The sequence below is a fragment of the Albidovulum litorale genome (assembly GCF_025751495.1).
GTDB classification, from domain to species: Bacteria; Pseudomonadota; Alphaproteobacteria; order Rhodobacterales; family Rhodobacteraceae; genus Albidovulum; species Albidovulum litorale.
This window is the reverse complement of the sequence record NZ_JAOWKZ010000001.1, coordinates 309,848-364,811: the sequence shown is the minus strand read 5'-3', so window position 1 is coordinate 364,811 and position 54,964 is coordinate 309,848. Positions and strand designations below refer to the sequence as shown.

Sequence of the window (54,964 nt, the reverse complement as noted above, 5' to 3'; positions counted from 1 at the left end):
CACGATTCTGTCTGGTAGCTACATGCTTTACGGCCGCCACCGCGCAAGCCCCGGCCCCGATGCGTTCGAGAAGGTGAAATATGTGACGCCGAACGTCTCGGGCCGGATGGACAACCTGCGTGCGGCGATCCTGCGCCCGCAGCTTGCTGACCTTCCCGCGCAATGCGCCCGCTGGAATGCGCTCTACAAGGTGCTGGAGGCGGGGCTCGCCGACACACCCGGCCTGAAACTCATCCCGCGCCCCGCGGAAGAGGCCTATGTTGCTTCGTCCTTCCAGTTCCTGCTTCCCGATTGGTCCGAGTGCCGCGTTCGTGCCGTGATCGCACGTGCCGCCGCGCGGGGGGTGGAACTGAAATGGTTCGGCCATGCGGAGCCGACGGGCTTTACCTCGCGCCACGACAGCTGGCGCTATGCCGAGAGCCAGTCGCTGCCGCAGACCGACCGCATCCTCGCGGGTCTCATCGACATGCGTCTGCCGCTGACCTTCTCGACCGAGGACGCGGCGCTCATCGCCCGGATCATCCGTGCCGATGTCTCAGCCGTTCATCAGGGCGAGGCTGCGCCTGTCGATATGGTGCCTTCGGCGGATTGAACGCGGAACGTCGGGGCGGTTGTGACCGTTTGCGCCTTTCCCCGTCAGTCAGGAACTACCGCATCCACTTCAATCTCGACGAGCCATTCGGGATTCACGAACCGGTTGATCGCCATGATGGTATCGACTGGGCGTGCATCGAGGCAGTAAAGTTTCCGGGCCTCGATGGCCTGTTTCCAGTTGTCGATGTCGGTCAGGATGACCCGGGTTCGCACGATATCCTGCAAACCGGAACCGGCCTGTTCCAACGCATCCTTGATGATCTCGAAGCATTGTTTGGTCTGTTCGAAAACATCGTCAACGCCCACGGTCTTGCCGTCGCGACCGACCGGAGCGGTTCCTCCGACGGCTATGAAATTGCCGACCCGAACCGCACGGCTGAAGCCGACCACGCTCTCCATCGGGTTGCCATTTGAAATCAGTTTCCGCCCATGTGCCATGTCACGCATCCTCCGTCCGGCATGCGAATAATACTTCAGACGCCGGGTGAGACATCGCTTTTTTCATGGGATGGTTTTGGCATGGACGGACAGATGACGCCTTGTGTGGCTTTATAGTGGTGGCGTTGACACCCATTGACCCGACTCACCCTTTCGATCTATGAATTGAACATACGTTCATTTCTTTCGGGGGCGCCTATGTTCACCGCATCCATGAAGTTCAATTTGGGCGATGAGATCGAAGCCCTGCGCGATATGGTCCACCGCTGGGCGCAAGAGCGCGTGAAGCCGATGGCGGCAGAGATCGACCGGTCGAACGACTTCCCCTCGCAGCTCTGGAAGGAGATGGGCGACCTCGGTCTGCTCGGCATCACCGTGCCCGAGGAATTCGGCGGGGCCGGGATGGGCTATCTCGCCCATTGCGTCGCGGTTGAGGAGATCGCGCGGGCCTCGGCCTCGGTCTCGCTCTCCTACGGCGCGCATTCCAACCTTTGCGTCAATCAAATCAAACTAAACGGCTCGCCCGAGCAGAAAGCTAAATACCTGCCGCGCTTGATCTCTGGCGACCATGTCGGGGCGCTGGCGATGTCCGAGGCCGGGGCGGGGTCGGACGTGGTGTCGATGAAACTCCGCGCAGAGAAGAAGAGCGATCGCTTCGTCCTCAATGGCACCAAGTTCTGGATCACCAACGGGCCAGATGCGGACACTCTGGTGGTTTACGCCAAGACCGACCCCGAGGCCGGATCGAAGGGCATCACCGCCTTCCTTGTGGAAAAGGAGATGAAGGGCTTTTCGACCTCGAAACATTTCGACAAGCTCGGGATGCGCGGCTCGAACACCGCCGAACTGGTGTTCGAGGATGTCGAGGTGCCGTTCGAGAATATCCTCGGTGAAGAGGGCAGGGGCGTCCGTGTCCTCATGTCCGGGCTCGACTACGAACGCGTGGTCCTTTCCGCCATTGGTCCCGGCATCATGGCCGCCTGTATGGATGAGGTCATGCCCTACATCGCCCAGCGAAAGCAGTTCGGTCAGCCGATTGGAAACTTCCAGCTGATGCAGGCCAAGATCGCCGACATGTACACCAAGATGAACTCGTCGCGCGCCTATATCTACGAGGTTGCCAAGGCCTGCGACCGGGGCGAGGTCACCCGCCAGGACGCGGCGGCCTGCGTGCTCTATGCCTCGGAAGAGGCGATGGTGGTCGCCCATCAGGCAGTGCAGGCCATGGGCGGCATGGGTTTCATGAACGAAACCCCCGTCGCCCGCATCTTCCGCGACGCGAAACTGATGGAGATCGGCGCCGGGACGAGCGAGATCCGCCGCATGCTGATCGGGCGCGAGTTGATGGGGGCGATGGGGTGAAGCACGCGTCACCCGCCACAAAAAAAGGGCGCGTCCCCTACCTGACGCGCCCCTTCCCTGTGCCTGTATGCGGTTCAGAATTTCATGACATAGGACATGCCGACCACGATTGGGTCGATATCGACCGTGCCTATCGGCGCGCCGCCCAGAGATACGTCGCTTTCGATGTCCATCCAGCGGATCTCGGTCCTGAGAGCACCCTTGTCGCTCAGCGCGAAATCGACGCCCGCCTTCACCGCCAGCCCGAAGGAATCGTCCAGCTTGACGTTCCCAAGCGCCGATTTCTCAGAGAAGAACGTGGTGTAGTTGACACCCGCGCCGAAGAACGGCGTCAGCTTGCCGCCGGTCGGCATGTGATAGACCAGCGACAGGGTCGGCGGCAGGTGCTTGACCGTCGCGGTGCCAACGCCCTGAATGGTCGCGGTGTGCTTGAAGGGCGTCGCCGCCAGCAGTTCAATACCGACATTGTCCCACGGGAAATATTCAACGGTGATCGTCGGGCGGATATTTTCGTCGACGCTGGTCGGGGCGCCCGCAAGCAGGCCATTGTCATCCTTCGGATCGACGTAACCGAAGCCAAGGCCGAGCGTCCAGTCACCGGCGGACTGCGCATGGGCCGGGGCGGCGACGGCAAGGGCGAGGATGGCGGGCAGTATCGTAAGTTTCATGGTCGTTCCCTCTCTTGTCGCGCGCAGGACCGTCCTAGCGCGCGGGCTGGTCAGGGCTTTGACCTGAGTCAAATTTATTCTGCGGTGCGGCAGGGTGTTGCTGCAAAGCCGCATAGGTATGCAATAAAGGGTCTGGAGGCAGACACATGAAGCTCGCAAGTCAGGTTCTGACCGGCTCCGATACCTTCCGCGCCAACCGCGCGGCGCATGAAGCGATGCTGGCGACCATCGCCGAGGCGGCAAAAATGGCCGCCGCAGGCGGTGGTGAAAAATCCCTCGCTCGCCATGTCGCGCGTGGCAAGATGCCGCCGCGCGAGCGGGTGGCGAACCTCTTGGACGCCGGTTCGCCCTTCCTCGAGATCGGCGCCACCGCCGCCCATGGCATGTACAACGGCGACGCCCCCGCCGCCGGGGTCATCGCGGGGATCGGGCGGGTCCACGGGCAAGAGGTGATGGTGGTGGCCAACGACGCCACCGTGAAGGGCGGCACCTATTACCCGATGACGGTCAAGAAACACCTCCGCGCGCAGGAGATCGCGGCAGAGAACCATCTGCCCTGCATCTACCTTGTCGATAGCGGCGGCGCCAACCTGCCCAACCAGGATGAGGTCTTTCCCGACCGCGACCATTTTGGCCGCATCTTCTTCAATCAGGCGCGGATGAGCGCGAAGGGCATCCCCCAGATCGCCGTCGTCATGGGCTCCTGCACCGCGGGCGGCGCCTATGTGCCCGCCATGTCCGATGTCTCGATCATCGTGAAGGAACAGGGGACGATCTTCCTCGCCGGTCCGCCGCTGGTGAAGGCCGCGACGGGCGAGGTGGTCAGCGCCGAGGACCTCGGCGGCGGTGATGTCCATACCCGGCTTTCAGGTGTCGCCGATTATCTGGCAGAGGATGACGCCCATGCGCTGGCGCTGGCCCGCCGCGCGGTCAGTCATCTGAACCGGCGGAAACCGCAAAGCGTCGACTGGCAGAGCCCCGAAGCACCCGCCTATGACCCCGAGGAGATTCTTGGACTCGTCCCCGCCGACCTGCGCACCCCCTATGACATCCGCGAGGTGATCGCCCGCATCGTCGACGGCTCCCGCTTCGACGAGTTCAAGCCGCGCTTCGGCGAGACGCTGGTGACGGGGTTTGCCCATGTCGAAGGCTGCCCGGTCGGCATCGTCGCCAACAATGGCGTCCTCTTTTCTGAGTCCGCGATCAAGGGCGCGCATTTCGTGGAACTCTGCAGCCAGCGCAGTATCCCGCTTGTGTTCTTGCAAAACATCACCGGCTTCATGGTCGGCCGTAAATACGAAAACGAAGGCATCGCCCGGCACGGCGCTAAGATGGTGACGGCGGTGGCCACGACCAATGTGCCGAAGATCACGATGCTGGTCGGCGGCTCTTTCGGTGCCGGCAATTACGGCATGGCGGGCCGCGCCTATTCCCCCCGTTTCCTCTGGACCTGGCCCAATTCCCGCATTTCCGTCATGGGCGGCGAACAGGCGGCGGGCGTTCTGGCGACCGTCAAGCGCGACGGGATCGAGCGGGCAGGCGGCACATGGTCGCCTGAGGAAGAGGCCGAGTTCAAACGTCCCACCATCGAGATGTTCGAGGAACAGTCGCATCCCCTCTACGCCTCCGCCCGCCTCTGGGACGACGGCATCATCGACCCGCGCCGCTCGCGCGAGGTGCTGGCGCTTTCGCTTTCGGCGGCGCTCAACGCGCCCATCGAACCCACGCGTTTCGGCGTGTTCCGGATGTGAGCCATGGCCCGGCGTAATAACAATGTGGTGCGTTACAGCCGGGACTACCGGCGGCAGCCAAAATGGAACATGGGGCTGCCACCCCGGCGGCGGCGCGGCGTTAGACTTGCCGACCCGCGTTTCTACCTGCGTGCTGTCATCGTGGTGGGCGCGCTCGGTCTGGTCGTACTTCCCGGTGTCGCGGATGCGACGCTGTCCGTCATCCGGCCACTGTCGGCGGAAAACGGTTCCTGCCGCATCTACCAGGTGGTCGACGGTGATACCGTCCGCATGTGGTGCCCTGTCCGGGGCAATGTTTCTGCGCGGCTCAAGGGCTTCGACACGCCCGAACTGTTCTCGCCGCAATGTGCATCCGAACTTGCCGCAGCTGTAACGGCGAAATGGGCGCTACGTCTAATTCTATGGCAGGCGGATGAGGTGAGGATCGTCCGCGAAGGCACCGACCGCTATGACCGTGCACTGGTGACGGTCTTTATCGACGGCGCACCGCTTGCCCGCCGCATGATCGCTGACGGCCATGCCCGCCCCTATGGTGGCGGTGTCCGTCAGACATGGTGCGCATGATGGCTGCAAAACCGAACACGATCCTCGCACTGAATGCCGCCCGCGCCCGCTATCCGGGGGCGGAGACCTTCACCTTCGGCGACAGCCGCGCGCTCTGCGACCGGCTCCTTGCCCTTGTCCGCTCCGGGGCCAAGACCGCGACCTGTGGCGCCCTGCGGGACTTCCATGCCGAGGGCGAGGCTCTGCCGGTCCCCGGCCGCCGCGACATCGCGCTTGACTGGGATGGCGGTCCGGCGCTGGTGATCGAGACGCGTGAGGTCACGATCCGCCGCTTTTGTGACGTAGATGAGGACTTCGCGCTGGCCGAGGGCGAGGACACCTCGCTTGCAGGTTGGCAGAAAGGTCACCGCGCCTTTTTCGAACGCAATGGCGGCTGGTCGGAAGACATGGAACTGGTCTGCGAACGTTTCCGCCTGATCGAGGATTTCGCGGCATGATCATTCGCGTTTCTTCATCATCGAAACACCCAACCGGGGTCCGGGGCTATGAGACACCCGGCGACGCCGAAAGGACGGATGCATGTTCAACAAGATCCTGATCGCCAACCGGGGTGAGATCGCCTGCCGTGTGATCGACACCTGCCGCCGCCTCGGCGTTGCAACGGTCGCGGTCTATTCCAATGCGGACGCCACCGCCCGCCATGTCGCTATGGCCGATGAAGCGGTGCATATTGGTGGACCGGCGCCGAAGGACAGCTACCTGAAGGGCGACGAGATCATCGCGGCGGCGAAGGCCACCGGCGCAGAGGCGATCCACCCCGGTTACGGCTTCCTGTCCGAAAACCCAGGTTTCGTCGAGGCGGTTGAGAACGCGGGTCTGACCTTCATTGGTCCCTCGGCGAAAGCGATCCGGGCGATGGGCCTCAAGGATGCGGCCAAGGCGCTGATGGAAGAGGCGGGCGTTCCCGTCGTGCCCGGCTATCACGGCGACAATCAGGACCCCGAGCATCTGGCCGGGGCCGCCGACACCATCGGCTACCCGGTCCTCATCAAGGCAGTCGCGGGTGGCGGCGGCAAGGGCATGCGGCTCGTGGAGCGCCCGGAGGAGTTCGACGAGAAGCTGACAAGCGCACGAGGAGAAGCCGAGACCGCTTTCGGCAATCCCGCCGTTCTGATCGAAAAATACGTCCAGAAGCCCCGCCACATCGAGGTGCAGGTCTTCGGCGATGGCACCCGTGCTGTGCACCTTTATGAACGCGACTGCTCGCTCCAGCGTCGGCACCAGAAGGTGATCGAGGAAGCGCCCGCGCCCGGCATGACCGAAGAGATGCGCGCGGCGATGGGGCAGGCGGCGGTGCGTGCAGCTGAGGCCATCGGCTACAAGGGGGCGGGCACGGTCGAGTTCATCGTCGACGGCTCAGATGGTCTGCGCCCCGACCGTTTCTGGTTCATGGAGATGAACACGCGGCTTCAGGTAGAACATCCGGTGACTGAGGCGATCACCGGCATCGATCTGGTGGAATGGCAGTTGCGCGTCGCCAGCGGCGAACCTCTGACCTCGCAGCAGGAGGATATCCCGCTCAAAGGCCACGCCTTCGAGGCGCGGCTTTATGCCGAGGATGTGCCTGCGGGGTTCCTGCCTGCGACCGGCACGCTGACGCATCTCCATTTCCCCGAAGGCGCCCGTGCCGATACCGGTGTGCGGCCCGGCGATACGATCAGCCCCTGGTATGACCCGATGATCGCCAAGGTCATCGTTCACGGGGCCACCCGCGCCATTGCGCTCTCGAAACTCCGCGCGGCGCTTGAAGATACCGAGGTTGCGGGCTCGGTCACGAACCTCTCGTTCCTTGCAGCCCTTGCCCGGCACGAAGGCTTCCGCGCGGGCGATGTCGATACCGGCCTCATCGCCCGCGACCTCGGTCCATTGACCGAGGCTGCTGCGCCGGACCTCGCCGTCCGTGCCCTTGCGGCTTTGGGCGCGGCGGGGCTCGCCGAAGGCGGCGCACCCATGTCCGGCTTCACGCTCTGGGCCCCGTTGAAGCGCACGGTTGCACTCGACGGGATGACAGCGCTTATAGAGGTTCTGGGGCCGTGCCGGGCCCGTGTCTCGATTGATGATGAAAAAGCCGATTGCAGTATGACCGCGGGCGCGTGGTGGGTGAATGGCCGCCCCTCGGGCGCTCGGATCGTTCTGACGCCGGGCACGGTTTCGGTCTTCGGGCCGGGGGCGTATCACTTCGGTCTGACCGATTCCCTTGACCGGCAAAGCGCTGCGGCGGGCGGGGGGCTGACGCTGTCGCCGATGCCGGGGCTCGTCAAGGCGGTATACGTTCAAGCCGGGCAGGCGGTCGCGGCGGGTGATCGGCTGGCGGTGCTGGAAGCGATGAAGATGGAACACACGCTCACCGCCGCGCGTGACGGCACTGTGGCCGAAGTGCTGGTGACGCCCGGCGCGCAGGTCGAGGCAGGTGCGGCGCTCGTGCGGCTGGAGGAAGAAGAGGCATGATCCGCCTGCATCACTGCCACCAGACACGTTCCATGCGCTCGCTCTGGCTCTTACATGAGTTGGGCGTGAAGTTCGATGTGGTGGTGCATCCGTTCGACAAGTCGCTGCGATCCCTTGACTATCTCTCGGTCAACCCGGCGGGCCGGGTGCCAGCGCTGGAAATCGACGACCGGGTGATCTGGGAAAGCGGAGCGATCACCGAATACCTTTGCGAGCGATTTCCCGACAAGGGGCTTGGGCGCGCACCGGGCGATCCTGAGCGCGCCGACTGGCTGATCTGGGTGCATTTCGCCGAGACGATCAGCCAGCACACCGCCGCACTGACGCAGCAGCATATCGCGCTCTATGACGATACGATGCGCAGTTCGGTCGTGATGCGGCTGGAGGCGAAGCGGATCGAGAAATGCTATGGCGCGCTGGAGCGGCGGCTGATCGGGCGGGAGCATCTGTTGGGTCGCGGTTTTTCCGCTGCTGATATCGGTGTGGCACAAGCGCTCTACATGGCGCGGCATTTCGCGAAGACGGACGCTTTTCCCGCGCTGACGGCGTGGTACGGCCGGGTGACCGCGCGCCCTGCGTTCCAAAAGGCGCTGCCGCCGAAGAAGGCCGACCTTCTTTACAAGCGCGATTTTTATGAGGCCTGGGATGAGTGAGGTCGTCGAGATCGTCGAGATGGGCCCGCGCGACGGGCTTCAGAACGAAAAGCGCATCATTCCGACGGCGGAAAAAATCGCGCTTGTCGATCTTCTCAGTCGGGCCGGATTCCGACGGATCGAGGTGGCGAGTTTTGTCAGCCCGAAATGGGTGCCGCAGATGGCCGACAGCGCCGAGGTGCTGGCCGGGATCACCCGCAGGGCGGGGGTTCGTTACGCGGCGCTGACACCCAATATGAAAGGCTATGAGGGCGCAAAGGCCGCCCATGCCGATGAGGTGGCGATCTTTGCCTCGGCCTCCGAAGGGTTTTCCAAAGCCAACCTGAATTGCACCATCGCCGAAAGCCTTGAGCGCTTCAAGCCCGTTGCCGACGCCGCCAAGGCAGATGGCATCCCGGTCCGAGGATATGTCTCGGTGGTGACGGACTGTCCCTATGATGGACGGATCGCCCCGTCGGCCGTTGCGCGGGTTGTAGCAGATTTGCGCGATATGGGTTGTTACGAGATCAGCCTTGGCGACACGATCGGTCAGGGACGTCCCGAAACCGTCGACGCGATGTTGACGGATGTGCTGAACGAATTGCCACCCGATCGGCTCGCAGGTCACTACCACGATACGGCGGGCAGGGCATTGGCCAATATCGACGCCTCTCTCGCGCGTGGGATCAGGGTCTTTGATGCGGCTGTTGGCGGCCTTGGCGGTTGCCCCTATGCGCCCGGCGCGGCGGGCAATGTAGCGACCGAGGCGGTCGCCGCGCATCTTGCGGCACTGGGTTACCAGACGGGACTGGATATGGCGGTTCTGGCCGAAGCGGGCGCGCTGGCACGTAACATGCGGGGTGCATGATGTATGAGACGCTTTCACTTGACTGCGACGACCGTGGTGTCACGCGGCTGACGCTCAACCGGCCGGAAAAGCATAATGCGCTTTCGGCAACCATGATTGCCGAGCTTACCGAAGCGGCGGGACGGCTGGGCAGCGACCCGGCCGTCAGGGTGATCGTACTGACCGGCGCAGGCGACAGTTTCTGCGCGGGTGGGGACCTCGGCTGGATGCGCGAGCAGATGGCGGCGGACGGGGCGACCCGCGCGCGGGAAGCGACGAAGCTTGCCATGATGCTGAACGCGCTCAACACCTGCCCGAAGCCGGTGATCGGACGCGTTCAGGGCAACGCCTTTGGCGGCGGGGTCGGCATGGCCTCGGTCTGCGACGTGGCCATCGGCGTGGCGGGCGCCCGGTTCGGCCTGACAGAGACGAAGCTTGGCCTGATCCCGGCGACCATCGGCCCCTATGTGCTCGCCCGGCTGGGTGAGGCGATGGCGCGGCGGGTTTTCATGTCGGCACGGCTTTTCGGTGCGGAAGAGGCTGTGACTTTGGGCCTTCTGGCCCGCGCGGTCGATCCCGAGGATCTCGACGACGCCATCGAGACCGAAGTCGCCCCATACCTTGCCTGCGCACCGGGCGCCGTGGCCGAGGCCAAGGCGCTGGCGCGGAAGCTCGGGCCCCGGATCGATGAGGCAATGATCGCCGAAACCATTGGCGCGCTTGTAAGGCGCTGGGAAAGCCCCGAGGCTGCCGAGGGAATCGCCGCCTTCTTCGACAAGCGGGCCCCGGCCTGGAAAACCTGAGAAAATCGACAAAATCGAACCGCCGCCGCGTGGGAGGGTAGCGTTAACTGCCCGCCAGACCCGACATTTTCCGTGTCTTACACGACAGAATGCGGCCCGCCTTTGGTTGACCCCGTCCGGGCGGGGGAGTAAACGGGCGAGAGCCATATGACGCGTGTCGCACGCGCGCGGGACGAAGGAGCCAACGGTGGACGATCAGCTCAGAGAATATCTTCCCATCCTCATCTTCCTCGCCATGGCCGTCGGCCTCGGCCTTGTCCTGATCCTCGCGGCCGCAATTCTCGCCGTCCGCAGCCCCGATCCGGAGAAGGTTTCGGCCTATGAATGCGGCTTCAACGCCTTCGACGACGCGCGCATGAAATTCGACGTGCGCTTCTACCTCGTCTCGATCCTCTTCATCATCTTCGATCTGGAAGTGGCCTTCCTCTTTCCCTGGGCAGTAGCGTTCAAGGACATTTCGATGGTCGGGTTCTGGTCGATGATGGTGTTCCTTGCCGTGTTGACCATCGGCTTTGCCTATGAATGGAAGAAGGGGGCGATGGAATGGGCGTGATGACCTCTGCCAATACCGCCGGCGCCGACCGTGAGGTCGCGACGCAGACGCTAAACCGGGAATTGCAGGACAAGGGCTTCCTGCTGACGACGACCGAGGACATCATCAACTGGGCGCGGAACGGCTCCTTGCACTGGATGACCTTTGGCCTTGCCTGCTGCGCGGTCGAGATGATGCACACCTCGATGCCGCGCTATGACCTTGAGCGCTTCGGCACCGCGCCGCGCGCAAGCCCGCGCCAGTCCGACCTGATGATCGTGGCGGGAACGCTGACCAACAAGATGGCACCCGCTCTGCGCAAGGTCTACGACCAAATGCCAGAGCCGCGTTACGTGATCTCCATGGGATCCTGCGCCAATGGCGGCGGCTATTATCACTACAGCTATTCGGTGGTGCGCGGCTGCGACCGGATCGTGCCCGTTGACATCTATGTGCCCGGCTGCCCGCCGACCGCCGAAGCCCTGCTTTATGGCATCCTGCAATTGCAGCGGAAGATCCGCCGCACCGGCACTCTGGTTCGCTGAGGAGGTTCCCTATGTCCGAAGCCCTTCAGGAAATCGCCGCCCATATCGAGCTCAAGCGCCCAGATGAGGTGGTCGCGACCGAGATCGCGTTCGGGGAACTGAACGTCACGGTAACGCTCGCCGGTCTGAAAGATTTCATCGAATTCCTGCGCTCCGACCGGTCCTGCCGGTTCTCGACGCTCGTCGATATCACGGCGGTGGATTACCCCGAGCGCCCAGCCCGGTTTGATGTGGTCTATCACTTCCTGTCGATGTACCAGAACGCCCGCATCCGAGTCCGCATTCAGGCCCGCGAAGAAGATATGGTGCCGTCGATCACCGACATCCACCCCTCGGCCAACTGGTTCGAGCGGGAAGTGTTCGACATGTTCGGCATCATCTTCTCCGGCCATCCCGACCTGCGCCGCATCCTCACCGATTACGGCTTCCGGGGCTATCCGCTAAGGAAAGACTTCCCGACGACCGGCTATACCGAAGTGCGCTACGACGAGGCGCTGAAGCGCGTGGTCTATGAGCCGGTGAAACTGGTCCAGGACTACCGGCAGTTCGATTTCATGTCGCCCTGGGAGGGCGCGGAATACATCCTTCCGGGCGATGAAAAGCAGGGGGCCAAGGGCTGATGGCCAGACCGGTGGTCATGTACGGGATCGGTGCGACGAAGGCGGGGACCTCATGGCTCTACCGCTATCTCGCCGCGCATCCCGACTGCTACCTTCGGTCGATCAAGGAACTGCATTTCTTCGACAGCCACGAAAAAGGCAGCCGCGACTGGCATCTGAAGCAGTTCGAAAACACCGGCGCCTCGCTTGGTCGCAAGATCGCGGGCGGGCAGGACGGGGTGAACGGCTGGGCGAGCCTGCATCTGGCCGAAATCGGGGTCTATTCCGGCATTCTGCGTGAGGGCGACGAAACCGCCTATCTCGCCTTCCTTCACGATGGCCGTGACAAGGAAAGCGTCGTCGGCGACATCACTCCCTGCTATTCGCTTCTATCGGCCAAATGTCTCGCCCACATGGCCGAGATCGCGGGCGATGCCCGGTTCGTCTATCTGATGCGTGACCCTGTGGACCGGCTCTGGAGCCATGTCCGAATGATTGCCAAGCGCCGCAGCAAGGATGGCGGTGATATCCCCGAACGCGCCGCGCGCATCTTTGACAAGGCGCTCGACGGGCAGGAAGATCACATCGTTGAACGCGGCGACTACCGCGCGACGCTGGAAAAGCTCGAACAGGCGCTCGACCCCGAGAAGGTGTTCCTCTGCACCTATGAGGAGCTTTTCTCGGATGAGGCGGTCCAACGGCTTTGTGCCTTTCTCGGCATCCGGGCCATGCCGGGGCAGTACGACAGCCGGGCGCATGTCGGCATTCCGGTGCCGATGACGGCGGAGCAGATACATCGCGCGGCGGAGTTCCTTCGCCCGCAATACGATTATGTCGCATCAAAGCTCGGGCAGATGCCCCGGGGCTGGGGTGCGGCGATGGCAGGGGCATGAGATGATGGACGGTTCCAGAGGCTATGAAGACGCGCTGACCGGCGAACAGCGGATCCGCAACTTCAACATCAACTTCGGACCGCAACACCCTGCGGCGCATGGTGTTTTGCGGCTGGTGCTGGAGCTTGACGGCGAGGTCGTGGAACGCTGCGACCCGCATATCGGCCTTCTGCATCGCGGCACCGAAAAGCTGATGGAAAGCCGCACCTACCTGCAGAACCTGCCCTATTTCGACCGGCTCGACTATGTCGCGCCGATGAACCAGGAACATGCCTGGTGTCTGGCCATCGAAAAGCTGACCGGCACCGTCGTGCCGCGCCGGGGGCAGCTGATCCGGGTGCTGTTCTCCGAAATCGGCCGCATCCTGAACCACCTTCTGAACGTGACCACGCAGGCGCTCGACGTTGGCGCGCTGACGCCGCCGCTTTGGGGTTTCGAGGAACGTGAAAAACTGATGGTCTTCTACGAGCGGGCCTGCGGCGCGCGGCTTCACGCCGCCTATTTCCGCCCGGGTGGCGTGCATCAGGACCTGCCGGACGACCTTCTCAATGACATCGAGGAATGGGCGACCGAGTTCCCGAAGGTCATCGACGACCTTGACGGGCTTCTGACCGAAAACCGCATCTTCAAGCAGCGCAACGCCGATATCGGCATCGTGCATGAGGAAGACGTGCTGCGCTGGGGCTATTCCGGCGTCATGGTTCGGGGGTCCGGCATGGCCTGGGACCTGCGCCGCGCACAGCCCTACGAATGCTACGACGAGTTCGACTTCAAGATCCCTGTCGGCAAGAACGGCGACTGCTATGACCGCTACCTCTGCCGCATGGAAGAGATGCGCCAGTCGACCAGCATCATCCATCAGGCCATTGCCAAGCTGCGCGCGCCCGACGGCAAGGGCGACGTGCTGGCGCGCGGCAAGATCACCCCGCCGAAACGGGGCGAGATGAAGCGGTCGATGGAGGCGCTGATCCATCACTTTAAGCTTTACACCGAGGGCTTCCACGTCCCCGCGGGCGAGGTCTATGCCGCCATCGAAGCGCCCAAGGGCGAGTTCGGCGTCTACCTTGTCGCCGACGGGTCCAACAAACCCTACCGCGCCAAGATCCGCGCCCCCGGCTATCCGCATCTGCAATCGATCGACTGGATGGCCAAGGGCCACCTTCTGGCCGACGTCGCGGCGATCATCGGCACGATGGATGTCGTGTTCGGGGAGATTGATCGGTGACGGATACGAACTCAATCGACTCCCTCAACGGGAAGATATCGCTAGTAAAGAATCTAGCGTGGTTGGCTGGCGCACTTTTTGCAGGGGCTGTGGCTTTGGCTGCTTGGACCGCGAGCAAGTTCAACGAGCTAACCAGTGGGTTTATTAGATATGGGGACAGTGTTTCGATCATGACCCACGATCCGAACGGTGCTGCGTTTCCTTTGAACGTGGATTTGGCTGCTCCGGTTGGTAACGCGCTGCGTTACGGATCTAAGGAAATCTTTATCCCCTACTTCAGACCGACCTCGGAAGAGCCAGCTGAAGTTCTGAAAATAGTAAAATCAGAGGCTGAATAAATGCTTCGTCGCCTTCACCACGAACAACCCGCCTCTTTTGAATTCACGCCTGCGAACCTCGCCTGGGCGAAGGGGCAGATCACGAAGTATCCCGAGGGCCGTCAGGCCTCGGCGATCATCCCGCTTCTCTGGCGCGCGCAGGAGCAAGAGGGTTGGCTCTCCCGTGCTGCGATCGAGCATGTCGCCGATATGCTCAGCATGGCCCATATAAGGGCGCTGGAAGTGGCGACCTTCTACTTCATGTTCCAGCTGCAACCCGTTGGTTCGGTTGCCCATATCCAGATTTGCGGCACCACCTCCTGCATGATCTGCGGGGCAGAGGACCTGATCCGGGTCTGCCGCGAAAAGATCGCGCCGAATGCCCACCAGCTTTCGGCTGACGGCAAGTTCAGCTGGGAAGAGGTCGAATGCCTCGGCGCCTGCACCAACGCGCCCATGGCCCAGATCGGCAAGGATTATTACGAGGATCTGACAGCCGAGAGCCTGTCAAAGCTCCTCGATGACATGGCCGCTGGCAAGGTGCCGGTACCGGGCCCGCAGAACGGCCGCTATGCGTCCGAGCCGAAGAGCGGGCTTACGAGCCTGAAGGAGTACGAAAAGGGCCGGGCGAAATACAACGGTTCGGTTCAGCGTGCCGTCGATATCGGCGATACGATCAAGCGCATCGACGGGACCGAGGTGCCGCTGCTGACGCCGTGGCTCGGCAAGGCCGCGAAGGCCGCGCCCGCGACGCCCGCAAAGGGCAAGGTGAAGGAACCGAAGCCCGCGAAGGGCAAGCCAGCCGATGCGACCGGTGTGACCGTGCAGGCGGCGCAGGCCATCTCGAAGGGTGAACCGGTGCCCTCTAAGGGAAAGAAGCCGCGCGTGATGAAAGCACCGCGCAAGGGCGGAGCGGACGATCTGAAGATGATCAAGGGCGTCGGTCCGAAGCTGGAAGAAATGCTGAACGGCATGGGCTTTTACCACTTCGATCAGGTCGCGGCCTGGACCGAGGCGGAACTGGCCTGGGTCGATGACAATATCGAAGGGTTCAAGGGCCGTGCCAGCCGCGATGGCTGGATCGAACAGGCCAAGCTTCTGGCCGGGGGCGGCCAAACCGAGTTCTCCAAACGTGTAAAGAAAGGCGACGTCTACTGAGCAGGTAACAAGAACGGGGATTACGAGGGATGACAGGGATGAGCAGCGCGGAATGTCGCAGGAACGTCTGGTGGGTCGCCATAGCGGGCGGCGCGCTGGTGGCGCTCATGCTCATCGTCGTTGCCAAATACGCTGTTCTTTCGGCGCTTCTGATTGGCGCGATCTTTGCCGCCGCTCTTGGCCTGTTCCTTGGCTGGGCTTTCTGCACGAAGGTCGATGAAACGCGAGCAATTGCTTCCCCGGCCCAAACTGCCGGAAAGCCTGAGCCTGTGGAAGCGCCTGAGCCTGCGCCCGTGGCAGCGAAGGAAACGGTTACACCGGCGGCGCCCTTGGTCGGCACCACCGACGCCGTGACGGTGTCGAAGGAACCGAAGTCCGAGACGCCCGCGAAGGCGAAAAAACCAGCCGCGACGAAGAAACCGAAAGCGGCCAAACCCGCCGCGAAGAAACCTGTCAAGGACAAGCCCGCACCGAAGAAGGCGGCAACCGCCTCTGCGCTCGACGCGGCGCTGGCCAAGTCAAAGGACGATCCGGTGCCGGATGCGCCCGAGCTTCTGAAAGCGCCGCGCGGCGGCAAAGCCGATGACCTGAAGCAGATCAAGGGCGTCGGCCCGAAGCTGGAAGCGCTGCTGAACGAGGTCGGCGTCTGGCATTTCGACCAGATCGCAAGCTGGAAGGCGAAGGACATCGCCCATGTCGATGCATTGATCGTGGGCTTTCACGGCCGCATCACCCGCGATGAATGGGTGAAGCAGGCGAGGGTTCTGGCCAAGGGTGGCGAGACCGAGTTTTCGAAGCGCGTCACCAAAGGTGGCGTCTATTGAGGTGTGAATGACGAAACCGAACCAAGGGGATATGCGCCTTGCCAAAGAGGCGCGGATGGTGGCGGTGGTGATCACCGCGACCATGATCCTATGGCTCGGCGCGCAATGGCTGGGCGGGAAGGCGGGCTGGGAAACCCGTTTTGTCTTCCTCTTCGACCTGGCCGCACTGGCCGCGTTCATCTGGGCGCTGGTCGTAACATGGCGGATCTGGCGGCGGCAGAAGCGGCCCGAGGGAAATTGAGGACTTAAGATGCTGAAAGATCAGGACCGGATCTTTACCAATCTCTACGGGATGCATGACCGCTCACTGGCCGGTGCGAAGAAGCGCGGGCACTGGAACGGCACGAAAGAGATCCTCGCGCGGGGCCGCGACAAGATTGTGGAAGAGGTCAAGGCCTCCGGTCTGCGCGGGCGGGGTGGCGCGGGCTTTCCCACGGGCCTCAAATGGTCTTTCATGCCCAAGCAATCGGACGGCCGTCCCTCCTACCTCGTTGTAAACGCGGATGAATCCGAGCCCGGCACCTGCAAGGACCGGGAGATCATGCGCCATGATCCCCACACGCTGATCGAAGGCTGCCTGATTGCGTCCTTCGCGATGGGTGCCAATGCCTGCTACATCTATATCCGCGGCGAATATATCCGTGAGCGCGAGGCGCTTCAGGCCGCGATGGATGAGGCTTATGACGCGGGGCTTGTCGGCAAGAATGCCTGCAAGTCAGGCTTCGATTTCGACATCTATCTCGCCCATGGCGCGGGCGCCTATATCTGCGGCGAGGAAACAGCGCTGCTGGAAAGCCTTGAGGGCAAGAAGGGCATGCCGCGCATGAAGCCGCCATTCCCGGCGGGGGCGGGGCTTTATGGCTGCCCGACCACGGTGAACAACGTGGAATCGATTGCGGTGGTGCCGACGATCCTGCGCCGGGGCCCGGACTGGTTCGCTTCCTTCGGGCGTCCGAACAATACCGGGACAAAGCTTTTCGGCATCTCGGGTCATGTGAACAACCCCTGCGTCGTCGAAGAGGCGATGTCGATTCCGCTGAAGGAACTCTTGGAAAAGCATTGTGGCGGTGTGCGCGGCGGCTGGAAGAACCTCAAGGCCGTGATCCCGGGCGGGTCGTCCGTCCCGATGCTGCGCGCCGAACAATGCGACGACGCGATCATGGATTTCGACTGGCTGCGCGAACAGCGTTCCGGCCTCGGCACGGCGGCGGTGATCGTGATGGATCAGTCGACCGATGTCATCAAGGCGATCTGGCGGCTGTCGAAATTCTACAAGCATGAAAGCTGCGGCCAGTGCACGCCCTGCCGCGAAGGCACCGGCTGGATGATGCGGGTCATGGACCGGCTGGTGCGCGGCGAGGCCGAGGTCGAGGAAATCGACATGCTGATGGATGTGACCAAGCAGGTCGAGGGCCACACGATCTGCGCCCTCGGCGACGCCGCTGCCTGGCCGATCCAGGGCCTCATCCGCCAGTTCCGCGACGAGATCGAGGACCGCATCAAGGCCCAGCGGACGGGCCGTACGGGCGCGATGGCGGCGGAGTAGTTATGAATCCGGTTACCCAGCATATCGCGGAACTGAACATCGGGCAGCTCTGGCACCCGCTGGACGACCCGCGGACGGCCGGGTTCACCGACAACTCGGAGAGGCTGAACGCGGTTGCCGAGCGGTCCAAGGGCTTTGTCTGGCGCTGCCTGCCCGAGGAGGCCGAACGCGAGACCCAAACCGTCAATCTGTATGATGGCGACCCGTGCGCCCTCTGGACAATGTCAGTCTGGGAGACACCGGAGGATCTGGAAGCCTTCGTCCACCGGACAGTTCATGGCGCGTTCCTGAAGCGCCGGTCGGAATGGTTCAAACCGCAAGATCACAAGACCTATGTGATCTGGACGATCTCCGCCGGTCACATTCCGACCCTACGCGAGGGGCTAGACCGGCTTGATCGGCTTCAGGCTGACGGCCCTACGAAAGATACCTATGATTTCAAGGCGTTGATGGCGCGCAAGGCGGAGGGCTCGGCATGATGATCTTTTCTCTCCTCGGCCCGCTGATCGCCTCGGTCCTCTACGTGATCGTCTTCCAGAAGGCGGGATTCCGGGGGGCTATCCTTGCCGTGTGCGCCGCGCCGGTCCTTGGCGCGCTTCTGGGCCGCGCGCTGTTTGGCGCGTTCTACGGGGGCGGCGGCATGGCCTTTGCCTTTCTCATTCCAACGGTGCTCTCGCTCGCACCGCTTCTTGTTCTGGCCTTCATGGCCTGGCCGCCGGTGGCCCCATCGGCGACCCGCACTTCCACGGAGAATACCTGATGTCCGACCTCCGCAAGATCATCATCGACGGCATTGAAGTCGAGGTCGATCCCTCGATGACGCTGATTCAGGCCTGCGAGGAGGCCGGGGTGGAGATCCCGCGTTTCTGCTATCACGAGCGTCTCTCCATCGCCGGGAACTGCCGGATGTGTCTGGTGGAAGTGGTCGGTGGCCCGCCGAAGCCTGCCGCATCTTGCGCGATGCAGGTCCGCGACCTGCGGCCCGGCCCGAATGGCGAGCCTTCGGTGATCAAGACCAACTCGCCCATGGTCAAAAAGGCCCGCGAGGGCGTGATGGAGTTCCTCCTGATCAACCACCCGCTCGATTGCCCGATCTGCGATCAGGGCGGGGAATGCGATTTGCAGGATCAGGCAATGGCTTACGGCGTGGACTTCAGCCGCTACCGGGAGCCGAAGCGGGCGACCGAAGACCTCGATCTGGGCCCGCTGGTGGCCACCACCATGACCCGCTGCATTTCCTGCACCCGCTGCGTGCGCTTCACGACCGAGGTCGCGGGCATCACCCAGATGGGTCAGACCGGACGGGGCGAGGATGCAGAGATCACGTCGTATCTGAACACGACGCTCGACAGCAATCTTCAGGGTAATATCATCGACCTTTGCCCGGTCGGTGCGCTGACCTCGAAACCCTATGCCTTCACCGCGCGGCCTTGGGAGCTGACCAAGACCGAGACCATCGACGTGATGGACGCGCTCGGGTCGTCGATCCGCGTCGACACCAAGGGGCGCGAAGTGAAACGCATCCTGCCGCGCAACCATGACGGCGTGAACGAGGAATGGATCAGCGACAAGACCCGGTTCGTCTGGGATGGGCTCCGCCGCCAGCGGCTCGACACGCCCTATATCCGCGAAAACGGCAAGCTGCGTAAGGCGAACTGGGCCGAGGCGCTCTCTGCCGCTGCGACTGCGATGAAGGGCAAGAAGGTTGCAGGCCTGATCGGCGATCTGGCCCCGGTTGAGGCTGCGTTCAGTCTCAAGCAGTTGATCGAAGGGCAGGGCGGTACCGTCGAATGCCGTACCGATGGGGCAAAACTGCCCGAAGGCAATCGCTCGGCCTATGTCGGCACGGCGACCATCAAGGATATCGACTGCGCGAAGTTCATTCAGCTGATCGGTACCAACCCGCGTGTCGAAGCGCCGGTGCTGAACGCCCGAATCCGCAAGGCATGGACCCATGGCGCGAAGGTGGGGCTGGTCGGTGAGGCGGTCGATCTGACCTATGACTATGCCCATGTCGGTACCGACCGGGCGGCGTTGGCCGGCCTTCTCGACCACAAGTTCGACGCGGTTCTCGATGCGCCGTCGGTCGTCATCGTCGGTCAGGGCGCGATCCGCGAGGCCGATGGCGAGGCGGTTCTGGCCCATGCGATGAAGCTGGCTGAGGCGACGAAGTCGAAACTGATGGTGCTGCACACCGCCGCCGCGCGCGTCGGCGCGATGGATGTTGGCGCGGTGACCGAGGGCGGGCTGGCCAAGGCCATCGAAGGTGCCGATGTGATCTACAACCTTGGCGCCGACGAGGTGGAGATCGCTGCCGGTGCAACGGTCATCTATCAGGGCAGCCATGGCGACAGGGGCGCACACCGCGCCGATATCATCCTGCCCGCCGCCGCCTACACGGAAGAAAACGGCCTGTTCGTCAACACCGAAGGGCGGCCGCAGCTTGCCATGCGGGCCGGGTTTGCACCCGGCGATGCGAAGGAGAACTGGGCGATCCTGCGGGCGCTGTCTGCCGAGCTTGGTGCGACTCAGCCTTGGGACACGTTGGCAGGCCTGCGGAAGGCTTTGGTCGCCGCGAATCCGCATCTTGGGCAGATCGATCAGGTGGCGGAAAACGAGTGGCAGCCGCTGAAAACCAAGGCGATGGGCAAGGCGAGTTTCGTCGGTGCGGTCGCTGACTTCTACCTGACGAACCCGATCGCCCGCGCGTCCCAGATCATGGCCGAGCTTTCCGCCATGGCGAAGGCGCGCAGCGAGAAACCGATGGCGGCGGAGTAAGCATGCGGATCTGGCCTGCGATACCGGTTCTTGCACTCGCCCTTTCGGGTGGGCTCTCGGCCTGTGCCGAGACCAGGGCCGAGATGCGCGAACCGGTCTATCGCGGGGCCGATCCGGTCGGGCTTGGCGACGATCTCTACGGTTTTCTCGTGACGATGGAGAACGCCGCCGATGAAGCTGAGGTCGAGGATTACGTGACCTGTGTCGTCGCAGGCTATGCGATGGAAAAAGAATACGGTTTTGCCCGCAAGGTGCGGGTTTATGTGAACGAAGAGGGTGGCGTTTGGAGCGCGGATGCTGTTTACAGCATCACGCCGGCACTGCCCCGTGGCGCGAAGACGATCGACGCAGGCGTGACGGCGGCCGATTGCGCCGCGCGCGGCATACCAACGGTCTGAAGAAGGACGGAACTGGGGACAGATATGGCAGAGTTTCTGGCAACACCACTGGGCACGTTCCTTCTTATTCTCGTGCAGGGCTTGGGCATCATCGCCTTCGTGATGCTGTCGCTTCTCTTCCTCGTCTATGGCGACCGGAAGATCTGGGCGGCGGTGCAGATGCGCAAGGGCCCGAACGTCGTTGGCGCCTTCGGCCTGCTGCAATCGGTGGCCGACGCGCTGAAATATGTGGTCAAGGAAATCGTCGTGCCCGCCGGGGCCGACAAGTTCGTCTTCTTCCTGGCACCCATGCTCTCCTTCGTGCTGGCGGTGCTGGCCTGGGCCGTGATCCCGTTCCATCCGGGCTGGGTTCTCGCCGATATCAACGTCGCCATCCTCTTTGTTTTCGCCGTCTCCTCGCTTGAGGTCTACGGCGTGATCATGGGCGGCTGGGCGTCGAACTCCAAATACCCGTTCCTCGGGTCTTTGCGCTCGGCTGCGCAGATGATTTCCTATGAGGTCTCGCTGGGCCTGATCATCATCGGGGTGATCATCTCAACCGGTTCGATGAACTTCTCCGCCATCGTCGCGGCGCAAGACGGCAATCTCGGGCTCTTCAACTGGTACTGGCTGCCGCATCTGCCGATGGTGGTCCTGTTCTTCATCTCGGCGCTGGCCGAGACCAACCGCCCGCCCTTCGACCTGCCGGAAGCGGAATCGGAACTCGTCGCCGGGTTCATGGTCGAGTATTCCTCGACCCCCTACCTCCTCTTCATGGCGGGCGAATATATCGCGATCTTCCTGATGTGCGCGCTGATGTCGCTTCTCTTCTTCGGTGGCTGGCTGAGCCCGATCCCGTTCCTGCCGGATGGCTGGTGGTGGATGGTCGCCAAGATGTGGGTGTTCTTCTTCTTCTTCGCGATGGTGAAGGCCATCGTCCCGCGCTACCGCTACGACCAGCTCATGCGGATCGGCTGGAAGGTGTTCCTGCCCTTGTCGATCGGCTGGGTCGTACTCGTCTCGTTCCTCGCGAAATTCGAAGTGCTCGGCGGCTTCTGGGCCCGCTGGGCGATTGGGGGCTGATATGGCGAACATCGACTACACCCGCGCCGCCAAGTACTTCCTCTTGGTCGATTTCATCAAGGGCTTCGGGCTCGGGCTGAAATACTTCTTCGCGCCGAAGGCGACGCTGAACTACCCGCATGAAAAGGGGCCGCTTTCGCCCCGCTTCCGTGGCGAACATGCGCTGCGCCGTTATCCGAACGGCGAGGAACGCTGCATCGCCTGCAAGCTCTGCGAGGCGATCTGCCCGGCGCAGGCCATCACCATCGACGCCGAACCGCGCGAGGATGGCAGCCGCCGGACCACGCGTTATGACATCGACATGACGAAGTGCATCTATTGCGGCTTCTGTCAGGAGGCCTGCCCGGTCGATGCCATCGTCGAGGGCCCGAACTTCGAATTCGCGACCGAGACGCGCGAGGAACTGTTCTACGACAAGGCGAAACTGCTTTCCAACGGCGAACGCTGGGAAGCCGAGATCGCCCGCAATCTTGAACTGGATGCGCCCTACAGATGACCGACGCCTTCGGAAAACTTTTCCAGCAGATGATGGAGCAGGGTCAGGAAATGGCCCGCGCCTTCAATCCTGCGCTGGAGAATTTCAAGGGTGCCGATCTCGACAAGCTGTTCCCCACCATGTCGAAAGACATGATGGAGATGTGGTTCGGCAAGACCTTCAACAAGGAAGGGCTCGATGCGCGGACCCGGCTGCTGGTCACCGTCGCGGCGCTGACGGTTCTCGGCGCACAGGCCGAACCGCAGATGAAACTGACGATCCGCCACGCGCTTGAGGCCGGGGCGACGAAACGGGAGATTGCCGAGGTAATCTCCCAGATGAGCCTTTTCGGCGGATTGCCCGCCATGACCCGTGCGCTGGAAATCGCGCAGAAGGTCTTCGACGAGATGGGAGATGACGCATGAGCGTTCTGGTCTTCGCCTTCTACCTCTTCGCCATCACGGCCGTGGCCGCTGGCCTCATGGTGGTCATGGCGCGCAACCCGGTCCATTCGGTCCTGTGGCTGATCCTCGCCTTCCTGTCCTCGGCGGGGCTCTTCGTGCTGGCGGGGGCCGAGTTCGTGGCGATGCTGCTGATCATCGTCTATGTCGGTGCGGTCGCGGTGCTGTTCCTTTTCGTCGTGATGATGCTCGACGTCGATTTCGCCGAGCTGAAGGGCGAGATGGCGCGCTACATGCCGCTGGGCCTTCTCATCGGCGTGGTGATCCTGATGCAGCTCGGCATCGCCTTTGGGTCGTGGCAGACGGCCGAGACGGCCGAGGCCATGCGCGGCGCGGTGGCGCCCGATGACATGCAGAACACGGCTGCCTTGGGGATGCTGATCTACGACAAGTACATCCTCCTCTTCCAGCTTGCCGGGCTGATCCTGCTGGTCGCAATGATCGGGGCGATTGTCCTGACGCTGCGGCACAGGAAGGACGTCAAACGCCAGAACGTGCTTCAGCAGATGTGGCGCGATCCGGCCAAGGCGATGGAACTGAAGGACGTGAAGCCGGGGCAGGGGCTTTGAGAACTAACCGTACCGTCTAGTCGGTGCGGGACGAAAGAAATCGGGCCGAGCCCGGAGGGACGAAAATGATCGGACTGACACATTACCTTGGCGTTGCCGCCGCTTTGTTCGTGATCGGCATCTTCGGCATCTTCCTCAACCGGAAGAACGTCATCGTCATCCTGATGTCGATCGAACTGATGCTGCTGGCGGTCAATATCAACTTCGTCGCCTTCTCGGCCTATCTGGGTGACCTTGTGGGTCAGGTCTTCACGATGTTCGTCCTGACCGTCGCCGCCGCGGAAGCCGCGATCGGCCTTGCGATCCTCGTCTGTTTCTTCCGCAACCGCGGCACTATCGACGTCGAAGACGTCAACGTGATGAAAGGGTAAAGAGCCATGACGTCCATCATCCTCTTTGCCCCGCTCATCGGCGCGCTCATCGGCGGCTTCGGCTGGCGTGTGATCGGCGAGACCGGGGCGCAGGTGGTCACGACGGGCCTGCTGTTTCTCGCGATGCTTCTGTCGTGGATCACATTCCTCGGCTTCGACGGCACCACCCAGCACATCCATATCCTTGACTTCATCCGGTCAGGGACGCTCGACACAAGCTGGTCGATCCGCCTCGACCGGCTGACGGCGATCATGCTGATCGTGGTGACGACCGTCTCGGCGCTCGTCCACCTCTATTCCTGGGGCTACATGGCCCATGACGAGAACTGGCGCGAAGGCGAGAGCTACAAGCCCCGCTTTTTCGCCTATCTCTCGTTCTTCACCTTCGCGATGCTGATGCTGGTGACGGCCGACAATCTTGTGCAGATGTTCTTTGGCTGGGAGGGCGTGGGCGTCGCCTCGTACCTCCTGATCGGGTTCTACTACCGGAAAGCCTCGGCCAACGCCGCCGCGATCAAGGCCTTCGTGGTCAACCGGGTCGGCGATTTCGGCTTCGCGCTTGGCATCTTCGGGCTGTTCTACCTGGTGGACAGCATCAACATGGACGATGTCTTCGCCGCCGCGCCCACGCTGGCCGAGACGAACCTGACCTTCCTCTGGACCGAATGGAACGCCGCGAACCTTCTGGCCTTCCTCCTTTTCGTCGGCGCCATGGGCAAATCGGCGCAGTTGTTCCTGCACACCTGGCTGCCCGACGCGATGGAGGGCCCGACGCCGGTCTCCGCCCTCATCCACGCCGCCACCATGGTGACAGCGGGCGTCTTCCTCGTCTGCCGCATGTCGCCCCTTTTCGAATACGCGCCCGAGGCGAAGTCGTTCGTGATGTATATCGGCGCGGCCACGGCGTTCTTTGCGGCAACCGTGGGCCTTGTCCAGAACGACATCAAGCGCGTCATCGCCTATTCGACCTGTTCGCAGTTGGGCTACATGTTCGTGGCCGCCGGTGCGGGCGTTTACGGCGCGGCGATGTTCCACCTCTTCACCCACGCCTTTTTCAAGGCGATGCTGTTCCTTGGCGCCGGTTCGGTCATCCATGCGATGCACCATGAGCAGGACATGCGGAACTACGGCAACCTGCGCAAGAAGATCCCTTATACGTTCTGGGCGATGATGATCGGCACGCTGGCCATTACCGGCGTCGGCATCCCGCTGACCTATATCGGCTTTGCGGGCTTCCTGTCGAAAGACGCAATCATCGAAAGCGCCTATGCCTCTGGCAACGGCTTCGCCTTCTGGGCCCTCGTCATCGCGGCCCTGTTCACCAGCTTCTATAGCTGGCGGCTGATGTTCATGACCTTCTACGGCACAGAGCGTGGCGATCACCACGCGCATGAACACGCCCATGAAAGCCCGATGACCATGGTTGCGCCGCTTGGCGTGCTCGCCCTTGGCGCGGTTTTTGCCGGGATGCTCTGGTACAAGCCGTTCTTCGGCGATCACGACCGGATGGTCAGCTTCTTCGCCATGCCACAACATGCCGAGGCTGGCGCGGAGGAGGGTCATGCCACCGAGGCGACGGATGATCACGCGGCCACGACCGAAGCCACGGCAGATCACGCCGCAACGACGGCCGAAGAGGGAACGGCGCAGGGCGCCGCGACCGATGAGGCGGCGGGTGAGCATGTCGCGATGGCAGGCGAGGCACCGCAGGGCGCGATCTACATGTCCGAGGCCTCGAACACGGTTCTCGACGACGCCCACCATTCGCCGGCCTGGGTCAAGTCCTCTCCCTTTGTCGCGATGCTGATCGGGCTTCTCACGGCTTACGTCTTCTATATCCGTGATCCGTCGATCCCGGGCCGTCTGGCCGCGCAGCAGCCGATCCTTTACCGGTTCCTGCTGAACAAGTGGTATTTCGACGAGATCTACGACGTCATCTTCGTCCGTCCGGCCAAGTTCATCGGCGGCTTCCTGTGGAAGAAGGGTGATGGCAATGTCATCGACGGCACGATCAATGGTGTCGCGATGGGCTTTGTCCCGATGCTGACCCGCATCGTGAACAAGGCGCAGTCGGGATACATCTTCACCTATGCGTTCGCGATGGTTATCGGCATCGCGGCACTTCTGACCTGGATGTCGCTCATGGGGGGCGCGCACTAATGGAAAACCTGCTTTCCATCATCACTTTCGTGCCCCTCGTCGCAGCGGCCATTCTCGCCCTTCTTCTCAAGGGCGATGATGCGGCTGCGCGGCGGAATGCCAAATGGCTGGCGCTTATCGCGACTTCGGCGACATTCCTCGTCTCGCTGTTCCTTCTGTCGGGTTTCAATCCCGGTGACACGGGCTTTCAGTTCGTCGAGGAACGCGACTGGATCATGGGGCTGAAATACAAGGTCGGCGTTGACGGCATCTCCGTCCTCTTCGTGCTGCTGACCACGTTCCTCATGCCGATCACGATCCTGTCGTGCTGGGAGGTTGAGACGCGCGTCAAGGAATACATGGTCGCCTTCCTCGTCCTCGAAGGGCTGATGATCGGCGTCTTCGTGGCGCTGGACCTCGTCCTCTTCTACCTCTTCTTCGAGGCGGGTCTGATCCCGATGTTCCTGATCATCGGCATCTGGGGCGGGAAGGAGCGTATCTACGCGGCCTTCAAGTTCTTCCTCTATACCTTCCTCGGCTCGGTTCTGATGCTGGTCGCGATGATCGCGATGTATGTCGATGCGGGCACGACCGATATTCCGACGCTTCTGACGCATCAATTCTCGTCCGAGACGCTGAACCTTCTGGGCTTCCGCGTCGTTGGAGGTATGCAGACGCTTCTGTGGCTGGCCTTCTTTGCGAGCTTCGCGGTCAAGATGCCGATGTGGCCGGTTCATACCTGGTTGCCCGATGCGCACGTTCAGGCGCCGACGGCAGGCTCGGTCGTGCTGGCGGCGATCCTGTTGAAGATGGGCGGTTACGGCTTCCTGCGCTTCTCGTTGCCGATGTTCCCCATCGCCTCGGACCTGCTTTCTGGCCTTGTCTTCTGGATGTCGGCCATCGCCATCGTCTACACCTCGCTTGTGGCGCTGGCGCAGTCCGATATGAAGAAGCTGATCGCCTATTCGTCGGTCGCCCATATGGGTTATGTGACCATGGGCATCTTTGCCGCGAACCAGCAGGGCATTGACGGCGCGATCTTCCAGATGCTGAGCCATGGCTTCATCTCCGGCGCGCTCTTCCTTTGCGTTGGCGTCATCTATGACCGGATGCACACGCGCGAGATCGACGCCTATGGCGGTCTGGTCAACAGAATGCCGGCCTATGCGCTGATCTTCATGTTCTTCACCATGGCCAATGTGGGCCTGCCGGGCACCTCGGGCTTCGTTGGCGAGTTCCTGACACTGATGGGCATCTTCCAGGTCAATACCTGGGTGGCGCTTGTTGCGACCTCGGGTGTGATCCTGTCGGCGGCCTATGCGCTCTGGCTCTACCGCCGGGTCGTGTTCGGCGACCTGATCAAGGAAAGCCTGAAGACGATCACCGACATGACCCGCCGCGAAAAGGCGATCTTTGCGCCGCTCGTTGCCATGACCCTGCTTCTGGGGGTCTATCCCAGCCTTGTGACCGACATGATCGGCCCCTCGGTCGAGGCCCTTGTCTCCGACTACCACGCCGCCATTCCCGCCGATGCGGGGATGCAGGTGGCCAGCCACTGAAGGATTGACCCGCGATGATTTCCGCTGATTTCTCCGCCATCCTGCCCGAAGTGGTTCTGGTCGTCTATGCGATGGCTGCACTTATCGGGGCGGTCTATACCGGCAAGGACGAACTGACGGGCACGCTGACTTGGGCGACCGTCGGCGTCTTTGTCGCCATCGCCGCCTGGATCGGGCTGTCCGCGCCGGGCGACGTGATGGCCTTCGGCGGCATGTTCAACGACGACGCATTTTCGCGCTTCGGCAAGGTGACGGTCCTCTTGTCCGCCGCCGCCGTTCTGGCGATGAGTCAGGACTACATGGCGCGCCGTGGTCTTGCGCGGTTCGAATTCCCGCTCTTGGTGGCCTTCGCTGTCGCGGGCATGATGGTGATGGTTTCGGCGGGCGATCTGATGTCGCTTTATATGGGCCTCGAACTTCAGTCGCTGTCGCTCTATGTCGTGGCCTCTTTGCGTCGCGACTCGGTGAAATCGACGGAAGCGGGCCTGAAATACTTTGTCCTCGGCGCATTGTCCTCGGGCCTTCTGCTCTATGGCGCTTCGCTGACCTATGGCTTCACAGGCACGACGCTCTTTGCCGGGATCATCGAGACGATTCAGGGCGGCCATGTCTCTATCGGTCTCCTTTTTGGCCTCGTATTCATGATCACCGGTCTGGCCTTCAAGGTCTCGGCCGTGCCGTTCCACATGTGGACGCCGGATGTCTACGAAGGTTCGCCGACGCCGGTCACAGCCTTCTTCGCAACGGCCCCCAAGGTCGCGGCGATGGGGTTGTTCGCGCGACTCGTCCATGATGCCTTCGGCGCCGCCGTCAGCGATTGGAGCCAGGTCGTCGCCCTGATCGCAGCTTTGTCGATGTTCGTCGGCGCGATTGCTGCAATCGGCCAGCGCAATATCAAGCGGCTGATGGCCTATTCGTCCATCGCCCATATGGGCTTTGCTCTGGTCGGGCTTGCCTCCGGTACGCAGGCGGGCGTGCAGGCGATGCTGATCTATATGGCGGTCTATGTGACGATGAACGTCGGTACCTTCGCTTTCATCCTGTCGATGGAACGCGACGGTGCGCCGGTCACCGATATCGATTCGCTGAACCTTTATTCCAAGCAGGCGCCGGTCAAGGCGCTGGCGATGCTGGTGCTTCTGTTCAGCCTTGCCGGTGTGCCGCCGATGCTTGGCTTCTTCGCGAAATACGGTGTGCTTCTGGCGGCGGTGAATGCCGACATGGTCCTGCTGGCGGTCGCGGGTGCGATCGCCTCGGTCATCGGTGCGTTCTACTACCTGCGTATCGTCTACTACATGTATTTCGGAACCGAGACCGATCCGCTTGACAGCCGCATGGTGCCCGCGCAGTGGCTTCTCCTGATGGCATCGGCGCTGGTTATGGTTCTGGGCGTCGTGAACCTGATGGGCGTCGAAGGCGCGGCGGCGGCAGCGGCCGAGATCCTTGTCCGCTGAGCGGTCTGATCCTTCGGCCTGGCCGGACGGAGTAGCCCGGCATGTGCTGGGCGAGGTCGACAGCACCAATTCCGAGGCGCAAAGGCTCGCACCCGGCCTGAGCCAGCCCACCTGGATCCTCGCCCGCCGCCAGACAGCGGCGCGGGGTCGGCGGGGCCGGGCATGGGTCAGCCCCGAGGGCAATTTCGCAGCGACTCTGGTCATGCGGCCCAATGGTGATCCGGCGAAGGCCGCGCTTCGCAGCTTCGTGGCGGCACTGGCGCTGGCTGACGCGCTTGAAACCGTCTGCGGGCCCGGGGCGACCATAACGCTCAAATGGCCAAACGATGTGCTGCTGAACGGCGGCAAGGTCGCGGGCATTCTTCTGGAGAGTGCGGGTGCTGCGGGTCAGGTCAGCCATCTGGCCATCGGCATCGGCGTCAATCTCATCGCCGCACCCCCGAAAGACGCGGTGGAGGAGGGCGCGCTGACCCCCGTTTCGGTTCAGGGCGAGACCGGCATCCGCATCCCTCCCGAAGAGTTCCTGACCTATCTGGCGGCCGCCTTCGCCCGCTGGGAGGCGCAGCTTACGACCTACGGCTTCGGCCCGATCCGTACCGCATGGCTCGCCCGCGCCGCGCGACTCGGCCAGCCGATCAAGGCCCGACTGCCCGGTGAAACAATCGAAGGCACATTCGAGACCATCGCCGAGGATGGAGAGCTTGTCCTTGTCACCTCGCAAGGCAAGCGGCACATTCCCGCTGCCGACGTCTTTTTCTGAAAGGCCCACCCATGCTTCTCTGCATCGATTGCGGCAACACCAATACCGTCTTTTCTGTCTGGGACGGGACGACGTTCCGCTGCACGCTCCGCACCTCGACCGAGCATCAGCGGACGGCGGACCAGTATTTCGTCTGGTTCTCGACCCTGATGGAGCACCACAAGGTTCCGGTGGACATCCATGCCTGCGTGGTCTCGGCCACCGCCCCGCGCGTCGTCTTCAACCTGCGTGTTCTTTGCGACCGCTACTTCAACTGCCGTCCGCTTGTCGTCGGCAAGCCCGACTGTGCGCTGCCGGTGGCACCCCGCGTCGATCAGGGCACGACCGTCGGCCCCGACCGGCTGGTGAACACCGTCGCGGGGTTCGACCGGCACGGCGGCGATATCATCGTCGTCGATTTTGGCACGGCCACGACCTTCGACGTGGTGGACACTGACGGCGCCTATATCGGTGGTGTGATCTCTCCCGGTGTCGCCACCTCGCTTGAGGCTTTGCACATGGCCGCCGCCGCTTTGCCCCATGTCGACGTAACGAAACCGCAATCCGCCATCGGCACCAATACCGTCGCCTGTATGCAATCGGGCATCTATTGGGGTTATGTCGGCCTTGTCGAAGGCATCGTCCGCCAGATCCGGATTGAGCGGGAACGGCCGATGAAAGTCATCGCCACCGGGGGCCTCGCGCCGCTTTTCGATCAAGGCACCGATATCTTCGACAGCGTCGAGGACGATCTGACCATGCACGGGCTGGTCCTGATCCACGAATACAACAAGGAACAAGCATGAGCAGCAAGGACCGCCTGATTTATCTGCCCCTCGGCGGTGCCGGCGAGATTGGCATGAACGCCTATGTCTATGGCTATGGCCCGGCCGATCAGGAACGGCTGATCGTCGTCGATCTGGGCGTCACCTTCCCTGACATGGACACGACACCAGGCGTCGATCTGATCATGGCCGACACCGCATGGCTGGCCGAAAATGCAGGCCGGATCGATGCGATCTTCATCACGCACGCGCATGAGGACCATGTCGGTGCGCTCGGCCATCTCTGGCCGCAGCTCAAGGCACCGGTCTATGCCCGAGCCTTTACCGCCGCGATTGCAACACTGAAGATGGAGGAGAAGGGCAATCCCCTTGACGTCATCAAGGTCGTGAAACCGCGCCCCGAAGTTGTGGAGGCGGGCCCTTTCAGGGTGCAATTCGTGCCGCTCAGCCACTCCATCCCGGAAAGCTCCGCTCTGATCATTGATAGCCCGGCGGGCCGGATCGTCCATACCGGGGACTTCAAGCTTGATGGCACCCCGATCGTCGGAGAACCCTTCAACCCCAACGAATGGCACGATATCGCGAATGAGGGGGAGGGCGTGAAGGTCCTGACCTGCGACTCGACCAACGTCTTCGCGCCGCTGCCGGGGCGTTCCGAGGCAACGCTGGCCGAGCCGCTTGCCGAACTCATCGCCGGGCTAGACGGGATGGTCGTGGCCACCACCTTTGCCTCCAACGTCGCGCGGCTGAAGACGCTGGCAGCGGCAGGCCGGGCGGCGGGCCGCTCGGTCTGCATGCTGGGTAGGGCGATGAAGAAGATGATCACGGCGGCGGTGGAAACCGGGGTCCTGACGGACTTTCCGCCGATCATCCAGCCAGAAGAGGCGGTGGAAGTGTCGCGCCAGAACCTCATGCTGATCGTCACCGGTAGTCAAGGTGAACGCCGGGCTGCCTCCGCCCAGCTCGCACGCGGCAAATATCTGGGGCTGGAGATGAAAGAGGGTGACACGTTCCTCTTTTCCTCGAAAACCATCCCCGGCAATGAACGCGGCGTGATCCGGGTGATGAATGCTTTTTCGGAAATGGGCGTCGATGTGGTCGACGACCGGGGCGGGCTCTACCACGTTTCGGGCCATGCCAACCGGCCTGATCTCGAGGCGGTTCACGACTTGTTGCGGCCGAAGATCCTGCTTCCCATGCATGGAGAACACCGCCACCTGCGCGAACATTGCAAGATCGGGATATCCAAGGGCATCGCAGCAGAACTCGCGACCAACGGTACCATGGTCGACCTTACCGGGGATGAGCCGGAGATCGTTGAATATATCGAGGCGGGTCGGACCTATCTGGATGGTGCGGTGCTGATCGGGGCAATGGACGGCGTGGTGCGTGACCGCATCCGCATGGGGCTGAATGGCCATGTGCTGGCGACCCTGATCCTCGACGAAGACGACCAGCCCCTGGGCGAGGTCTGGGTCGAAACGATGGGTCTGCCCGAGCTGACAAAGAACAACCAGCCGCTGGTTGACCTGATCGAAGCGGACCTGAACGAGTATTTCGACAAGGCCGCCGATAAGGTCCTGCGCGATGACGACAAGGTCGAAGAGGCGGTCAAACGCATCGTCCGGCAGGTCGCGATGGAAGAGATCGGTAAAAAGCCCGAGGTGACGGTGGTCACCAGCCGCCTGGTCGCAGAATAACGCCGGACTTTGCCTGCCGTCCGCTCCGGGTTAAGCTTTCTCGGATCGGCTGTCAGGGAGGGGACGATGGTGGCTGACATTCGTGCCGCAACGCGGGACGATCTTGACCGGATGGGGGCGCTGCTGACGGTCGCCTTTGCGGCTGATCCCTTCGTGCGCTGGATCCTACCCGATCCGCATCTGTTCACAGTGTCGAACTATGGATATGCCCGGATCAATGCCGAACCGGGCTATGCTCACGGTGCCAACCATATCATAGGCGAAGGGCTTGGCATGGCGATCTGGCGGCCGCCGGGTGTCCTGCCCGATGCTGACGCCATTGCCGAGAATTCGGCCCGGACCTTTCATCCCGACCGGCTGGCGCCTGTCATGGATCTGCTGAAGGCCTGTGAACCCTATCATATCGACGAACCGCATTGGCACCTGTCGCTGATCGCGGTCGATCCGATCTGTCGCGGGCAGGGGCTGGGTGGAAAGCTCTTGGAACACGGACTTGCGATCTGCGACCGCGACCATCTGCCGGTCTATCTGGAATCCACGACGTCGCGGAACCTTACGATTTATCAGCGACATGGGTTTGAGCTTTTGGCGGAGGTGAGGCTGGACGGCACGCCCAGCCGCTATCCAATGCTGCGGCCAGCGCGGTAGTAGTGAAATCCGACATGATTTGCGTCGATAAGTGGCAAGACGGGCGGCACGGGGACGGGTCTCATCAAGAAAAATCCGGAGGATCCGATGCCCTATGCCGCGCGCGACCTGATCGACCTTGACCGCCACCCGATCCATCAACCCGGCCCCGTTCGGGACGCACTCGTGGCACGGGTGCGGGCCGATCTGGACCGCGACGGCTGCGCGGTGATCAAGAGTTTCCTGACCCAAGCGGGGATTGCGGCCCTGACCGAAGAGGCGGACGGTGTATCGGACAAGGGTCATCGCAGTTTCAACCGGACGAATGTCTATTTCACAAAGGACGACCCAAGCTTGCCGGAGGGTCATCCCAAGCGCCGGTTTTTCGATCGTTCCAATGCCTTCATCCCGGCCGACAATTTCGCTGGTGACGGGCCGCTTCGTACTATCCATGACAGCGCGGGGTTCGATGATTTCATTCAGGACTGCCTTCAGGAGGAGCGGTTCTATCGTTACGCCGATCCACTGGCCGACGTGATCGTCAACATGGCCGAGGACGGAGCGGGCTTTCCCTGGCATTTTGATACAAACAATTTCACTGTCACGCTGGCGATCCAGAATGCAGAAGAGGGCGGCGCCTTTGAATATGCGCCGCGTATCCGCAAGGGGGACGAAAATTTCGATGAGGTCGCCCGCGTGCTCGACGGCACGTCGGACAAGGTCAAGGTCCTGACCCTCGAACCGGGCGATCTGCAGATCTTCCGGGGCCGCTATTCGCTGCATCGCGTGGCGCCGCTGAAAGGGCCGCGCCGCCGCTATGTGGCGATCTTTTCCTATGTGGAAGAACCGGGCATGGTCGGCGCGCCGGAACGCACGATGCAGCTTTATGGCCGCACGCTTCCCATCCATCACGAGCGGGCTGGACGGCGGGCCGACAGCTATATCGACTGATCGCGCGAGTGTGGTGTTGCGGATAGCCCCGCAACTCTTACGCCAACTTACGGCAAAGGTCCGTCCGTTCACCTCAAGACTTGTCGTTCTTGATCGCCAGACCGAATTCGGTCGTCATGATCTGGTCGGCGAAACCCCACGATCCGCTTTTTATTTCCTCGATCTTCGCCGAGGTGTTTTCGAACATCTTGCCGCCCGCCGCATCGCCGAATGCCTTTATCACCGCGCGGATGATCCGGGCCTTTTCGTCTGCGTCGAAGACGCCTTCCATCACCTTGATTTCGATATGCGGCATATCCTCCCCCTTTGGCCCTTAGCGTAGGGAGATCAGCAAAGGCGTTCAACCTAGGCCGTTTTTCTCGAACAAGTCCGACCAGTCCCATCGCACGGTCCGGCCAAGTGAGAAGTGGACTTGGCTGCCGTCGGTGCGCGGTCGAAAACTGATGGACGAGAGGTAAGATGGCGCGTTCTATGCGTCTTCCGATTTTATCCCGCGCATCAGGAAATCGGGGACGTGATCGCCCATCCCGACAACCGGCTCGTCGCGGTCCTCGCGGCGACGGTCGCCCTTGCGGCCCTCGCGCTTGTCTTGCCGGGGTTCCGCATTGCGATCGGGCTTTGGCTCCGACTTGCGTTCGGCGCGCTTGTCTTCTTTCGACTCGGGTTTGACGGCAACGGGTGCTGCCTCAATCGGTGCCATCGGCGCTTCCTCGCCATGCGGCTTAACCGGGCGTGAGCGTCGCTCGTCGCGGTCTCGGCCCCGTCCGCGCGAACGATCCTTGCCATCATCCTTGCGCGGGGCACGCTGGGCGGCTTCGCTCAACTCGAACCCTTCCGGGGCTTCGACGCGCGGCAGTGGCTTTTTCACGAGGCTTTCGATTGCGTCGAGATACTTCTTGTCGCCCGGCGTCGCGATGGTGACGGCCACGCCCTTGCGACCCGCACGGCCCGTGCGGCCGATCCGGTGCACATAATCCTCGGCATGGCTCGGCACGTCGAAGTTGAAGACGTGAGAGACGGCCGGGATGTCAAGCCCGCGCGCGGCCACGTCAGAGGCGACGAGGAAGCGCAAGCTGCCATCGCGGAATCCGTCAAGCGTTTTCATCCGCTGGCTCTGATCCAGATCGCCATGGATCGGGGCGGCGTTGAAGCCGTATTTCTTCAGCGACTTGGCGAGGATGTCGACCTCGGTCTTGCGGTTGCAGAAGAGGATCGCGTTGGTGCAGGCCGCGCCTTCCGCCTCGATCACCGAGCGCAACAACTCGCGCTTGGCCTTGGCCGTCTGGTCCTTGCGGGCGGGCGTGATTTCGATCAGCCGCTGCTCGATCGTTTCGGAAGTTGTTGCCTGACGGGCGACCTCGATCTTGGCCGGGGCATGCAGGAAGGTGTTGGTAATACGTTCGATCTCGGGCGCCATCGTGGCGGAAAAGAACAGCGTCTGGCGGGTGAAAGGCGTGAGCTGGAAGATGCGTTCGATATCCGGGATAAAGCCCATGTCGAGCATCCGGTCAGCTTCGTCCACCACCATGATCTGAACGCCGGTGAGAAGAAGCTTGCCGCGCTCGAAGTGATCCAGCAACCGGCCCGGCGTGGCGATCAGAACATCGACGCCGCGGTCGATCAGCTTGTCCTGCTCGGCAAAGCTGACGCCACCGATCAGAAGTGCTTTGGTAAGCTTGGTGTGCTTGGAATAGATGTCGAAGTTCTCGGCCACCTGCGCCGCCAGTTCCCGCGTCGGCGCGAGCACCAGCGAACGCGGCATCCGCGCCCGCGCCCGTCCACGGCCGAGAAGCGTGATCATTGGCAGGGTAAAAGAGGCGGTCTTGCCGGTCCCGGTCTGGGCGATACCCAGCACATCCTTTCCTTCCAGCGCGGGCGGAATGGCGCCTGCCTGGATCGGGGTCGGGGTTTCATAGCCGGCTTCGGCAATGGCTTGCAGGACCTTGGGGTCCAGCTTCAGGTCGGTAAATTTTGTCATCAGCGTCCATATGTTGCGGTGTCGGACCGCAGGGATAAGGGACGCGAATTCCGGGCGCCCCGGCAGGTACCCACCGGATGTGGGTGAAACGGCCCTACTGCAAAACACGGCAGAGGTCAATTGCCGGGGCCATAACGGGTCTGTAGGGTGACTGCGGGGGCAATGAGGCAGATCTTGGATATCCATGTGATCAACCTCGCGCGGCGACCCGACCGGCTGGCCAGCATCGCGGCTCAGCTTAACCGGCTGGAGTTGAATTGGACGCGGGTGGAAGCGATCGACGCAGGTGACGGGCGTAAACTGCGTCCCGCTTTCGGGCGGGGGATGAAGGCGCGGGCCTTTCCCGCGACACGCGGTGATATCGCTTGCTCCCTGACCCATCAGCGCCTGTGGCGGCAGATTTCGACAAGCGGGCGGCCTGCGGTCGTTCTGGAGGATGACGCTATCCTGTCGGATGTTTTCGCACGACTCATGTCCTGTGATCTCACGGGGGTAATGCGGCGTCATGACATGGGAGTTCTGAAACTCGAATTCTGGCCCGGCCCGCAGAAAAGCCGCCGCTTTCCTGCGGGTGAAGCGATTGGTCCGGTTCTGGAGACAATCAGGCTCTACCGCCTGCACAGTTCCTATCTTGGCACCTGTGGCTACGTCATCACGCCCGAAGGAGCACGACTGATGAATGACCGCTTCCCGAGGCTGCGTGTGCCCGTGGATCACGCGCTTTTCGGACGTGAGGCGGCGATGGGGTTCCGACTTCTCCGTCCCGGCTTTGTCAATCCGGCGCCGGTCCTGCACGATGCGGGGCAGTTCGGGTCGGACATCCGGGCAGAACGGACCGATGACGCACCGCGGACCCTGGCACGACGATTGCGCGACTGGCAGGTCCGCTTCCATGTGTCACGAGAGATCGCCTCAGGTCGGGCGGAGCGGGTGCAGATGCGTTACGCGGGGAAAGAGCAAAAGCCTTGAGAAATGTGGGGCGGGTTGAATACCCACTGTGCCCGCGATGCTCGTTTACACCATCATCTCTTTCGTCGCACTCAGCTTAAGCTGCGGGTGATCCCGGGTGATCCGGTCAATATCCCATTGCAGACGGGTCAGGTAGACGATGTCGCCGTCATGATCATGGGCGATATGGCCCTTGTTTGCATTGACGAATTTGTCGACGTCGGCCTTCGGCCCCGTTACCCAGCGGGCGGAGGTGAATTGCGAGGATTCAAACCGCACCGGCAGCGAATATTCCAGCTCGATCCGGCTGGCGAGCACCTCGAACTGCAGCGCGCCGACGACCCCGACGATGAAGCCAGAGCCGATGGAGGGCTTGAAGACCTTGGCGGCCCCTTCCTCGGCAAACTGCATCAGCGCCTTTTCCAGATGCTTGGCCTTCATCGGATCGCCCGCGCGCACCGATTGCAGAAGCTCCGGCGCGAAGCTGGGGATTCCGGTGAAGCGCAGCGACTCTCCCTCCGTCAGCGCGTCGCCGATGCGCAACTGCCCGTGGTTCGGGATGCCGATGATGTCGCCCGCCCAGGCCTCTTCCGCCAGCTCCCGGTCGGCGGCGAGGAAGAGGACCGGATTGGAGATCGCCATCGGCTTTTTCGACCGAACATGCAGGAGTTTCATGCCCCGTTCAAAATGCCCGGAGGCAAGGCGCACGAAAGCCACCCGGTCGCGGTGCTTGGGGTCCATGTTGGCCTGAACCTTGAAGACAAAGCCCGCGACCTTGCTTTCCTCGGGTGCGATCTGGCGTTCGGCGGCGTTCTGGGGCTGCGGCTCTGGTCCATAATCACCGATGCCCGTCATCAGTTCCTTCACCCCGAAGGAGTTGATGGCAGAGCCGAACCAGATCGGCGTGAGATGCCCCTCCAGAAAAGCCTGCCGGTCGAAGGCAGGCAGGAGCTCACGCGCCATCTCCAGCTCTTCGCGCAGCTTTTCAAGCTGGGCGGCGGGGACGTGGTCGGCCAGTTTCGGGTCGTCGAGGCCCTTGATCTTGATGCTTTCGGTCACCCGGTTGCGGTCGGCCCGGTCCATCAGTTCCAGGCGGTCATGCAGGATGTCGTAGCAGCCAAGGAAATCGCGGCCCATGCCGATCGGCCACGAGGCCGGGGTCACGTCGATGGCCAGGTTTTCCTGAATCTCGTCGATGATCTCGAACGTATCGCGCGCCTCGCGGTCCATCTTGTTGCAGAAGGTCAGGATTGGCAGATCGCGCAGACGGCAGACCTCAAAGAGTTTCCGCGTCTGGCTTTCCACACCCTTCGCCCCGTCGATCACCATGACCGCGGCATCGACAGCGGTCAGTGTCCGGTAGGTGTCTTCGGAAAAATCGCTGTGGCCCGGCGTGTCGACGAGATTGAACCGATACTTCCCGAAATCGAAGGACATGGCCGAGGCGGAAACCGAAATGCCCCGGTCCTGTTCCATCTTCATGAAATCCGACCGCGTCCGCCGCGCCTCGCCCTTGGCACGCACCTGTCCGGCCATCTGGATCGCGCCGCCGAACAGCAGGAACTTTTCGGTCAGCGTCGTCTTGCCCGCATCCGGGTGCGAGATGATGGCAAAGGTCCGCCGCCGGGCAATTTCGGCGGGTAGGTTCGGGCGGTTTGTGGGCGTGTCAGACATTGCGCCCCTATAGCCGGATGCCGGGACGTCTGCAATCTCAGCCGATACGCGCTGGACCCGGCCTTGCGATCAGCAGATCACAGGGCGGTTCGCACATCAGCATCGTCGTCACGCTGCCGAGAACTGCCCGGGATATCGCGCTTCGGCCATGTGCTCCCACCGCGACCAGATCGGGTTTGCCCTTCGCAACAGCCTGCGTCAGTTCGCTCTGAACTCCGCCTTCCAAAAGGCGGATGGAGAGGGTATCGGCCCCGATACCGAACCGCGTGCGCCAGTCCGCTTCGGCATCCTCGGCCTCATGAAGAAAGGCCGGAAGCTGATCCCCCGGGACAAGGCCGCGAAATGGCACATGGTAGACATGAAGACCCTCGTGTCGGGCTTTTGGTGCAAGGGACAGGGCCGCTTGTGCCACAGCTGCCGATGCCGGCGAGAAGTCGATGGCATGTAGCACATGCTTGTATGGGGCGGCAGGCGTGGCAGAGACCAAGAGGACGGGGCAGGTGACGAGCGTGATGATCCGTTGTGCCGTCGTCTGGCGGAAGAGATCGCCAAAGGGTCTTTCCCGGTGCCGCCCGAGGATCAGCAGGTCGGCCCTTGCCTCTGTGGCACGTTCGGCGACCGTCCTTGCAGGGTCGCCGGTGACGACATTTATGCTGACTTGCGCTTTGGCGGCTTCAGGGAACGACGCGACGATCCGCGACAACTCCAGTTCCGCGGCTTCCGCCACCTGCGCGGCAATAGCTACCGGAAGTGCATCGTCGACCACGGTCAACACCGTTAGCTCGGCGTCCATGCTTGCAGCCATCAGAATCGCACGATGAACTGCCCGATCCCCCCGATCGGAAAGATCGGTTGCAACGAAATAGCGCGGCATGTGTAGCCTCCTCTCTGACACCTATGCCGTCCAGATGGTCGTGTCTTTGCGTCCTATCAACACGGCTGCGCCGATTGGCCGCACGGGTGCCGTCTTCAACGCCCCAGAAGCTGTCTCCGTGCCGCATCATCCAGCATTTCGCGCCCAGCCTCGGTGCCGAAATGCTGGCTCTGGCTGAGGCCGGGAAAGCGGGCGCGCACCTCATCGGCTAGTTCCGGGGGCAGGCGACGGATGGTCGCCTCGTTGACCATAAGGCTTTCGGCCGGAATGCCTTCTGCATAGATGATCTCATGCCGGTCAAACACCAGGCAGCAATAATCGACAAAGCCGCCCTCGCGCCGCTCGACCCGATCGCCGTCGACCAGATACCGGGCCTGAACCAGCAGTTCCGCAGTGCTGCCCAGGCGCCGTCCACGCTGATAGATGAAGATGCGGTGATGCGGGCTGACCACGAGGTCGGCAAGGTTGCCAAGCGTCCCCGCAGCGATGACGATCGGCGCAAAACCACCGATGGCCCGCATCGTCGCCCTACCAATCCAACGCACCGGCTGGGCCCCGTGATCGCGTGTCAGAACCTCGTCGCCGGGGGCAAGCGCTTCAATCGGGCGCTGCGCGCCGCCGGGCAGCGTGATCATTGTACCCACCGCGAATGAGGTGCAGATCATGTCGGTGATACGGATGCCGCCCATATCCTCACGGCTTGCGATCAGTGTATAATCCGTCCGGGGCGCAATCGGCGACAGCGGCAAGGCATAACCCGCTCCGGTCGCGTCATGCCGGACGAAAAGGGTTTCCACCTTGTCCCCGTCCGGGGCCATCAGCGTCAGCACCGACAGAACGGCGACTGCGTCGCCGGGTTTGCCGATCTCGGAGCCTTCGGCAATGCAAAGCAATGCCGGATCGTCCGTATTGGGGCGCAACATCAGCCGCCTGGCCAGAGCGTCGGACGAAAGGCGATATATATCGCCCAGTTCGCAGAATGTCGCCTGGGCAATAGGGTCGCCCAGATTGGCACCGCTCGACACTCGCAGCGTATCTGCATCATAGGCGTGCGCCGTATGGGCGGGAAGGGGCCAGAGGTGGTCGGGCATATCTGCGTTCCGGAGTATCGCCGCCGTGGCGACAGGTCCCGATTATCAGCGAGGCGGCTTCTACGTCAACGCATCTGCCCCGCCAGCCGCGGCGATCCAGTCCAGTACGCTTCGTACCTCGGATCGCGCAGTGAGATCGTCGCGAAGAGACAAAAAATATCCCCGTTCTGACGCCGCTGACTGGTCGCTGAGTTGCACGAGAGCACCGGCCTCAAGGAATGTATCGAGCAGACCGGACCAGCAAAGCCCGATGCCCTGTCCCGCCAGAAGAGCATTGACCAGCATTGCATAGGTGTTGAAATCGAGGCTGCGGACATCACCGGGCATCTTTGCGCCCCGCGCCTCGAACCAGCTTGGCCAGTCGTGCCAGAACCGCCTTGTGCCCTCCATGGTTAGAAGCGTGTGGCCCGCGAAATCGTCCACCGTCGAGGGAGCGGTGTTCCGGGACAAGTAAAGGGGGCTCGCTGCGGCAAAGACCTCTTCGCCGAGGATCTTGATCTCATCGGGCCGCGCCGGGTTCGGTGCGCCGAAGCGGATCGCCACGTCGCCGGGCCGCCCGGCCTCGCCCTGCTCCATCGAGATGATGCGGATGACGGTGCCCGGAAAGGCCTCCTGCAGGGCGCCAAGCCGGGGGATCAGCCAGAAGGCCACGAAACCCGAAGGGCCGGACACCGTGACCACCCGTCCCTTGGCCGCGCGGCGGATGCGGTCGGTCGCTACCTCGATCGTTTCGAAGCTCGTGCGCAGGGCTGCCATCATCTCGCGCCCCGCCTCGGTCATCTGCACCGGCTTGCGCGAGCGGTCGAATAAGTGCGTGCCGAGATCCGCCTCCAGCTGCGCGATGCGGCGCGAGACCGCGGGCTGCGAGACGTTCAGCTCCCGCGCAGCGCCGGTCAGCGTGCCATGGCGGACGGCGGCGTAAAAGGCGGTGAGGCCGGAAAACGAGGGGAGACGGGCTTCCATTATAATCCCAGCGTATAATGTTAGAATTTTTTCGAGCATTGCCTGAACATTGCCGAAACGCAATATGGTCGAACTGAAACACCGCCACGGAGGCGCCGAAAATGACCGCACTCGTTCAGTTCCAAGACGCGTCAGCCGACATTGTGACCGGCGCGTTCGATCTGAAACCGGCCGATAACTGCCCAAAAGCACCTTCAGTGCAAGCATTTGTGGTGAATGCCGCCGATGTTGCATCCGAAGGCGGCACCGATCCGGTCTTTGGTACAGTCACCTGGAAGACGCTCATTTCGGGCGAGAAAACCAATACCAGCGAATTCGTCCTCGGCATCGCGGAATTCGGCCCGGGCGGCACGCTCCATCCGCATGTCCATGCGCCTGCCGAATTTTACTTCGGTCTTACCGGTTCGGGCATCGTCACCATCGACGGGGTCGCGCATGAAATTGTCCCGGGTGTGGCCATCTACATCCCCGGCAATGCCGAACATGGCACGGTCGCCGGGCCGGATGGTCTGCGGTTTGCCTATGGGTTCGCCGAGGCCGCTTTCGGCCAGATCGAGTACCGGTTTTCCGCAAGGGTCGCCTGACGTCGATCGCCACCATCTCGACCTTGGGTTCGGGCGGCAGGTGCTCGGGGGTCGATGCTGATGGCATCGGCCCCGCATTTGTTTATGCTCGCCCGCAGAGCAGGGAGGAAGAGATGGATCTGGGGATTCGCGGCAAACGGGCGCTGGTCTGCGCCTCTTCAAAAGGGCTTGGGCGTGGTTGTGCCGAGGCGCTGGCCGCTGCAGGTGTCGACCTGGTGCTGAACGCGCGCGGCGCTGAGACACTTGCCGCAACAGCCGAGGGGTTGCGCGGAACCTACGGTGTCCGCGTGACCGGGATCGTCGCCGACATCGCGACCGAGACGGGTCGGGCCGAGGTACTCGCGGCCGCCGGGAACGTCGACATTCTCGTCACCAATGCAGGCGGTCCGCCGCCAGGTCTCTGGTCGGACTGGGATCGCGAGGATTTCATTCGCGCGCTCGATGCCAACATGCTGACGCCCATCGCGCTGATGACCGCGCTTCTGCCCGGGATGATCGGGCGGGGTTGGGGCAGGGTGGTCAACATCACCTCGCAATCCGTCAAGGCTCCCATCGCCCAGCTCGGGCTTTCGAACGCCGCCCGGACCGGGCTCACGGGCTATGTCGCCGGCACTTCCCGCCAGGTCGCGCCACACGGGGTGACGATCAACAACCTTCTGCCCGGTATCCACGCGACCGACCGGGCCGATGCGCTGGATGGCGGGTTGGCCAAGTCACAGGGCATCACGATCGAAGAAGCCCGCGCAAACCGCGCTGCCAGCATACCTGTCCGCCGCTACGGTACTGCGGAGGAATTCGGCGCGATGTGCGCCTTTCTCTGCTCTCAGCATGCGGGGTTCATCGTCGGCCAGAACATCCTCCTCGATGGCGGCGCCATTAATACGACCTTCTGATCTTCTTCTTGGCCGAAATACACCGGGGGTCCGGGGGCAGCGCCCCCGGCGGCTCAACCCTCAGGCCGAGGCCGAACCCTCATGCTTGCGGCCCGCGCGTCGGCCTGTTATCCGGACTTAAGCCTGAGAAAATCGCTCAGGGTTGGGGAAAGACGTGACCGGGACACCGCCGAGACTTGAGGTCAGAAACCTTGTGCGCCGTTTCGACGGACGGACTGTGGTTGACGATGTCTCGCTCACCATCGAGGCGGGGCAGGTGACCTGCCTTCTCGGCCCGTCGGGCTGCGGCAAATCGACAACGCTGAGGATGATCGCGGGTGTCGACATGCAGGATCAGGGCACGATCCACGTCGATGGCAAACTGATCTGCGACACGGTCTTCCGCATCCCGCCGGAACGGCGCTCCATCGGCCTGATGTTTCAGGATTTCGCGCTCTTCCCGCATCTGAGCGTGGCCGAGAACATCGCTTTCGGACTGAAGGGCGCCGCGACGGCCCGTGTTGATGCGCTTCTTGAGCGTGTTTCGCTCTCGGGTTTCGGTCCAAAGTATCCGCATGAACTCTCAGGCGGTGAACAGCAGCGTGTAGCGCTTGCCCGCGCATTGGCGCCGTCGCCGCGTATCCTTTTGATGGATGAGCCGTTCTCCGGTCTCGACGAACGCCTCCGCGACGGTATCCGCGACGATACTCTGGCGCTTCTGAAAGAGGAAGGCACTGCGGTTCTTCTTGTCACCCATGAACCGCATGAAGCGATGCGCATGGCCGACGAGATCGCGTTGATGCGAAGGGGTAAGATTGTTCAGCAGGGTGCGCCCTACAATATCTACAATGCGCCTGTGGATCGTGAAGCTGCCGCTTTCTTCTCCGATATCAATATTTTGCGGGCGAAAGTTCAGGGCGCCCTCACGCGCACGCCTTTCGGCGAATTTCTCGCGCCAGGGGTACCCGACGGGACCGAGGTAGAGATCGTCATCCGTCCCCAGCACCTCAAGATTGACTTCGACCGCGCGGGCCGCGGTCCGAACCCCACGCCGATGGACGGCACCGCCGCCCGCGCGACGGTCGAACGCGCCCGTTTCATGGGCCGTGAGAGCCTCGTGGAATTCCGCATGGAAGAGGGTGGCGAGATGTTGAAAGCCACGGTTCCCGCCGTCTTCCTGCCGAAACCCGGAACGGTGATGTGGCTGATGATCCGGCGCGACCGTTGCTTCGTCTTTCCCTCTAACGGGTGAAGTTCAGGCCGGAGTGATCCGGGCGAGATAGTCATCGACGGTCTTTCCTGGTTCGGGAAGGAACGCGCCGCCGTCGTGGTTCAGGGCTGTAATAAGATCGACGCGGAAGATACGGAAGTCATTCCTGTTTTCGCTCCAGCATGTCAGTGTCCAGACTTTGCCCCAGTAGTCGAGATGTAGGGGGCGCACCCGACCGGCTTCTGCCCCACGATAGGCAAGCGACAGAGTGAGGTGCTCCCTGACCGCACGGCGGATTAACCCCAGATGCGGTGCAGCGCGGGCGGCCTCGGCGCTGGAAAAGACGAAAGTGTCGACGCCGGTGTCACCCGCATCAGCCGGTGATACGGCGGCGATCTTGGCGCGCAGGCTCGCCGCGGCGCGGGAAAGGACCAGATCGGCGGCGCCACCGACGAGGGAGATGCCAAGCCGCAGGACCTCGAATTCGTCTTTGGTCAGTGCCATTGGCGGCAAAGTGACCGGATCGCGCAGGACGTAACCCACGCCGCGTTCGCCGGATACCGGCAGTCCGCGTTCGACCAGTGTCGCCATGTCGCGCCAGATCGTGCGGACCGATACGCCGAGCGTCTCAGACAGGTCGATGGCACGGTGCAACTGACCGTCGCGCAGGATGCGCAAAAGCTGGAACAGGCGGTCATTGCGGCGCATGGGAGGACCTTTGAAGGGTGCAACTGACAAAATACTGTCAGTTGCCGGGGCCCATCAAGGGGCTGGCCACAGTTTATCGGACTTTTGTCGCTTTGAGCGGGTGCGGCGAGGGACTACATCGGTAGGGCAACGTAAGGGCGCGAGGGGATGCGCCTCAGGGAGATACACATGCTCAACAATATCGGTATTCCTGGCCTTCTTCTGATCGCCGTCGTGGTTCTGGTGCTTTTCGGCCGCGGCAAGGTCTCGTCGCTCATGGGCGAGGTCGGAAAGGGCATCACCGCCTTCAAGAAAGGTGTGAAGGACGGCAGCGAAGAGATCGAGAAGGCCTCGGCCGAAAAAGCCCGAGACGTGACGCCCGAGGACGAGAAGGACAAGGCCTGAGCCTTGGTCTTCGCCTGAAGGGGCGCGACGGACATGTTTGATATCGGCTGGAGTGAGCTTCTGCTCATCGGCATCGTGGCGCTGATCGTGGTGGGGCCCAAGGACCTGCCCGGGATGTTCCGCACACTCGGGCGCTTCACCGCGAAAGCCCGCGCGATGGGGCGGGAGTTCCAGCGCGCGATGGACGATGCGGCCAAGGAAACTGGCGTCAAGGAAACGGCGGATGAGCTGAAGGCGATGACGTCGAAGAAAAATCTCGGCCTCGACGCATTGGACAAGGCTGCCTCGAAGTTCGAGAAGTGGGACCCGGCAAAAGGATCCACCACGCCGAAAGGGCCCGCGACGCAGGCTTTGGCCGACAAGAAGGCCGCCGAAGCCGCCGAACGTAAGGCGAAGCTGGCTGAGAGCCAGGCCGCGAAAGCGCCCGAGGCGAAGCCGGAACTGGCCCCAAAGCCTGAACCGGCGACACCGGCCACGAAACCCGCAGCCAAGAAACCGGCCACCAAGACCTCGGCCAAAGCCGCACCCGCGAAGAAACCGTCAGCAACGAAGAAATCGGCAGCGGCCAAGCCAAAGACCCCTGCGAAGAAGGGTGAGGCATGAGCAAGGACGATATCGACGATTCGACCGCGCCGCTGATCGAGCATCTGGCCGAACTCAGAACGCGCATCCTCTGGTCGCTTGGTGCATTCCTCGTGGCAATGGTCATCTGTTTCTCTTTCGGCAGCATGCTTCTCGACTTCCTGCTTTTGCCGATCGAAAAGACCATGCGCGATCTGGGCAACCAGAACCCGGTAATGCAGTACACCGCGCCGCAGGAGTATTTCTTCACGCTGATACGCATCTCGATGGTGGGCGGCCTGGCGCTGGCCTTTCCGGTCATCGCCTATCAGATGTGGCGTTTCGTGGCACCGGGGCTCTACCGCACCGAAAAGCAGGCCTTCCTGCCTTTCCTGGTCGCGTCGCCGGTCCTGTTCCTGATTGGCGCTTCATTTGCCCATTTCGTCGTCGTGCCGCTGGCGATGCAGTTCTTCTTGGGCTTTGCCGACCTGCCCTCCTATTTCGCCGCCATCATCACAGGCGAAGAGGCGGCGAGCCCGGCGACCGATGAGGGCATCAACATTGTCTTTAACGGCAAGGTGAATGAGACACTCGACATCACGTTGAAGATGATCGTGGCTTTCGGACTTTGCTTTCAGCTTCCGGTTCTTCTCACGCTGATGGGTAAGGCGGGACTGGCCAGTTCGCGCGGCCTGCGCGGCGTTCGGAAATATGCAGTCGTCGGCATCCTGACGGTGGCCGCCGTTGTGACGCCGCCCGATGTGACCACGCAGGTCATGCTCTTCACCGTCGTATACGGGCTCTACGAGATTTCGATCTTCCTCGTCCAATGGGTCGAGAAGAAGAAGGATGAGGAGGCCCGGGCCGAGGGGATCATTGGCGAGGATGAAAGCCTCTTTGACGAGTTTGATGACGACGAGCCCGAGGACGAGACCAAGAAGGCATGAATGACGACATTCTGATCCGCATTGCCGAGGCGCTGGAGCGCCTCGCCCCCGCGCCCCGCAGGGCGCCGGATTTCGAGGCGGCGGAGGCCTTCGTCTGGCATGTGGAGCCTGACCGGCTGGAACCGGTCCTGGAGGTCAACCGGGTCGATCTGCCGCTCCTGGTCGGCATCGACCGGTCGCGCGACACGCTTCTTGCCAATACGCTTCAGTTCGCGCGCGGTCTGCCCGCCAACAACGCGCTCCTCTGGGGCGCGCGGGGGATGGGAAAGTCGTCGCTCGTGAAGGCGGTTCACGCCGAGGTACGGCGGCAGGGCTTCACGCTGAAGATCGTGGAGCTTGCGCGCGAGGATCTGCCTTTAGTCGGCCGACTTCTGATGCATCTGCGTGCAGCAAGGGACCACCGCTTTGTCCTCTTCTGCGACGACCTGTCATTTTCCCATGACGACCAGCATTACAAGAGCTTGAAGGCGGTTCTGGATGGCGGGATCGAGGGGCGGCCCGATAACGTCATCTTCTATGCTACATCGAACCGCCGCCATCTGATGCCGCGCGACATGATCGAGAACGAGCGCTCGACCGCGATCAACCCGTCCGAGGCGGTGGAGGAAAAGGTCTCGCTTTCCGACCGCTTCGGGCTCTGGCTCGGCTTCCATCCGTGCAGTCAGGACGACTACCTCGCGATGATCCGGGGATATTGTGACGCTTATGGGGTCAAAATCGACGATGCGACCCTACGGGCCGAGGCCATCGAATGGCAGGCGACGCGCGGCGCGCGGTCGGGTCGCGTGGCCTGGCAATACTTCACTGACCTCGCCGGGCGACGTGGCGTCACGTTATAGGCCACAATCCGATCCTACGGTATGGATATCCCTTCCTTCAGTGACCAATCGCAGGAAAGCGTTTTCTATTTTGCGGCTAAGTTGCTAGTCTAACGGTCGTTCTTGAAGGTATTCCCGGAGCCGATGTATGCGTCTCTATCTGGCCGATCTTGGCCACAACCTTGTATCAACCACCTCAGACACCTATCCGCTGGGCGTGGCGAACCTTGCAGCCTATGCGCGCGAATACGCCAAGCCCAAATCGGGGTTGGAGGTCAGCCTCTATCGCGATCCGCAGGAGCTGAAGGCGGCGATCGACGCGGCTGTGCCCGATGTGATTGGCTTTGCGAGCTATGCGTGGAACCACCAGTTGGCGCTGTCCTTTGCCGACTATGTGAAGGCGCGCAATCCGAATGTTGTCACGCTGATGGGTGGCCCGAACTTTCCACTGACCGAGGCCGAGCAGGCCAGCTGGATGCAGGACATGCCATTGATCGACATTCATGTGCGCGGCCCCACCTATGAGGGCGAACGCGCGTTTCTGAACCTCATCAATCGTTATATCGAGGTCGGCGAGCGGCGCGAGGGACTGTTCGAAGAGGCCATTGACGGTTCACTCTATGTTGACCGCAAGACCGGTGAGATCATTCGCGGCGGCGAAGTGCAGCGGATGCGCGACCTTGATGAAATCCCGTCGCCCTATCTCGGCGGATTCATGGACAAGTTCTTCCATACCAAGCTTTTCGCGCTGATGCAGCTTGCGCGGGGTTGCCCCTTTACCTGCACCTTCTGCAATTCCTCGGTGAAGTCGAACTCCAAAGTCTTCCGGCATTCCTTCGAACGCACCAAGGCCGATCTCGACTACATCGTCGAACGTATCGACCGGTCGAGCCCGCTCTGCTTCGCCGACGACAATTTCGGCATGTATGTGCAGGATGAAGAGGTCGCCGACTACCTTGGCCACCTAATGGATACCTATGACTGGCCCAAATACATCCGTACGACGACTGGCAAGAACCGTGGTGACCGCATCATCAAGGTGATGCGCAAGGCCAAGGGACGGCTGCCGATGACCTCGTCGGTGCAGTCGCTGAACCCGGTTGTTCTGAAGAACATCAAGCGCGACAACATCTCGCTCGACACCTATTCCGAGGTGCAGAAGGAACTGCACGATCAGGGCATGCAGTCTTACGGCGAACTGATCCTCTGTATGCCGGGCGAGACCAAGGAAAGCTTCATGAAGGCGGTCGATGACCTGATCGAGACCGGGGTCAGCAGGGTGGCCGCGCATCAGCTTATGCTACTTCACGGCGCGCCATTGGCAAATCCTGAAAGCCGCAGGGAATTCGGCCTGCGCACCAAGCACCGGATCGTCGCGCGTTGTCTTGGCCGCTATACCGGCGACGAGACGGTGGTCGAGACCGAAGAGATGGTGGTGGAATCGTCGGACTTCACCTTCCAGGATTATCTCGATACCCGCGCGTTCCACCTGCTCCTGACGATCTTCTTCTATGAGGACAACTTCCAGGAGGCCTTCCAGTTCGCACGCGACCGGGGCGTTCGGCCCTATCTCGTGGTGCGGCACATGCTGGAAAACCTCGACAAGGCGCCGGAGAAGATCCGCGAGATGATCGCGGACTATCTGGAAGAGAACCAGAGCGAGCTCTTTGACACCCGCGAAGCCTGCGTTGAGGCCAGCACCCAAAACTATGACGGGCTGATCAGCGGGGAGCTTGGCGGCAACCTCTTGTCGAAATACTCGATGATCGGTCGGTTTGTTTTGGTGCAGGAGGCGCTCGACTTTCTCGGTGCGTCCATTGCCGACCTGCTCGGTGACGAGGACCGTGAGACGACAGCGATGCTCGATGCGATTATTGGGTTCTACCGCTGCGTCATGCTGCACGTTCCCTTCCGCAAGACGCTGGAGGAAGCGCCGCTCTGGCAGACGGAATACGACATCGCGGCGTGGCGGGCGTCGGACTACAAGCGTCCCCTGTCGGAGTTCCGGTTTGGCAAGCGGCGGGAGATTCCGACCGAGGTAGATCAGCGCGTAAAATCCGTGCTGCTGTCACGGCTCGACAGTTTCGGGGAGCATCCGTCCGGGCTCGGCCGCTTCACGCGGACGATGTTTGCGACCGATTTCCGCCGCCGGGTTGGCGAAGGCGCAGCCCAAGAGGCGCGCGCGAGCTAGGCGCGCGCCTTTCACAGGGCAACCACCTTACTGGAGATAGGGTGTCGGATCGACGCTGTTCGGGCCGATGCTGACGCCAAAGCGCAGGAAGGCCGGGTCAGATTTCGCGACCGATGCGATGGGTTGGCCGCGTTTCACCTTGTCGCCTTTTTTGACCTTCAGATCGCTGACATTGGCATAGAATGTCAGAAGGTTGTCGGCGTGACGGACGACGATCACCGTCACTTCCTGCGTGTCCTTCGTAACCACCGCTACCTGCCCGTCATCGGCTGCCGAAACCGTCGTGCCAGCTGCGGCGGCAAGGTCGATGCCCTTGGTCTTGGCGCTGTAGCCGCGAATTATGTTGCCCTGAAGTGGCATGGCCAGTTTGGATTTCGAGGCCGAGGTTGTCTGCGATCCGAGATCGGGTTGTTTCGGTGTCTCAACCGGTTTCGCCGCCGGTTGGGTCGTTTCGTCCGGTAGCGGCGTGGAGGCCGAGGGCGGTGTGGGCGTTGGCGAGCCTTCGCCGGGCGCCGTTACGATGTCACGTGGGGCACCGGCGCTTGAAGTTACGGGAATGAGCAGGGTCTGGCCCTCGCGCACGGTCAGATCGGGGCCGAGGCCGTTCCAGTCGGCAAGTGCCTTGACGTCGACGTTGTAGAGCCGAGCGACCGAATAGGCGGTTTCACCGCGCATGACACGGTGGCGGATCGGTTCGGTCGCGGCAATGGTGCTGCTCGGCTGGCGCGTCACGGTGGTCGGGGTACCGCCTGCGCGGTCGATGGCGCCCGAGGCGATGGTGGTGACATCAATCGTGCCCGGAGCAGCCGGGGTCAGGGCGCCGCCCACGTTGCGGGGCAGCGCCAGAACCTCGCCCTCGCGCAGGAGGGTGCCCGGCGCGATGGCGTTATGGCTGGCCAGTTCAACCGGCGCGATGCCGACCCTGGCCGCGACGCTCTCAACCGTGTCGCCCCGGCGCGCCACCACGACCTGATAGTTCGGATAGGTCAGTACCCCGCGCGCGTCGGGTGTCGGGCGCGGCTGGGTGGCCTGATTGGCCGCTGATGTCGTATCGAAATCGGTCTGGCCGAAATTCCGCATGTCGAGATCGAAATTACCGTCCGGGTCGCAGGCTGCCAGCGCCAGGACACTACCGCCGAGAAGGGCAGCACGCAGAAAGACAGTGGGGCGGGAAATGATCATGGCTCGCATCCTCGTCTCGCTCGCCCTTATTGTCGGGCGTTTGGTGTTTCAAAACGGGCTGGCTGTCGTTCAGTCCTGTCCCAGCCCCTCAACCAGCGGCACGAAGCGCACCGGCCTAAGTTCCTCGTACTCATAGCCCTGCGGCAGACGGGTCACCTTGATGAGATGTTGCACCGCATCCGACTGCCCGACGGGTAGGACCATGATACCGCCTTCGCGCAGTTGAGCCAATAGGGGGCCGGGCGGGTCTTCGGCCGCCGCAGTGACGATGATCCGGTCGAATGGGGCCTGATCCGGCAGGCCGTGGCTGCCATCTCCGGTCATCGCGGTGATATTGGTCAGATTGAGGTTGCGAAAGACCTCCTCGGCCTCGCGCACAAGCCTGCGGTGGCGGTCGATCGTATAGACGCGACGGGCAAGCTGCGAAAGGATCGCCGCCTGATAGCCCGAGCCGGTGCCGATCTCCAGAACCTTGTCGCGCGGGCTGATATCCAGCGCTTGGGTCATCAATCCGACGACCGAGGGCTGGCTGATTGTCTGTCCGCAGGCGATGGGCAGCGGCGTGTCCTCATAGGCGCGTTCGGCAAAGAGACCCTTGACGAAGACGCCCCGGTCAATCTTCTCCATCGCCGACAGGACGCGCCCGTCGGTTACCCCGCGCGAGCGGAGCGCATAGAGAAAGCGCATCTTGAGTTCGGCGGCGTCAGTCATGAGAGCCGCGCCTCAAGCTCGGCCATGGCGTCGTGCGCGGTCAGGTCGGCCCGCATCGGCGTGACCGAGATCCAGCCGTCGAGATTGACCGCGACATCTGTACCGGGTGCTGTCGGGTGGTGCTGCGGCCCGCCGGTGATCCAGAGAAACTTGCGCCCCGACGGGGAGATGTGCGGCTCCACTCCGAAGAAGGTATCGGTGCGGTAGCCCTGAGCGGCGACCTTCATGCCCTTCACGTCCTTGCCCGCGACGGGCGGGAAGTTGACGTTGTAGAACAGCCGGTAGTCGCTGCCATCCCAGAGGCCCTTGTCGAGAAGCGTGCGGACGACTTGCGTGCCGTGGTCGCGCGCGGCTTCGAAGGGGGTGGAGAGGTCTTGTGTCGCCGGTCCCATGAACTGGGAAAGCGCGATGGCAGGAACGCCCTGAAGCGCCGCCTCCATCGCCCCCCCGATGGTGCCTGAATAAAGCACGTTCTCGGCCGAATTGTTGCCCCGGTTGACGCCCGAAAGGACAAGGTCCGGTCGACCGCCCTGAAGCACGTCGTAGATGCCCGCAAGGACGCAGTCGGCGGGCGATCCCTCGGCCGCGTAGCGTCGTTTCCCGAGCTTCGCGATCATCATCGGATGGGTGTAGGAGATGCAGTGGCCGACGCCGGACTGCTCAAAGGCCGGCGCAACGGTCCAGACCTCGCCCTCAGGGCCCGCGATATCCTCTGCGATCGACTGGAGAATCTCTAACCCGGGGGCGTTGATGCCGTCGTCATTGGTGATGAGGATACGCATGCCCGGGCCCCTGATGCTTTGCCCCTGATTAGACGAGCGGGACGGGAGGGTAAAGCGGCGATGGCCCCCGGTTGCGCCGGGTTACTTTTCGTCCGGGGTCGGGCGCGGGTCACCGTGCCGGAGCGCGGTTCCCGCGCTGCCTTCGGCGAGAGTATTTTTTCCAAGAAGAAATCAGATGCGGGTGAGCAGGCGTTCGGCTTCGTCGTGGATATCGGCGAGTGCGCTGCGATCCTCGCCGGGAAAGAAGCGGGCGCGGGTGGCGGTGGCCATCGGCTTCGGCGTTTCGATCAGGATGCGGGGGCCGATCTTTTCGCATTCTGCGGCCCATGTCCGGGCAAGCGCGATCTGCGCGGCCTTCGTTGCGCCGTAGCTGGCGAAAAACTTTTCGCCGCCACGCGGGTCGTCGAAGAACAGGGCGGTGCCTTGTGCGGTGCGCAGCAGGGGTTCCAGCATCGGAATGAGCGAAGCGGTAGCTCGCAGGTTACAGGCGACAGACTTGTCGAAATCCTTGGGGTCGAGATGCCCCGCAGGTGCCAGTGGCGCGGCATGGATCGCGGCATGGACCCAGAGATCGAGCCTGCCCCAGCGTTCGGCGATGGAGCCTGCGAGATGGGCCATCGCTTTGTCGTCCGTGATATCCATCGGCGCGAGCGTTGCACTGCCGCCCGCTGCCTGGATGCGGTCGTCAAGCTCTTCCAGCCCCCCGACGGTGCGGGCCGTGGCAAGGACGTGCCAGCCCCTTGAGGCAAGGGCGGCGGCCACAGCAAAGCCGAGGCCGCGCGAGGCGCCGGTCACGAGGGCGAGTTTGGTTTTCGATGCGTCGTTCATGGCGCCCCTTTCGCATTGCCAGCGTGCCAATACAACAGAAGAGATTGACTTGTCGCTGCACTGCCGCGAAATTGCGGACCAAATTGACCCAGAGGAAGGATTCCGCTGATGACCCTTGCAAAGGCCCTTGCGCCGTCGCAATCGCTACTGACCCGTGCGCTGATGGTGGTGGGCGGATCGCTCTTCATCGCCATTGCGGCGCAGCTCTCGGTGCCCATGCTGCCGGTGCCGATGACGCTGCAGACGCTGGCGATCCTGATCGTCGGCGTGACATTCGGCGCGCGGATGGGCGCGCTGACGCTTATTGCCTATCTCGGCGAGGGTGCGATGGGTCTGCCGGTCTTTGCCAATGGTGGCAATGGCGCGGCCTTTTTCGGTCCGACCGCCGGCTTCCTCATTGGTTTCGTCATGATGGCGGCGATCGTCGGCTATGCGGCGGATCGTGGCGTGAAGGGCGTTATCGGCACCGCCGCTGTGGCGCTGCTCGCCTCGGCGCTGCTTTACATCCCGGGCGTTCTCTGGGCGATGTCGCTGGCTGAGATCGCCGGGATCGACACCGCGAAATGGGGTGCCGACAGCTTTGGCATGATCTGGCAGTACTACATGGCGCCCTTCCTGATCGGTGACGCCGTCAAGGCCGTGATCGCGGCTCTGCTGGTCACCGGGGCTTGGGCCGCACTGAAGGGCCGCAAGGCCTGATCATCAGGTCTTGCCTGACTGATATCTCAAACGCCGCCCTACGGGGCGGCGTTTTCCTTTGGATCAGGTCTGGTCTTCGTGAAGTCGTTCAAGGGCGGCCTCGCACATGCCGTAAGGCTCCCATTCGCAGCCCTGACAGAGTGTCTTGAGGCTACCCGGCGGGACGTTGTCGCGGATGCGGGCCTTGGCCTCGCCCCATGTGAGCTGCTCGCGCGGCGCAAGCTTCAGCGCGGCGGCATGGGCGCGGTCGAGAACCTTGATCTTCGGTTCATTCGTGCAAAGCCGCCCACGCCTTTTGGGGCAGGGTGCACAGATATCGTCGGTTGCGCCGGTGACCTCGATCTTCGTTTCATCCCCGCCATCGGCGCGCAAACGCCCCATGACGATGGCCGTCATATTGGCGGTGAAGTCGTCGGAATAGCCCTTGCCCTCGAAGCCGAGCGAGCAAAGGAAATGGTGGGGGCGGTAGCGGACCGGCTGGTCGCTCACTCCGCCGCCTTCATCGCAAAGCCCTTGGCGATCTGGTCCGAGGGAGCGACTGGGTATTCGCCGGAGAAGCAGGCATCGCAATATTGCGGGCAGGTCTTGTCGCGGCCCTTGGCCTCGCCCGCGGCGCGGTAGAGGCCGTCTAGCGAGATGAACTTGAGGCTGTCCACCCCGATCCAGTCGCGCATCTCGTCCTCGCTCATCGTCGCGGCGAGGAGTTTTTCGCGCTCGGGCGTGTCGACGCCGTAGAAACACGGCCAGGCCGTGGGGGGCGAGGCGATACGGAAATGTACCTCGGCCGCGCCCGCGTCGAGGATCATGTCCTTGATCTTGCGTGAGGTCGTGCCGCGCACGACCGAGTCGTCGACAAGGATTACCCGTTTGCCGCGGATGAGCGCGCGGTTGACGTTCAGCTTCAGCCGGACGCCCATGTTGCGGATCTGTTCGGTCGGCTCGATGAAGGTCCGGCCCATATACTGGTTGCGGATGATGCCCATCGCATAGGGAATGCCCGATTGCTGTGAATAGCCGATTGCCGCGGGGGTGCCACTATCGGGCACGGGGCAGACCAGATCAGCCTCGACCGGGCTTTCCTTGGCCAGTTCCACGCCGATCTGGCGGCGGGTCTCATAGACCGAACGGCCGCCGAGGATCGAATC

Annotated in this window: 61 protein-coding genes (2 of these 61 cut by a window edge); 46 read left to right on the top strand and 15 right to left on the bottom strand. The window is 62.6% G+C overall.

What is annotated here, in order from left to right; all coding sequences use genetic code 11:
• A protein-coding gene (locus tag OEZ71_RS01850; RefSeq protein WP_263738223.1) for a DegT/DnrJ/EryC1/StrS family aminotransferase crosses the window boundary here: on the top strand, positions 1-592 show its end. Its footprint begins 635 nt before the window's first position; only the last 592 of its 1,227 coding nucleotides appear in the window; its start codon lies beyond the left edge, outside the window; the stop codon is at positions 590-592.
• A 44-nt stretch (positions 593-636) separates the two neighbouring features.
• Here OEZ71_RS01850 and OEZ71_RS01845 read toward each other — a convergent pair whose 3' ends face one another.
• A complete protein-coding gene (locus OEZ71_RS01845) occupies positions 637-1,032 on the bottom strand; it encodes a RidA family protein (RefSeq protein WP_263738222.1) in 396 nt (131 codons plus the stop codon).
• Positions 1,033-1,230: 198 nt separating this feature from the next.
• Here OEZ71_RS01845 and OEZ71_RS01840 point away from each other — a divergent pair, with 198 nt between their 5' ends.
• A complete protein-coding gene (locus OEZ71_RS01840) occupies positions 1,231-2,394 on the top strand; it encodes an isovaleryl-CoA dehydrogenase (RefSeq protein ID WP_263738221.1) in 1,164 nt (387 codons plus the stop codon).
• A gap of 74 nt (positions 2,395-2,468) precedes the next feature.
• Here OEZ71_RS01840 and OEZ71_RS01835 read toward each other — a convergent pair whose 3' ends face one another.
• Complete coding sequence (locus tag OEZ71_RS01835) at positions 2,469-3,062, bottom strand: OmpW/AlkL family protein (protein ID WP_263738220.1); 594 nt, start codon at positions 3,060-3,062, stop codon at positions 2,469-2,471.
• Between the two features lie 146 nt (positions 3,063-3,208).
• Here OEZ71_RS01835 and OEZ71_RS01830 point away from each other — a divergent pair, with 146 nt between their 5' ends.
• From OEZ71_RS01830 to OEZ71_RS01665, 34 genes are all read left to right on the top strand, one after another.
• Positions 3,209-4,813, top strand: a complete 1,605-nt coding sequence (locus OEZ71_RS01830) for a carboxyl transferase domain-containing protein (RefSeq protein ID WP_263738219.1) — start codon at positions 3,209-3,211, stop codon at positions 4,811-4,813.
• A gap of 3 nt (positions 4,814-4,816) precedes the next feature.
• Positions 4,817-5,377: a thermonuclease family protein gene (locus OEZ71_RS01825; RefSeq protein WP_263738218.1), complete on the top strand. Its 561-nt coding sequence runs from the start codon at positions 4,817-4,819 to the stop codon at positions 5,375-5,377.
• Entirely contained in the window at positions 5,377-5,814 is a 438-nt protein-coding gene (locus OEZ71_RS01820) for an ASCH domain-containing protein (RefSeq protein ID WP_263738217.1), read from the top strand. Before OEZ71_RS01825 ends, OEZ71_RS01820 begins: the two co-directional genes overlap by 1 nt.
• A gap of 82 nt (positions 5,815-5,896) precedes the next feature.
• A complete protein-coding gene (locus OEZ71_RS01815) occupies positions 5,897-7,825 on the top strand; it encodes an acetyl-CoA carboxylase biotin carboxylase subunit (protein WP_263738216.1) in 1,929 nt (642 codons plus the stop codon).
• A complete protein-coding gene (locus OEZ71_RS01810; RefSeq protein ID WP_263738215.1) occupies positions 7,822-8,478 on the top strand; it encodes a glutathione S-transferase family protein in 657 nt (218 codons plus the stop codon). The genes OEZ71_RS01815 and OEZ71_RS01810 overlap by 4 nt, the downstream gene beginning before the upstream one ends.
• Positions 8,471-9,325, top strand: a complete 855-nt coding sequence (locus OEZ71_RS01805; RefSeq protein WP_263738214.1) for a hydroxymethylglutaryl-CoA lyase — start codon at positions 8,471-8,473, stop codon at positions 9,323-9,325. Before OEZ71_RS01810 ends, OEZ71_RS01805 begins: the two co-directional genes overlap by 8 nt.
• Positions 9,325-10,107, top strand: coding sequence for a crotonase/enoyl-CoA hydratase family protein (locus tag OEZ71_RS01800; RefSeq protein WP_263738213.1), 783 nt, complete (start codon positions 9,325-9,327; stop codon positions 10,105-10,107). The genes OEZ71_RS01805 and OEZ71_RS01800 overlap by 1 nt, the downstream gene beginning before the upstream one ends.
• A 187-nt stretch (positions 10,108-10,294) precedes the next feature.
• Complete coding sequence (locus OEZ71_RS01795; RefSeq protein WP_263738212.1) at positions 10,295-10,660, top strand: NADH-quinone oxidoreductase subunit A; 366 nt, start codon at positions 10,295-10,297, stop codon at positions 10,658-10,660.
• The gene (locus OEZ71_RS01790; RefSeq protein WP_263738211.1) at positions 10,651-11,184 is read left to right on the top strand and encodes a NuoB/complex I 20 kDa subunit family protein; all 534 of its coding nucleotides are present in this window, start codon (positions 10,651-10,653) and stop codon (positions 11,182-11,184) included. The genes OEZ71_RS01795 and OEZ71_RS01790 overlap by 10 nt, the downstream gene beginning before the upstream one ends.
• Positions 11,185-11,195: 11 nt before the next feature.
• On the top strand, positions 11,196-11,804 hold the full coding sequence (locus tag OEZ71_RS01785) for an NADH-quinone oxidoreductase subunit C (protein WP_263738210.1): 609 nt from the start codon (positions 11,196-11,198) through the stop codon (positions 11,802-11,804).
• Positions 11,804-12,676 (top strand): sulfotransferase family protein, encoded by an 873-nt coding sequence (locus tag OEZ71_RS01780; protein ID WP_263738209.1) that lies wholly within the window; start codon positions 11,804-11,806, stop codon positions 12,674-12,676. Before OEZ71_RS01785 ends, OEZ71_RS01780 begins: the two co-directional genes overlap by 1 nt.
• A 4-nt stretch (positions 12,677-12,680) precedes the next feature.
• Entirely contained in the window at positions 12,681-13,901 is a 1,221-nt protein-coding gene (locus tag OEZ71_RS01775) for an NADH-quinone oxidoreductase subunit D (protein WP_263738208.1), read from the top strand.
• Positions 13,898-14,239, top strand: a complete 342-nt coding sequence (locus OEZ71_RS01770) for a hypothetical protein (protein WP_263738207.1) — start codon at positions 13,898-13,900, stop codon at positions 14,237-14,239. The genes OEZ71_RS01775 and OEZ71_RS01770 overlap by 4 nt, the downstream gene beginning before the upstream one ends.
• Entirely contained in the window at positions 14,240-15,376 is a 1,137-nt protein-coding gene (gene nuoE, locus OEZ71_RS01765; RefSeq protein ID WP_263738206.1) for an NADH-quinone oxidoreductase subunit NuoE, read from the top strand.
• A gap of 38 nt (positions 15,377-15,414) precedes the next feature.
• Positions 15,415-16,200, top strand: a complete 786-nt coding sequence (locus OEZ71_RS01760; protein ID WP_263738205.1) for an NADH:ubiquinone oxidoreductase — start codon at positions 15,415-15,417, stop codon at positions 16,198-16,200.
• A 7-nt stretch (positions 16,201-16,207) separates the two neighbouring features.
• A complete protein-coding gene (locus OEZ71_RS01755) occupies positions 16,208-16,441 on the top strand; it encodes a DUF5337 domain-containing protein (RefSeq protein ID WP_263738204.1) in 234 nt (77 codons plus the stop codon).
• Between the two features lie 9 nt (positions 16,442-16,450).
• Positions 16,451-17,746: an NADH-quinone oxidoreductase subunit NuoF gene (gene nuoF / locus OEZ71_RS01750; protein WP_263738203.1), complete on the top strand. Its 1,296-nt coding sequence runs from the start codon at positions 16,451-16,453 to the stop codon at positions 17,744-17,746.
• Between the two features lie 2 nt (positions 17,747-17,748).
• Positions 17,749-18,225 (top strand): DUF3291 domain-containing protein, encoded by a 477-nt coding sequence (locus OEZ71_RS01745; protein WP_263738202.1) that lies wholly within the window; start codon positions 17,749-17,751, stop codon positions 18,223-18,225.
• On the top strand, positions 18,222-18,506 hold the full coding sequence (locus OEZ71_RS01740; RefSeq protein WP_263738201.1) for a hypothetical protein: 285 nt from the start codon (positions 18,222-18,224) through the stop codon (positions 18,504-18,506). Before OEZ71_RS01745 ends, OEZ71_RS01740 begins: the two co-directional genes overlap by 4 nt.
• Positions 18,506-20,524 carry an NADH-quinone oxidoreductase subunit NuoG gene (gene nuoG, locus OEZ71_RS01735; protein ID WP_263738200.1) on the top strand — a complete coding sequence of 673 codons (2,019 nt, stop codon included), beginning with the start codon at positions 18,506-18,508 and terminating at the stop codon, positions 20,522-20,524. The genes OEZ71_RS01740 and nuoG overlap by 1 nt, the downstream gene beginning before the upstream one ends.
• 2 nt (positions 20,525-20,526) lie before the next feature.
• A complete protein-coding gene (locus OEZ71_RS01730; RefSeq protein WP_263738199.1) occupies positions 20,527-20,922 on the top strand; it encodes a hypothetical protein in 396 nt (131 codons plus the stop codon).
• Positions 20,923-20,946: 24 nt separating this feature from the next.
• On the top strand, positions 20,947-21,984 hold the full coding sequence (gene nuoH / locus OEZ71_RS01725) for an NADH-quinone oxidoreductase subunit NuoH (RefSeq protein WP_263738198.1): 1,038 nt from the start codon (positions 20,947-20,949) through the stop codon (positions 21,982-21,984).
• A gap of 1 nt (position 21,985) precedes the next feature.
• A complete protein-coding gene (gene nuoI / locus OEZ71_RS01720) occupies positions 21,986-22,480 on the top strand; it encodes an NADH-quinone oxidoreductase subunit NuoI (protein ID WP_263738197.1) in 495 nt (164 codons plus the stop codon).
• Positions 22,477-22,884 carry a carboxymuconolactone decarboxylase family protein gene (locus tag OEZ71_RS01715; protein ID WP_263738196.1) on the top strand — a complete coding sequence of 136 codons (408 nt, stop codon included), beginning with the start codon at positions 22,477-22,479 and terminating at the stop codon, positions 22,882-22,884. The genes nuoI and OEZ71_RS01715 overlap by 4 nt, the downstream gene beginning before the upstream one ends.
• On the top strand, positions 22,881-23,489 hold the full coding sequence (locus OEZ71_RS01710; RefSeq protein WP_263738195.1) for an NADH-quinone oxidoreductase subunit J: 609 nt from the start codon (positions 22,881-22,883) through the stop codon (positions 23,487-23,489). The genes OEZ71_RS01715 and OEZ71_RS01710 overlap by 4 nt, the downstream gene beginning before the upstream one ends.
• 65 nt (positions 23,490-23,554) lie before the next feature.
• Positions 23,555-23,860, top strand: a complete 306-nt coding sequence (gene nuoK, locus OEZ71_RS01705; protein WP_263738194.1) for an NADH-quinone oxidoreductase subunit NuoK — start codon at positions 23,555-23,557, stop codon at positions 23,858-23,860.
• Between the two features lie 6 nt (positions 23,861-23,866).
• The gene (gene nuoL / locus OEZ71_RS01700; protein WP_263738193.1) at positions 23,867-26,020 is read left to right on the top strand and encodes an NADH-quinone oxidoreductase subunit L; all 2,154 of its coding nucleotides are present in this window, start codon (positions 23,867-23,869) and stop codon (positions 26,018-26,020) included.
• Positions 26,020-27,558: an NADH-quinone oxidoreductase subunit M gene (locus tag OEZ71_RS01695; RefSeq protein WP_263738192.1), complete on the top strand. Its 1,539-nt coding sequence runs from the start codon at positions 26,020-26,022 to the stop codon at positions 27,556-27,558. Before nuoL ends, OEZ71_RS01695 begins: the two co-directional genes overlap by 1 nt.
• Before the next feature lie 14 nt (positions 27,559-27,572).
• A complete protein-coding gene (gene nuoN / locus OEZ71_RS01690; RefSeq protein WP_263738191.1) occupies positions 27,573-29,012 on the top strand; it encodes an NADH-quinone oxidoreductase subunit NuoN in 1,440 nt (479 codons plus the stop codon).
• Positions 29,002-29,772, top strand: coding sequence for a biotin--[acetyl-CoA-carboxylase] ligase (locus tag OEZ71_RS01685; protein ID WP_263738190.1), 771 nt, complete (start codon positions 29,002-29,004; stop codon positions 29,770-29,772). Before nuoN ends, OEZ71_RS01685 begins: the two co-directional genes overlap by 11 nt.
• An 11-nt stretch (positions 29,773-29,783) precedes the next feature.
• Positions 29,784-30,557 (top strand): type III pantothenate kinase, encoded by a 774-nt coding sequence (locus tag OEZ71_RS01680; RefSeq protein ID WP_263738189.1) that lies wholly within the window; start codon positions 29,784-29,786, stop codon positions 30,555-30,557.
• A complete protein-coding gene (locus tag OEZ71_RS01675) occupies positions 30,554-32,236 on the top strand; it encodes a ribonuclease J (RefSeq protein WP_263738188.1) in 1,683 nt (560 codons plus the stop codon). The genes OEZ71_RS01680 and OEZ71_RS01675 overlap by 4 nt, the downstream gene beginning before the upstream one ends.
• 66 nt (positions 32,237-32,302) lie before the next feature.
• Positions 32,303-32,884 (top strand): GNAT family N-acetyltransferase, encoded by a 582-nt coding sequence (locus OEZ71_RS01670; protein ID WP_263738187.1) that lies wholly within the window; start codon positions 32,303-32,305, stop codon positions 32,882-32,884.
• 87 nt (positions 32,885-32,971) lie between these two features.
• Entirely contained in the window at positions 32,972-33,814 is an 843-nt protein-coding gene (locus tag OEZ71_RS01665; RefSeq protein WP_263738186.1) for a HalD/BesD family halogenase, read from the top strand.
• Between the two features lie 73 nt (positions 33,815-33,887).
• On the opposite strand, the gene OEZ71_RS01660 is transcribed toward OEZ71_RS01665, so the two are convergent.
• Complete coding sequence (locus OEZ71_RS01660; RefSeq protein ID WP_263738185.1) at positions 33,888-34,109, bottom strand: tautomerase family protein; 222 nt, start codon at positions 34,107-34,109, stop codon at positions 33,888-33,890.
• A gap of 174 nt (positions 34,110-34,283) precedes the next feature.
• Entirely contained in the window at positions 34,284-35,792 is a 1,509-nt protein-coding gene (locus tag OEZ71_RS01655; RefSeq protein WP_263738184.1) for a DEAD/DEAH box helicase, read from the bottom strand.
• A gap of 162 nt (positions 35,793-35,954) precedes the next feature.
• Here OEZ71_RS01655 and OEZ71_RS01650 point away from each other — a divergent pair, with 162 nt between their 5' ends.
• Positions 35,955-36,761 carry a glycosyltransferase family 25 protein gene (locus tag OEZ71_RS01650; protein ID WP_263738183.1) on the top strand — a complete coding sequence of 269 codons (807 nt, stop codon included), beginning with the start codon at positions 35,955-35,957 and terminating at the stop codon, positions 36,759-36,761.
• A gap of 45 nt (positions 36,762-36,806) precedes the next feature.
• Here OEZ71_RS01650 and OEZ71_RS01645 read toward each other — a convergent pair whose 3' ends face one another.
• From OEZ71_RS01645 to OEZ71_RS01630, 4 genes are all read right to left on the bottom strand, one after another.
• Positions 36,807-38,414 (bottom strand): peptide chain release factor 3, encoded by a 1,608-nt coding sequence (locus tag OEZ71_RS01645; RefSeq protein WP_263738182.1) that lies wholly within the window; start codon positions 38,412-38,414, stop codon positions 36,807-36,809.
• 37 nt (positions 38,415-38,451) lie between these two features.
• Positions 38,452-39,288, bottom strand: coding sequence for a universal stress protein (locus tag OEZ71_RS01640; RefSeq protein ID WP_263738181.1), 837 nt, complete (start codon positions 39,286-39,288; stop codon positions 38,452-38,454).
• A 95-nt stretch (positions 39,289-39,383) separates the two neighbouring features.
• The gene (locus OEZ71_RS01635) at positions 39,384-40,379 is read right to left on the bottom strand and encodes a Hint domain-containing protein (protein ID WP_263738180.1); all 996 of its coding nucleotides are present in this window, start codon (positions 40,377-40,379) and stop codon (positions 39,384-39,386) included.
• A 60-nt stretch (positions 40,380-40,439) separates the two neighbouring features.
• Entirely contained in the window at positions 40,440-41,342 is a 903-nt protein-coding gene (locus tag OEZ71_RS01630) for a LysR substrate-binding domain-containing protein (protein ID WP_263738179.1), read from the bottom strand.
• A 101-nt stretch (positions 41,343-41,443) separates the two neighbouring features.
• Here OEZ71_RS01630 and OEZ71_RS01625 point away from each other — a divergent pair, with 101 nt between their 5' ends.
• The 3 genes from OEZ71_RS01625 to OEZ71_RS01615 all read left to right on the top strand — a co-directional run bounded on the left by OEZ71_RS01625 (position 41,444) and on the right by OEZ71_RS01615 (position 44,050).
• On the top strand, positions 41,444-41,926 hold the full coding sequence (locus OEZ71_RS01625) for a cupin domain-containing protein (RefSeq protein ID WP_263738178.1): 483 nt from the start codon (positions 41,444-41,446) through the stop codon (positions 41,924-41,926).
• Positions 41,927-42,039: 113 nt separating this feature from the next.
• Positions 42,040-42,819, top strand: coding sequence for an SDR family oxidoreductase (locus OEZ71_RS01620; protein ID WP_263738177.1), 780 nt, complete (start codon positions 42,040-42,042; stop codon positions 42,817-42,819).
• A 154-nt stretch (positions 42,820-42,973) separates the two neighbouring features.
• Positions 42,974-44,050 carry an ABC transporter ATP-binding protein gene (locus OEZ71_RS01615; RefSeq protein WP_263738176.1) on the top strand — a complete coding sequence of 359 codons (1,077 nt, stop codon included), beginning with the start codon at positions 42,974-42,976 and terminating at the stop codon, positions 44,048-44,050.
• A 3-nt stretch (positions 44,051-44,053) separates the two neighbouring features.
• Here OEZ71_RS01615 and OEZ71_RS01610 read toward each other — a convergent pair whose 3' ends face one another.
• The gene (locus OEZ71_RS01610) at positions 44,054-44,716 is read right to left on the bottom strand and encodes a helix-turn-helix transcriptional regulator (protein ID WP_263738175.1); all 663 of its coding nucleotides are present in this window, start codon (positions 44,714-44,716) and stop codon (positions 44,054-44,056) included.
• Between the two features lie 168 nt (positions 44,717-44,884).
• Between OEZ71_RS01610 and OEZ71_RS01605 the strand changes: the two genes are divergently transcribed.
• From OEZ71_RS01605 to OEZ71_RS01585, 5 genes are all read left to right on the top strand, one after another.
• Complete coding sequence (locus OEZ71_RS01605; RefSeq protein ID WP_263738174.1) at positions 44,885-45,100, top strand: twin-arginine translocase TatA/TatE family subunit; 216 nt, start codon at positions 44,885-44,887, stop codon at positions 45,098-45,100.
• 33 nt (positions 45,101-45,133) lie between these two features.
• Positions 45,134-45,703, top strand: coding sequence for a Sec-independent protein translocase protein TatB (gene tatB, locus OEZ71_RS01600; RefSeq protein WP_263738173.1), 570 nt, complete (start codon positions 45,134-45,136; stop codon positions 45,701-45,703).
• Positions 45,700-46,608: a twin-arginine translocase subunit TatC gene (gene tatC / locus OEZ71_RS01595; protein ID WP_263738172.1), complete on the top strand. Its 909-nt coding sequence runs from the start codon at positions 45,700-45,702 to the stop codon at positions 46,606-46,608. Before tatB ends, tatC begins: the two co-directional genes overlap by 4 nt.
• Positions 46,605-47,447 (top strand): ATP-binding protein, encoded by an 843-nt coding sequence (locus OEZ71_RS01590; RefSeq protein ID WP_263738171.1) that lies wholly within the window; start codon positions 46,605-46,607, stop codon positions 47,445-47,447. Before tatC ends, OEZ71_RS01590 begins: the two co-directional genes overlap by 4 nt.
• Positions 47,448-47,574: 127 nt before the next feature.
• On the top strand, positions 47,575-49,617 hold the full coding sequence (locus OEZ71_RS01585; RefSeq protein ID WP_263738170.1) for a B12-binding domain-containing radical SAM protein: 2,043 nt from the start codon (positions 47,575-47,577) through the stop codon (positions 49,615-49,617).
• A gap of 27 nt (positions 49,618-49,644) precedes the next feature.
• On the opposite strand, the gene OEZ71_RS01580 is transcribed toward OEZ71_RS01585, so the two are convergent.
• The 4 genes from OEZ71_RS01580 to OEZ71_RS01565 all read right to left on the bottom strand — a co-directional run bounded on the left by OEZ71_RS01580 (position 49,645) and on the right by OEZ71_RS01565 (position 53,120).
• Complete coding sequence (locus tag OEZ71_RS01580; protein ID WP_263738169.1) at positions 49,645-50,799, bottom strand: peptidoglycan DD-metalloendopeptidase family protein; 1,155 nt, start codon at positions 50,797-50,799, stop codon at positions 49,645-49,647.
• A 69-nt stretch (positions 50,800-50,868) separates the two neighbouring features.
• The gene (locus tag OEZ71_RS01575; RefSeq protein ID WP_263738168.1) at positions 50,869-51,510 is read right to left on the bottom strand and encodes a protein-L-isoaspartate(D-aspartate) O-methyltransferase; all 642 of its coding nucleotides are present in this window, start codon (positions 51,508-51,510) and stop codon (positions 50,869-50,871) included.
• Positions 51,507-52,292, bottom strand: coding sequence for a 5'/3'-nucleotidase SurE (surE, locus tag OEZ71_RS01570; RefSeq protein ID WP_263738167.1), 786 nt, complete (start codon positions 52,290-52,292; stop codon positions 51,507-51,509). The genes OEZ71_RS01575 and surE overlap by 4 nt, the downstream gene beginning before the upstream one ends.
• A gap of 171 nt (positions 52,293-52,463) precedes the next feature.
• Entirely contained in the window at positions 52,464-53,120 is a 657-nt protein-coding gene (locus OEZ71_RS01565; protein ID WP_263738166.1) for an SDR family oxidoreductase, read from the bottom strand.
• 108 nt (positions 53,121-53,228) lie between these two features.
• Between OEZ71_RS01565 and OEZ71_RS01560 the strand changes: the two genes are divergently transcribed.
• Positions 53,229-53,819 carry a biotin transporter BioY gene (locus OEZ71_RS01560; RefSeq protein ID WP_263738165.1) on the top strand — a complete coding sequence of 197 codons (591 nt, stop codon included), beginning with the start codon at positions 53,229-53,231 and terminating at the stop codon, positions 53,817-53,819.
• A 63-nt stretch (positions 53,820-53,882) separates the two neighbouring features.
• On the opposite strand, the gene OEZ71_RS01555 is transcribed toward OEZ71_RS01560, so the two are convergent.
• Complete coding sequence (locus OEZ71_RS01555) at positions 53,883-54,308, bottom strand: DUF1284 domain-containing protein (RefSeq protein ID WP_263738164.1); 426 nt, start codon at positions 54,306-54,308, stop codon at positions 53,883-53,885.
• Positions 54,305-54,964, bottom strand: partial view of an amidophosphoribosyltransferase gene (purF, locus tag OEZ71_RS01550; protein WP_263738163.1) — the end only. Its footprint extends 804 nt past the window's final position; 660 of the gene's 1,464 nt are visible here — the last part of the coding sequence; its start codon lies off the right edge, out of view; it ends in the stop codon at positions 54,305-54,307. The genes OEZ71_RS01555 and purF overlap by 4 nt, the downstream gene beginning before the upstream one ends.

Bases quoted from the DNA above. Each gene is read 5' to 3' on its own strand.
- OEZ71_RS01845 (WP_263738222.1), bottom strand. From the start codon at position 1,032: ATGGCACATGGGCGGAAACTGATTTCAAATGGCAACCCGATGGAGAGC.
- OEZ71_RS01840 (WP_263738221.1), top strand. From the start codon at position 1,231: ATGTTCACCGCATCCATGAAGTTCAATTTGGGCGATGAGATCGAAGCC.
- OEZ71_RS01835 (WP_263738220.1), bottom strand. From the start codon at position 3,062: ATGAAACTTACGATACTGCCCGCCATCCTCGCCCTTGCCGTCGCCGCC.
- OEZ71_RS01830 (WP_263738219.1), top strand. From the start codon at position 3,209: ATGAAGCTCGCAAGTCAGGTTCTGACCGGCTCCGATACCTTCCGCGCC.
- OEZ71_RS01825 (WP_263738218.1), top strand. From the start codon at position 4,817: ATGGCCCGGCGTAATAACAATGTGGTGCGTTACAGCCGGGACTACCGG.
- OEZ71_RS01820 (WP_263738217.1), top strand. From the start codon at position 5,377: ATGGCTGCAAAACCGAACACGATCCTCGCACTGAATGCCGCCCGCGCC.
- OEZ71_RS01815 (WP_263738216.1), top strand. From the start codon at position 5,897: ATGTTCAACAAGATCCTGATCGCCAACCGGGGTGAGATCGCCTGCCGT.
- OEZ71_RS01810 (WP_263738215.1), top strand. From the start codon at position 7,822: ATGATCCGCCTGCATCACTGCCACCAGACACGTTCCATGCGCTCGCTC.
- OEZ71_RS01805 (WP_263738214.1), top strand. From the start codon at position 8,471: ATGAGTGAGGTCGTCGAGATCGTCGAGATGGGCCCGCGCGACGGGCTT.
- OEZ71_RS01800 (WP_263738213.1), top strand. From the start codon at position 9,325: ATGTATGAGACGCTTTCACTTGACTGCGACGACCGTGGTGTCACGCGG.
- OEZ71_RS01790 (WP_263738211.1), top strand. From the start codon at position 10,651: ATGGGCGTGATGACCTCTGCCAATACCGCCGGCGCCGACCGTGAGGTC.
- OEZ71_RS01785 (WP_263738210.1), top strand. From the start codon at position 11,196: ATGTCCGAAGCCCTTCAGGAAATCGCCGCCCATATCGAGCTCAAGCGC.
- OEZ71_RS01780 (WP_263738209.1), top strand. From the start codon at position 11,804: ATGGCCAGACCGGTGGTCATGTACGGGATCGGTGCGACGAAGGCGGGG.
- OEZ71_RS01775 (WP_263738208.1), top strand. From the start codon at position 12,681: ATGGACGGTTCCAGAGGCTATGAAGACGCGCTGACCGGCGAACAGCGG.
- nuoE (WP_263738206.1), top strand. From the start codon at position 14,240: ATGCTTCGTCGCCTTCACCACGAACAACCCGCCTCTTTTGAATTCACG.
- OEZ71_RS01760 (WP_263738205.1), top strand. From the start codon at position 15,415: ATGAGCAGCGCGGAATGTCGCAGGAACGTCTGGTGGGTCGCCATAGCG.
- OEZ71_RS01755 (WP_263738204.1), top strand. From the start codon at position 16,208: ATGACGAAACCGAACCAAGGGGATATGCGCCTTGCCAAAGAGGCGCGG.
- nuoF (WP_263738203.1), top strand. From the start codon at position 16,451: ATGCTGAAAGATCAGGACCGGATCTTTACCAATCTCTACGGGATGCAT.
- OEZ71_RS01745 (WP_263738202.1), top strand. From the start codon at position 17,749: ATGAATCCGGTTACCCAGCATATCGCGGAACTGAACATCGGGCAGCTC.
- OEZ71_RS01740 (WP_263738201.1), top strand. From the start codon at position 18,222: ATGATGATCTTTTCTCTCCTCGGCCCGCTGATCGCCTCGGTCCTCTAC.
- nuoG (WP_263738200.1), top strand. From the start codon at position 18,506: ATGTCCGACCTCCGCAAGATCATCATCGACGGCATTGAAGTCGAGGTC.
- OEZ71_RS01730 (WP_263738199.1), top strand. From the start codon at position 20,527: ATGCGGATCTGGCCTGCGATACCGGTTCTTGCACTCGCCCTTTCGGGT.
- nuoH (WP_263738198.1), top strand. From the start codon at position 20,947: ATGGCAGAGTTTCTGGCAACACCACTGGGCACGTTCCTTCTTATTCTC.
- nuoI (WP_263738197.1), top strand. From the start codon at position 21,986: ATGGCGAACATCGACTACACCCGCGCCGCCAAGTACTTCCTCTTGGTC.
- OEZ71_RS01715 (WP_263738196.1), top strand. From the start codon at position 22,477: ATGACCGACGCCTTCGGAAAACTTTTCCAGCAGATGATGGAGCAGGGT.
- OEZ71_RS01710 (WP_263738195.1), top strand. From the start codon at position 22,881: ATGAGCGTTCTGGTCTTCGCCTTCTACCTCTTCGCCATCACGGCCGTG.
- nuoK (WP_263738194.1), top strand. From the start codon at position 23,555: ATGATCGGACTGACACATTACCTTGGCGTTGCCGCCGCTTTGTTCGTG.
- nuoL (WP_263738193.1), top strand. From the start codon at position 23,867: ATGACGTCCATCATCCTCTTTGCCCCGCTCATCGGCGCGCTCATCGGC.
- OEZ71_RS01695 (WP_263738192.1), top strand. From the start codon at position 26,020: ATGGAAAACCTGCTTTCCATCATCACTTTCGTGCCCCTCGTCGCAGCG.
- nuoN (WP_263738191.1), top strand. From the start codon at position 27,573: ATGATTTCCGCTGATTTCTCCGCCATCCTGCCCGAAGTGGTTCTGGTC.
- OEZ71_RS01680 (WP_263738189.1), top strand. From the start codon at position 29,784: ATGCTTCTCTGCATCGATTGCGGCAACACCAATACCGTCTTTTCTGTC.
- OEZ71_RS01675 (WP_263738188.1), top strand. From the start codon at position 30,554: ATGAGCAGCAAGGACCGCCTGATTTATCTGCCCCTCGGCGGTGCCGGC.
- OEZ71_RS01670 (WP_263738187.1), top strand. From the start codon at position 32,303: ATGGTGGCTGACATTCGTGCCGCAACGCGGGACGATCTTGACCGGATG.
- OEZ71_RS01665 (WP_263738186.1), top strand. From the start codon at position 32,972: ATGCCCTATGCCGCGCGCGACCTGATCGACCTTGACCGCCACCCGATC.
- OEZ71_RS01660 (WP_263738185.1), bottom strand. From the start codon at position 34,109: ATGCCGCATATCGAAATCAAGGTGATGGAAGGCGTCTTCGACGCAGAC.
- OEZ71_RS01655 (WP_263738184.1), bottom strand. From the start codon at position 35,792: ATGACAAAATTTACCGACCTGAAGCTGGACCCCAAGGTCCTGCAAGCC.
- OEZ71_RS01650 (WP_263738183.1), top strand. From the start codon at position 35,955: ATGAGGCAGATCTTGGATATCCATGTGATCAACCTCGCGCGGCGACCC.
- OEZ71_RS01645 (WP_263738182.1), bottom strand. From the start codon at position 38,414: ATGTCTGACACGCCCACAAACCGCCCGAACCTACCCGCCGAAATTGCC.
- OEZ71_RS01640 (WP_263738181.1), bottom strand. From the start codon at position 39,288: ATGCCGCGCTATTTCGTTGCAACCGATCTTTCCGATCGGGGGGATCGG.
- OEZ71_RS01635 (WP_263738180.1), bottom strand. From the start codon at position 40,379: ATGCCCGACCACCTCTGGCCCCTTCCCGCCCATACGGCGCACGCCTAT.
- OEZ71_RS01630 (WP_263738179.1), bottom strand. From the start codon at position 41,342: ATGGAAGCCCGTCTCCCCTCGTTTTCCGGCCTCACCGCCTTTTACGCC.
- OEZ71_RS01625 (WP_263738178.1), top strand. From the start codon at position 41,444: ATGACCGCACTCGTTCAGTTCCAAGACGCGTCAGCCGACATTGTGACC.
- OEZ71_RS01620 (WP_263738177.1), top strand. From the start codon at position 42,040: ATGGATCTGGGGATTCGCGGCAAACGGGCGCTGGTCTGCGCCTCTTCA.
- OEZ71_RS01610 (WP_263738175.1), bottom strand. From the start codon at position 44,716: ATGCGCCGCAATGACCGCCTGTTCCAGCTTTTGCGCATCCTGCGCGAC.
- OEZ71_RS01605 (WP_263738174.1), top strand. From the start codon at position 44,885: ATGCTCAACAATATCGGTATTCCTGGCCTTCTTCTGATCGCCGTCGTG.
- tatB (WP_263738173.1), top strand. From the start codon at position 45,134: ATGTTTGATATCGGCTGGAGTGAGCTTCTGCTCATCGGCATCGTGGCG.
- tatC (WP_263738172.1), top strand. From the start codon at position 45,700: ATGAGCAAGGACGATATCGACGATTCGACCGCGCCGCTGATCGAGCAT.
- OEZ71_RS01590 (WP_263738171.1), top strand. From the start codon at position 46,605: ATGAATGACGACATTCTGATCCGCATTGCCGAGGCGCTGGAGCGCCTC.
- OEZ71_RS01585 (WP_263738170.1), top strand. From the start codon at position 47,575: ATGCGTCTCTATCTGGCCGATCTTGGCCACAACCTTGTATCAACCACC.
- OEZ71_RS01580 (WP_263738169.1), bottom strand. From the start codon at position 50,799: ATGATCATTTCCCGCCCCACTGTCTTTCTGCGTGCTGCCCTTCTCGGC.
- OEZ71_RS01575 (WP_263738168.1), bottom strand. From the start codon at position 51,510: ATGACTGACGCCGCCGAACTCAAGATGCGCTTTCTCTATGCGCTCCGC.
- surE (WP_263738167.1), bottom strand. From the start codon at position 52,292: ATGCGTATCCTCATCACCAATGACGACGGCATCAACGCCCCCGGGTTA.
- OEZ71_RS01565 (WP_263738166.1), bottom strand. From the start codon at position 53,120: ATGAACGACGCATCGAAAACCAAACTCGCCCTCGTGACCGGCGCCTCG.
- OEZ71_RS01560 (WP_263738165.1), top strand. From the start codon at position 53,229: ATGACCCTTGCAAAGGCCCTTGCGCCGTCGCAATCGCTACTGACCCGT.